Annotated in this window: 43 protein-coding genes (1 of these 43 running past the window's edge); 22 read left to right on the forward strand and 21 right to left on the reverse strand. The window is 57.3% G+C overall.

What is annotated here, in order from left to right:
* Positions 1 to 387: 387 nt before the first annotated feature.
* Positions 388 to 2,265, forward strand: coding sequence for a glutamine--fructose-6-phosphate transaminase (isomerizing) (glmS, locus tag ABJK56_RS02145; protein ID WP_347243019.1), 1,878 nt, complete (start codon positions 388 to 390; stop codon positions 2,263 to 2,265).
* Positions 2,266 to 2,372: 107 nt separating this feature from the next.
* On the opposite strand, the gene ABJK56_RS02150 is transcribed toward glmS, so the two are convergent.
* The 4 genes from ABJK56_RS02150 to queG all read right to left on the reverse strand — a co-directional run bounded on the left by ABJK56_RS02150 (position 2,373) and on the right by queG (position 6,569).
* Positions 2,373 to 2,942, reverse strand: a complete 570-nt coding sequence (locus ABJK56_RS02150) for a hypothetical protein (RefSeq protein WP_347243020.1) — start codon at positions 2,940 to 2,942, stop codon at positions 2,373 to 2,375.
* Positions 2,943 to 3,479: 537 nt separating this feature from the next.
* A complete protein-coding gene (gene rpiB, locus ABJK56_RS02155) occupies positions 3,480 to 4,004 on the reverse strand; it encodes a ribose 5-phosphate isomerase B (protein ID WP_347243021.1) in 525 nt (174 codons plus the stop codon).
* Positions 4,005 to 4,054: 50 nt separating this feature from the next.
* Positions 4,055 to 5,203 (reverse strand): L-threonylcarbamoyladenylate synthase, encoded by a 1,149-nt coding sequence (locus ABJK56_RS02160; RefSeq protein WP_347243022.1) that lies wholly within the window; start codon positions 5,201 to 5,203, stop codon positions 4,055 to 4,057.
* A gap of 202 nt (positions 5,204 to 5,405) precedes the next feature.
* Complete coding sequence (gene queG, locus ABJK56_RS02165) at positions 5,406 to 6,569, reverse strand: tRNA epoxyqueuosine(34) reductase QueG (protein ID WP_347243023.1); 1,164 nt, start codon at positions 6,567 to 6,569, stop codon at positions 5,406 to 5,408.
* A 198-nt stretch (positions 6,570 to 6,767) separates the two neighbouring features.
* Here queG and ABJK56_RS02170 point away from each other — a divergent pair, with 198 nt between their 5' ends.
* Positions 6,768 to 6,998, forward strand: a complete 231-nt coding sequence (locus ABJK56_RS02170) for a hypothetical protein (RefSeq protein WP_347243024.1) — start codon at positions 6,768 to 6,770, stop codon at positions 6,996 to 6,998.
* Positions 6,999 to 7,133: 135 nt separating this feature from the next.
* Complete coding sequence (locus ABJK56_RS02175) at positions 7,134 to 8,288, forward strand: lactonase family protein (protein WP_347243025.1); 1,155 nt, start codon at positions 7,134 to 7,136, stop codon at positions 8,286 to 8,288.
* A gap of 25 nt (positions 8,289 to 8,313) precedes the next feature.
* Here the strand turns inward: ABJK56_RS02175 and ABJK56_RS02180 are convergent, their stop codons facing one another.
* The 9 genes from ABJK56_RS02180 to ABJK56_RS02220 form a co-directional block, all read right to left on the reverse strand.
* Positions 8,314 to 9,600, reverse strand: a complete 1,287-nt coding sequence (locus tag ABJK56_RS02180) for a YkgJ family cysteine cluster protein (RefSeq protein ID WP_347243026.1) — start codon at positions 9,598 to 9,600, stop codon at positions 8,314 to 8,316.
* Positions 9,601 to 9,627: 27 nt separating this feature from the next.
* Positions 9,628 to 13,284 (reverse strand): hypothetical protein, encoded by a 3,657-nt coding sequence (locus tag ABJK56_RS02185; protein ID WP_347243027.1) that lies wholly within the window; start codon positions 13,282 to 13,284, stop codon positions 9,628 to 9,630.
* Positions 13,285 to 13,335: 51 nt separating this feature from the next.
* Entirely contained in the window at positions 13,336 to 13,782 is a 447-nt protein-coding gene (locus tag ABJK56_RS02190; RefSeq protein ID WP_347243028.1) for a biopolymer transporter ExbD, read from the reverse strand.
* On the reverse strand, positions 13,779 to 14,819 hold the full coding sequence (locus tag ABJK56_RS02195; protein ID WP_347243029.1) for a MotA/TolQ/ExbB proton channel family protein: 1,041 nt from the start codon (positions 14,817 to 14,819) through the stop codon (positions 13,779 to 13,781). The genes ABJK56_RS02190 and ABJK56_RS02195 overlap by 4 nt, the downstream gene beginning before the upstream one ends.
* A gap of 237 nt (positions 14,820 to 15,056) precedes the next feature.
* Positions 15,057 to 18,215: a tetratricopeptide repeat protein gene (locus ABJK56_RS02200; RefSeq protein WP_347243030.1), complete on the reverse strand. Its 3,159-nt coding sequence runs from the start codon at positions 18,213 to 18,215 to the stop codon at positions 15,057 to 15,059.
* Between the two features lie 276 nt (positions 18,216 to 18,491).
* The gene (locus ABJK56_RS02205) at positions 18,492 to 19,484 is read right to left on the reverse strand and encodes an aldo/keto reductase (RefSeq protein ID WP_347243031.1); all 993 of its coding nucleotides are present in this window, start codon (positions 19,482 to 19,484) and stop codon (positions 18,492 to 18,494) included.
* Between the two features lie 38 nt (positions 19,485 to 19,522).
* Complete coding sequence (gene ptsP / locus ABJK56_RS02210; protein WP_347243032.1) at positions 19,523 to 21,271, reverse strand: phosphoenolpyruvate--protein phosphotransferase; 1,749 nt, start codon at positions 21,269 to 21,271, stop codon at positions 19,523 to 19,525.
* Positions 21,272 to 21,358: 87 nt separating this feature from the next.
* A complete protein-coding gene (locus tag ABJK56_RS02215) occupies positions 21,359 to 21,706 on the reverse strand; it encodes an HPr family phosphocarrier protein (protein WP_347243033.1) in 348 nt (115 codons plus the stop codon).
* 239 nt (positions 21,707 to 21,945) lie between these two features.
* Positions 21,946 to 22,428 carry a PTS sugar transporter subunit IIA gene (locus ABJK56_RS02220; protein WP_347243034.1) on the reverse strand — a complete coding sequence of 161 codons (483 nt, stop codon included), beginning with the start codon at positions 22,426 to 22,428 and terminating at the stop codon, positions 21,946 to 21,948.
* 998 nt (positions 22,429 to 23,426) lie between these two features.
* Here ABJK56_RS02220 and ABJK56_RS02225 point away from each other — a divergent pair.
* The 12 genes from ABJK56_RS02225 to ABJK56_RS02280 all read left to right on the forward strand — a co-directional run bounded on the left by ABJK56_RS02225 (position 23,427) and on the right by ABJK56_RS02280 (position 37,363).
* The gene (locus ABJK56_RS02225) at positions 23,427 to 24,410 is read left to right on the forward strand and encodes a DUF502 domain-containing protein (protein WP_347243035.1); all 984 of its coding nucleotides are present in this window, start codon (positions 23,427 to 23,429) and stop codon (positions 24,408 to 24,410) included.
* Between the two features lie 94 nt (positions 24,411 to 24,504).
* Positions 24,505 to 25,452, forward strand: a complete 948-nt coding sequence (hemC, locus tag ABJK56_RS02230; protein WP_347243036.1) for a hydroxymethylbilane synthase — start codon at positions 24,505 to 24,507, stop codon at positions 25,450 to 25,452.
* 383 nt (positions 25,453 to 25,835) lie between these two features.
* On the forward strand, positions 25,836 to 26,597 hold the full coding sequence (locus ABJK56_RS02235; protein ID WP_347243037.1) for a flagellar hook-basal body protein: 762 nt from the start codon (positions 25,836 to 25,838) through the stop codon (positions 26,595 to 26,597).
* A 75-nt stretch (positions 26,598 to 26,672) separates the two neighbouring features.
* Entirely contained in the window at positions 26,673 to 27,476 is an 804-nt protein-coding gene (gene flgG / locus ABJK56_RS02240) for a flagellar basal-body rod protein FlgG (RefSeq protein WP_347243038.1), read from the forward strand.
* 22 nt (positions 27,477 to 27,498) lie between these two features.
* A complete protein-coding gene (gene flgA / locus ABJK56_RS02245; protein ID WP_347243039.1) occupies positions 27,499 to 28,560 on the forward strand; it encodes a flagellar basal body P-ring formation chaperone FlgA in 1,062 nt (353 codons plus the stop codon).
* 141 nt (positions 28,561 to 28,701) lie between these two features.
* Positions 28,702 to 29,307: a flagellar basal body L-ring protein FlgH gene (locus ABJK56_RS02250; protein WP_347243040.1), complete on the forward strand. Its 606-nt coding sequence runs from the start codon at positions 28,702 to 28,704 to the stop codon at positions 29,305 to 29,307.
* A gap of 87 nt (positions 29,308 to 29,394) precedes the next feature.
* A complete protein-coding gene (locus tag ABJK56_RS02255) occupies positions 29,395 to 30,447 on the forward strand; it encodes a flagellar basal body P-ring protein FlgI (RefSeq protein ID WP_347243041.1) in 1,053 nt (350 codons plus the stop codon).
* Between the two features lie 222 nt (positions 30,448 to 30,669).
* Positions 30,670 to 30,987, forward strand: a complete 318-nt coding sequence (locus ABJK56_RS02260; RefSeq protein ID WP_347243042.1) for a rod-binding protein — start codon at positions 30,670 to 30,672, stop codon at positions 30,985 to 30,987.
* Between the two features lie 222 nt (positions 30,988 to 31,209).
* Entirely contained in the window at positions 31,210 to 31,698 is a 489-nt protein-coding gene (gene flgN / locus ABJK56_RS02265; protein WP_347243043.1) for a flagellar export chaperone FlgN, read from the forward strand.
* A gap of 46 nt (positions 31,699 to 31,744) precedes the next feature.
* A complete protein-coding gene (gene flgK / locus ABJK56_RS02270; protein ID WP_347243044.1) occupies positions 31,745 to 33,442 on the forward strand; it encodes a flagellar hook-associated protein FlgK in 1,698 nt (565 codons plus the stop codon).
* A gap of 85 nt (positions 33,443 to 33,527) precedes the next feature.
* A complete protein-coding gene (gene flgL / locus ABJK56_RS02275) occupies positions 33,528 to 36,539 on the forward strand; it encodes a flagellar hook-associated protein FlgL (protein ID WP_347243045.1) in 3,012 nt (1,003 codons plus the stop codon).
* 245 nt (positions 36,540 to 36,784) lie between these two features.
* Entirely contained in the window at positions 36,785 to 37,363 is a 579-nt protein-coding gene (locus ABJK56_RS02280) for a 5-formyltetrahydrofolate cyclo-ligase (RefSeq protein ID WP_347243046.1), read from the forward strand.
* Positions 37,364 to 37,507: 144 nt separating this feature from the next.
* Here the strand turns inward: ABJK56_RS02280 and ABJK56_RS02285 are convergent, their stop codons facing one another.
* Both ABJK56_RS02285 and ABJK56_RS02290 read right to left on the reverse strand, forming a co-directional pair.
* Positions 37,508 to 40,192, reverse strand: coding sequence for a tetratricopeptide repeat protein (locus tag ABJK56_RS02285; protein ID WP_347243047.1), 2,685 nt, complete (start codon positions 40,190 to 40,192; stop codon positions 37,508 to 37,510).
* A 188-nt stretch (positions 40,193 to 40,380) separates the two neighbouring features.
* Positions 40,381 to 41,079 (reverse strand): MarR family transcriptional regulator, encoded by a 699-nt coding sequence (locus ABJK56_RS02290; protein WP_347243048.1) that lies wholly within the window; start codon positions 41,077 to 41,079, stop codon positions 40,381 to 40,383.
* Between the two features lie 647 nt (positions 41,080 to 41,726).
* On the opposite strand from ABJK56_RS02290, the gene trxA reads away from it, so the two are divergent.
* From trxA to ABJK56_RS02305, 3 genes are all read left to right on the forward strand, one after another.
* Entirely contained in the window at positions 41,727 to 42,179 is a 453-nt protein-coding gene (trxA, locus tag ABJK56_RS02295) for a thioredoxin (RefSeq protein WP_347243063.1), read from the forward strand.
* Between the two features lie 464 nt (positions 42,180 to 42,643).
* Entirely contained in the window at positions 42,644 to 44,344 is a 1,701-nt protein-coding gene (locus ABJK56_RS02300; RefSeq protein WP_347243049.1) for a ribulokinase, read from the forward strand.
* Positions 44,345 to 44,423: 79 nt separating this feature from the next.
* The gene (locus tag ABJK56_RS02305) at positions 44,424 to 45,128 is read left to right on the forward strand and encodes a class II aldolase/adducin family protein (RefSeq protein ID WP_347243050.1); all 705 of its coding nucleotides are present in this window, start codon (positions 44,424 to 44,426) and stop codon (positions 45,126 to 45,128) included.
* Between the two features lie 60 nt (positions 45,129 to 45,188).
* On the opposite strand, the gene ABJK56_RS02310 is transcribed toward ABJK56_RS02305, so the two are convergent.
* Both ABJK56_RS02310 and ABJK56_RS02315 read right to left on the reverse strand, forming a co-directional pair.
* Positions 45,189 to 46,175, reverse strand: coding sequence for a hypothetical protein (locus tag ABJK56_RS02310; protein WP_347243051.1), 987 nt, complete (start codon positions 46,173 to 46,175; stop codon positions 45,189 to 45,191).
* Positions 46,176 to 46,270: 95 nt separating this feature from the next.
* Positions 46,271 to 47,122: a sugar phosphate isomerase/epimerase family protein gene (locus ABJK56_RS02315; protein WP_347243052.1), complete on the reverse strand. Its 852-nt coding sequence runs from the start codon at positions 47,120 to 47,122 to the stop codon at positions 46,271 to 46,273.
* A 284-nt stretch (positions 47,123 to 47,406) separates the two neighbouring features.
* On the opposite strand from ABJK56_RS02315, the gene ABJK56_RS02320 reads away from it, so the two are divergent.
* A complete protein-coding gene (locus tag ABJK56_RS02320; protein ID WP_347243053.1) occupies positions 47,407 to 48,675 on the forward strand; it encodes an amidohydrolase family protein in 1,269 nt (422 codons plus the stop codon).
* A gap of 18 nt (positions 48,676 to 48,693) precedes the next feature.
* On the opposite strand, the gene ABJK56_RS02325 is transcribed toward ABJK56_RS02320, so the two are convergent.
* The 3 genes from ABJK56_RS02325 to rpsU form a co-directional block, all read right to left on the reverse strand.
* Positions 48,694 to 49,062 carry a tetratricopeptide repeat protein gene (locus tag ABJK56_RS02325; protein WP_347243054.1) on the reverse strand — a complete coding sequence of 123 codons (369 nt, stop codon included), beginning with the start codon at positions 49,060 to 49,062 and terminating at the stop codon, positions 48,694 to 48,696.
* A 397-nt stretch (positions 49,063 to 49,459) separates the two neighbouring features.
* On the reverse strand, positions 49,460 to 51,694 hold the full coding sequence (locus ABJK56_RS02330; RefSeq protein ID WP_347243055.1) for a hypothetical protein: 2,235 nt from the start codon (positions 51,692 to 51,694) through the stop codon (positions 49,460 to 49,462).
* Positions 51,695 to 51,912: 218 nt separating this feature from the next.
* Entirely contained in the window at positions 51,913 to 52,113 is a 201-nt protein-coding gene (gene rpsU, locus ABJK56_RS02335; RefSeq protein WP_095416595.1) for a 30S ribosomal protein S21, read from the reverse strand.
* Between the two features lie 461 nt (positions 52,114 to 52,574).
* On the opposite strand from rpsU, the gene ABJK56_RS02340 reads away from it, so the two are divergent.
* Together ABJK56_RS02340 and ABJK56_RS02345 are read left to right on the forward strand one after the other, a co-directional pair.
* On the forward strand, positions 52,575 to 52,862 hold the full coding sequence (locus ABJK56_RS02340; RefSeq protein ID WP_347243056.1) for a hypothetical protein: 288 nt from the start codon (positions 52,575 to 52,577) through the stop codon (positions 52,860 to 52,862).
* Positions 52,863 to 52,997: 135 nt separating this feature from the next.
* Complete coding sequence (locus ABJK56_RS02345; RefSeq protein WP_347243057.1) at positions 52,998 to 55,817, forward strand: glycoside hydrolase family 99-like domain-containing protein; 2,820 nt, start codon at positions 52,998 to 53,000, stop codon at positions 55,815 to 55,817.
* 45 nt (positions 55,818 to 55,862) lie between these two features.
* On the opposite strand, the gene ABJK56_RS02350 is transcribed toward ABJK56_RS02345, so the two are convergent.
* On the reverse strand, positions 55,863 to 56,243 hold the full coding sequence (locus tag ABJK56_RS02350) for a 4a-hydroxytetrahydrobiopterin dehydratase (RefSeq protein ID WP_347243058.1): 381 nt from the start codon (positions 56,241 to 56,243) through the stop codon (positions 55,863 to 55,865).
* Positions 56,244 to 56,456: 213 nt separating this feature from the next.
* Here ABJK56_RS02350 and ABJK56_RS02355 point away from each other — a divergent pair, with 213 nt between their 5' ends.
* On the forward strand, positions 56,457 to 57,671 hold the beginning of the coding sequence (locus ABJK56_RS02355) for a glycosyl hydrolase (RefSeq protein WP_347243059.1). It continues 1,404 nt past the right edge of the window; 1,215 of the gene's 2,619 nt are visible here — the first part of the coding sequence; the start codon lies at positions 56,457 to 56,459; the stop codon falls past the right edge of the window.

Here is a 57,671-nt window from a genome sequence, read left to right on the forward strand (position 1 = left end):
GAGGCCCTTCGAGAAGCCGAAGAGGCTGAGGAGTGGGAGAAATCAGCGACCCCAGTATCGCCGGTTTCAAAAGAAGCTGTTCGCCGATAAAATTTTGATCACCCAAGTAAAGTGGAAATAACACGCAGCCTGGGTTGTCTGGATTTCAAAAACGGCATAGCTTTTGCTCGTCCCAACTAGGAAAAGTTGCTTCTTTTGCCCGTTGCATCACACGGCACAATGAGGTTTTTGCGAATAATCCCTGGTGCAATTTGCCCGTGACAGCTGCCTTCGTTTTTGATATCTAGTCTTCACTTTGTGAAAAAGTGAAACCCCAAAGCAGGGAAACACGACGGGTTCGCCGAGAACTCGCGGAAAAGAACGCTTTTCCAGAGAGGAGTAGCGCCGATGTGCGGAATTGTCGGGTGTGTGGGCGTGCCCAGTGCAGCGGATTTCTTGCTCAACGGGCTTCGCCGTCTGGAATATCGTGGCTACGATAGTGCGGGGTTAGCCCTGGCCAGCACTGTCACTCCCGCCAGCATCGCCGTGGTTAAAGCCGCCGGACGCATCGCGCGTCTTCAGGAACTGGTAGACGCCTATCGTCCGCAGGGAGATATGGGAATTGGCCACACCCGCTGGGCCACCCACGGGGGCGCGACGGACGTGAACGCACATCCCCATTTGGGTGGTGACGGCGAGGTTGTGCTCGTCCACAACGGCGTCATCGAGAATTATGAAAGCCTTCGACATCGCTTGGAGTCGGCAGGCTATCAATTCCGCTCCGAAACGGATACCGAAGCGATTGCCCATCTGATCGCGGATCTTCTTCGCGCTTCGGGCCTCTCTCGGGAGGAGGTGATTCGCCGGCAGTATCAACCGCTTCTGGGTGTGGTGCAGGCAGCGCTGTCACAACTTCGCGGCACATGGGGACTGGCCGTCATGTTCCGTGATTACCCCGGTGTCATCATTGCCGCCCGATTGGGCAGTCCGCTGATTCTGGGGGTGGGCGAAGGGGCCAATTTTGTGGCCAGCGATGCATCGGCCCTCGCAGGATTCACCGAAAGCGTGGCCTATCTCCGCGACCATGAAACGGCCATCATCACGACCGAGACGATCCGCATCTTCCACCGGGATCAGGGCCGGGTTGAGCCGAGTCTGCACAAACTCCAGCTTTCGGTGGGTGATATCGATACAGGTGGCTATCCCCACTTCATGCTCAAGGAGATCTTTGAGCAGCCCGATTCCTTGCGCAATACCATGCGGGGGCGGTTGGATATGGACGTTGCCTCGGCCAAGTTCGGGGGACTCAACTTGTCGCCCCAGCAACTTCGGCAGGTGGAGAGGATCATCCTCACTGGCTGCGGGACGAGCTGGCACGCGGGACTAGTGGGTGAGTATCAGATCGAGGCACTTGCCCGAATCCCCGTCGAGGTGGAATACGCCAGCGAATTGCGGTACCGCAATCCCCCGCTTTCAAACAACACTCTTCTGTTTGCCATCACCCAGAGTGGCGAAACGGCCGATACTTTGGCGGCTCTTCGGGAAATGAAGCGGAAGGGCCATCCGACCCTGGCCATCTGCAACGTGGTAGGCAGCACTATTGCCCAGGAGGCTGATGGCGGTATTTACCTCCACGCTGGGCCGGAAATCGGCGTGGCTTCCACAAAAGCCTTCACTTCCCAGTGTCTTGTGCTTGCGCTGCTTGCCCTGTATTTCGGGAGATTGCGCGACTTAAGTTTCGAGGCCGGCATCCGGATCATCGAAAAAATCCGCCAACTGCCCGATCAGGTCGCGCAAGCCCTGGAATGCGATAGTCGAGTCCGCCGGGTTGCCGATCGCTTCTATCAATGCCGGAACTTCCTGTATTTGGGGCGGCAGTTCAATTTTCCCACGGCGCTCGAAGGAGCCCTCAAACTGAAAGAAATCAGTTACATTCATGCGGAGGGTTATCCGGCCGCCGAGATGAAGCACGGGCCCATCGCTCTGGTGGACGAACACACCCCCAGTGTCTTCCTCTTACCGCGGGGGCCGGTGTACGAAAAGGTTCTGGCCAACATGCAGGAAATCAAGGCCCGCGGTGGTCCAATCATCGCCGTGGTCGAGGAAGGCGATCGGGAAGCCTCACTGCTTGCCGACGAAATCATCGAAGTACCCGCAGTCGATGATTTCCTCCAGCCGATCGTGTTCATTGTGCCCCTTCAACTCCTTGCCTACCACATCGCCGTGGCTCGCGGATGTGATGTGGACAAGCCGCGAAATCTGGCGAAGAGCGTCACCGTGGAGTGATAAAACCAGCACACATGTTTCGGCCGGACACCCCATAACATCATGACGCATTCAGGCAGGGCAAGAGAGTGACACAGGTGCGGCCTGCGCCCGTCTGTGACACGCCTTTAAAACGGGGCCTTGGGTAAATTGCGTGGATAAGGAGGGGTTTCCTTCGGAGGAAGGGGTTGACGATATGTGGCCGCCCAGGCCTCCCGCTCTTCATCGGTGGCATAGTAGCGCAGCCAGATCTCCGGATCGCCCTCCACGAAGGCACAATCCCACCGCAGATAATTGGTGCCCAGGTCAAGCTTCTTCTCGCGAGAGGGGAGGATATCGCGGTAGATGAGACAGTACAATTCTCGATCCGAGAGATGATCGGTGAACTCCAGGACGATCCGTTTCTCGTAAAGTTTGTGAATTGTATCCCAAAGAATCTCGTGGAGCTGCTGGTCGTCCAGCGTCTCTGGACGGGGAAGTCTCAGCTCGGGCTCGAACCAACGGTAAATCGGCAGAACAGGTGCCATTTCCCAGGCGAGCATGGACGCGAGATACTCGTTTTCAGCAGCCAGCGGCCACTGGTGGATGTTAACGCGTGTGAGCGAATCATCGTAATACGGTTCCAGCTCCGTTCGCAATTCAGCATTGCGGAGCAGCAGCTCGATCTCGTTGGGGTCTCGGCCGTTCCTCTTCGCCATGGCACCTCTTTCCCGCTGCTGGATGTCGCCTCACAAGTTGCAGAGATTGCGCCCGACCAAGCATCGCCTGAAGCGGCTATTGCTTGAGCAACAGCGACCTGCTGCCCTTCGGGGCCATCGGTCTAGGTTCCAAGCTAACCCCGCCATGGACAACGTTTCGCCCAAATACACTCCCACCAATATCGACTCTACTCACAGACGAGGTCACTTCAAGCCCAAAAACACACAAAACAACGGGGCTTTTGATTGGCGAGTTGCTAAAAGCGGTACTTTCCGCAAAGCTCTTCGATCAACTCGCAAAGCCCCGAAGACATTGTCGGGTTCGCCCATCCAATGGGACCTTCACAATTTGTGTGACCAGCGTGGACCAACAAAGCGGAGCCACTTCCTGGGCACTGCAGCGATGCGCGCCAGGCTGAAGACAGGTGGTCTCACACGTCCCCTCTGCCAGACCTTCGCGATCGGGGCGGACGCAGTCGATAAAAAGCGGACGATGCCAGCTTTCTTGCGCGGAATGCAAACCGCAGGGATTGTCCTTCACGTCTGAAGCGTTTTGTCCTCCTGCTGCTGTTGGGACGGATTGTTTTCCGCCTGGTTCGCTTTGGAGCAGCAGTCCTGGAGGAGTTCTTTTTCGATTTCCGCGATTTTTTCCACCCGGCGCGCGTGACGGCCGCCTTCGAACGGCGTGTTGAGCCAGACTTCTACAATCCGGGTAATGAGGCGCTCGCCGAGCAGATCGGCCGACAGGCAGAGCACATTCGCGTCGTTATGCCGTCGGCTGAGTTCCGCAGTGAGATCATCGTGGCACGGTGCCGCCCGAACTCCGGGGATTTTATTAGCCGCGATACACATTCCCAGCCCGGTGCCGCAAAAGAGAATCCCGCGGTCGGCCTCTCCGGAAGCGACCTTTTTCGCCACCGCCTCGGCGATATCGGGATAGTCGACCGGCGACTGACTGAACGTACCCAGGTCAATCACCTCGTGCCCAATGTTCTTCAGAAAGGTCACGATTTTGGGGCGAATCGAGTAACCGCGATGGTCGCTTCCAATGGCAATCCGCATTTTTCAGAAACCTCTCAAAACTAAGGAATCCGTGCGCCCCTTTTTCGATTTTACGCTTCCGAGCGGGGTGCGACTACTAAGCGGAGAAGCTCCTCGCATCGGTCACGCAGGGCTTGTTCAATGAGTTTCGCGCATGCTTCATACGCCTGAAGCGGCCCGCCGAAAGGATCGGCGATGTCCTGCCCGCGGGGATCCAGGCAATCGATGCGATCCGCGGCGTCCGGCCAGCGAGCAAGGATGGCCTCCTTCAGAGCCCGCGTCATTGTGTAAATGCGATCGGCGTCCCGAACAAGAGAATCGGTCAATTGCTGGGACATGTGCCCCTCCAAATTGATTCCGCGTTGTTTGAGCACCTCGATCGCCTGGGGACTGGCCCCATCTCCTCCGTAGGCTTCCAAGCCGGCCGAACGCACCACCACCCCGAAATCTCTGAGCTGCTGTGCAGAACAATGCAGTTTCTCGGCCAGCATGGCCTGGCAGAGGGCCTGGGCCATCGGGCTGCGACACGTGTTGCCCGCACACACAAAGAGGATAACGGCCGAAGCCATTTCCGCGATCGCCGCTTTGCTCAGAACGCCCTCGCGGAGGATAGTCCAGCCTCCGTTTTCAACCTTGACCACCGTCGACGCAATCCCGTGGGCGGCCGGGCCGTCATCGAAAATGAGATCCACCTCCGGCAAACTCGCAGCAGCCTCCTCTGCCGACCGCGCCGGCGGCTTCCCCGTTTTGTTGACGCTTGTCAGCACCAGGGGAGCGGGAAGAAGCCGCAGCACTTCGCTGATGAAAAAATGATCCGGCACGCGGAACCCCAGTGTTCCCTCGGGACAGACGAGCTGGTGGACCTCTGGGGGAAACCGTCGGGCAGCACTCAGCCGGTGACGAGTCTCCACGACCAGTGTGAGCGGTCCCGGCCAGGCCCTCCGCGCCAATCGCCAAGCTACCGGCGGAAGATCGGGAACGTAATCCCAAATCTCCTCCGCACTTTTTAAAGCTAGCGTGAAGGCGTGTCCCTGCTTCCGGCCCTTCATCTCGGCCAATCGTTCCACCGCCTGGGGAACGAGCACCGAAGCTGCCACGCCGTAAATCGTCTCTGTGGGCATGACCACAATCTGCCCCTCCGCCAGTGCCTGAACACACCGGTGCACGAGATCACGGGGTTCCTCTGCCTCGCGGATGTTGATGATGGGGGGCGAAGTCATGCGCAATCTAATCTGAAATGCGGGATCCAGCCGAAAAGATTGGCCAGGAAGGAAACTCAGACAACTCCAAAACCCCTTTATAGGCGTCCTTGCTTTAAGCGGTCAAGGTAACCCAACGTTTATCTGCGAAATGAGATAACCTTTTTCTCGCGTGTTTGTCTTGCGTGTTTTCCCGGCGTTTCCTAGGATCTCCACCAAATAATCATGCTTTCTCCGGCCCGTCGCGGCACACTATGCTTGGGACAGCGCCTTCCAAATGCCGGATGAGTTGATCGCGGACCCACGGGTCCGGCTCCCTTTCAATCCGGGCCCTCACAGCCAATACAGCGTCCTGGGTTCCGATCTCCACAAGGGCCCAGCCGCACGCTTCCCGTACGACAGCATCCGAATCCCCCAGTCCTCTGGTCAGTGCGGCCACCGCTCCCGTGCAGCGTTGATTGCCCAGGACGATCGCGGCATTTCGCAGCAGACCTCGCCGTTTGGCTCGCCATAACGGCATATCCCGAAATGCCGCACGGAATTGCTCGTCGCTCCACTCGAAAAGCTCAATCAGTTCGATGTGGGTTCCCCACCGGGGCATGAGTGAGGGTTCCCCCGACGCCGGCGCTCGTCGGTTCCAAGGACAGACTTCCTGGCAAATGTCACAACCAAAAAACCAGTGGTCAACAGACGATCGCCATTCCTGAGGAATGGGTCCGCGGAGCTCGATCGTCAAATAGCTGAGACATCGTCGGGCATCAAGGACATAGGGAGCGACCAGCGCCCCGGTGGGACACGCTCTCAGACAGGCGGTGCACGTCCCGCAGTGATTGGCTTCAAAGGGCCTGTCCACCACCAAGTCAGCCGTCGTCAGCAGTGCTGCCAGAAACAGCCAGCTTCCCAGACGGGGATTAATGAGAAGCGTATTTTTGCCGATCCAGCCCAGGCCGGCAAGTTGGGCAAATTCTCGTTCCAAAAGCGGGGCCGTATCGACCACACCCCGTGCTTCGCTGCCCGGGCATAATTCTTTCACTGTTTGTTCCAGGCTTTTGAGCTTGCGCCGAATTAAATGGTGGTAATCTTGTCCCCACGCGTACCGCGAAATTCTCCCCTTGCCGACCGCACCCGGGGAAGGTTCCACCGTACGATAGGGAAAACCAAGCATCACGATGGTCCGAACGCCTTCCAAAACGGATCGGGGATGGGCATACGCCTGTCGTCGGCGTTCCAGGTACTCCATTTCCCCGTGAAAACCCTTATCCAACCATTCCACAAAAAACGAAAAATGAGGTGGCTCGACGGCGGAGCAGACTCCCACCGGCGAGAATCCTAGATCTTCAGCGGCTTTTCGGATCTGCCGGGTGATTTGCTCCCGATCAATGGCCATAAGCTGCCATCCACTGACGCAACAGCAACATCCAGACAACAGGACGCGTCGATTGCGTCCGTCATCCATTTTAGGAAAAAATGAAAAGGGGAATCCAAGAAAAAAATCGCGCGGACCACCCATTCAGCGTAACTGCTTCGATGGCCCGAGCGATGTTCCGCAAAAGAATACTCTCGTACAAGGGGAGTGTATCCAACGATGAGACATGGTCTGAAGGTCAGTGTTATCTGCGTTTTTGCGCTGGTTTGTGGCCTTTTCCTTGTGGTTACGCCGGGTTGCCAGTCGCGCCCACCTCTGGAAGAGTTGGGTGAACTGGAGTTTGATGTCCCCAATCTTCCCGGCATTGACAAACCCTATCCACTTCCTGGCGGATCAAATGAGAACAAAACCTCCAGTCACGATAGCCATTCGGCACCTCCTGCGGAATAAAAACTGCCTTTTGCTCCGCTCCCTCGGGGGCCATTTTTGGCCGCCACTTCTTGCCGATGAAAAATGGGCTCTCGCAAATTAATCTAAAAAGACGCGTTGTCACCCGTTCGGTTCAATCTCAACGGAGAACTGGTCATGCGCACATTGGTCACCACATTTCTGACGGGGCTCGTCATCGCCTTGTTGAGCGGGACAGGGTGGTCTGCCCTGGGAAGTGAGTACTGGGTGTTCTACGGCACGTACACCCGGGGCACCAGTAAGGGGATCTACGTGAGCCGATTCAACGCGGAGGAGGGGACCCTCAGTGAGCCGGTGCTGGCCGCGGAGGCACAGAATCCCTCTTTTCTGGCCCTCCATCCCCAAAAACCGCTTTTGTATGCCGTGGGAGAGCTTTGGGAAATGTCGGGCCGACGAACGGGCAGCGTTAGCGCCTTTGCCGTGGATACCCGCTCAGGTCGATTGAGCTTGATCAATCAGCAACCTTCTGGGGGTTCCGGTCCCTGCCACGTCAGCGTGGACGCCACAGGTCGATTTGTGTTGGTTGCCAATTATGGCGGGGGAAGTGTGGCCGTCCTGCCTGTTTCCACAGACGGTGCGCTGGAACCGGCTGTTTGCCTGATAAAGCAGGAGGGAAAGAGCGTTCACCCCACGCGACAGACAAGCCCTCACGCCCACCAGATCGGCTTCAATCCGACAGGCAAGGTGGTCGTGGTGCCGGATCTGGGGCTGGATCAAGTGTTGCTCTTTGATTGGGATGGTACTCGAGGGCAGCTCACACCCCACAAAACACCGTTCGTGCAGGTGCCGCCGGGTTCGGGACCGCGTCATTTCGCGTTTCACCCTGACGGGAAAGTTCTCTATGTCCTTAACGAGCTGACGGCAACGGTGAGCATTTTTGACTGTGATGACGGGGTGCCTACCCGACTGCTAGACAATGTGTCTGCATTGCCTGCCGATTTCACCGGCCAGAATACGGCGGCGGAGATTACCGTCCATCCGACGGGTCGATTTGTTTACACCTCCAATCGCGGGCACGATTCTGTGGCCGTGTTTGCTGTCTCAGATGGCGGAAAACGGCTGGAGCTGAAGGCCAACGTGTCCACGCAGGGGAAAACTCCGCGCTTTATCGGGCTAGATCCTAGTGGCAAGTATTTACTGGCCGCCAACCAGGATACCAACAACGTAGTCATTTTCAGAATCGACGGTGGCACTGGAATCCCGAGACCCACTGGACAGGAGGTATCGGTGGGGGCCCCCGTATGCTTGGTCTTCTCTCCCATCGCCGAGTGATTCGGAAGAAACAAGACCTTGCGATTTACCGGGCCCACCAGATGACCAGCCGAATGAGCTGGCCGCTGCGTCCCAGGGCTCGTAGCCTTCGCCGGTAAGTTCGACTGGCGAGAGAGGCCAGACCTTCTCCGCGATCGAGGGCAATCACCACCGCCGCCATGTCTTCGGCATTGGGAAGTCGGCCGGGCGCTGCCAAACGGAGAACAGCAAGGCCGGCAGGGAAAGACGCAGCCAGGGCACGCATGCGATCCGTTAAGGGCCAGCCCCGTCGGCCATTGACTGCGAAGCGGCGTGAGATGGCCATGGCCTCGTAGTACTCATCGAGGGGCTTGAGGATGTCCCGATGCAACCCCGCCAGAGTGCGATCCAGTTCCGCGAGTGATACGCTTTCTGAACAGCTCGCTGGTCCTCCTCGGAATTTCAGGGCCACCTCCGGCGGGGCCAAGGCGGGAATGGTGCCTTTTCCCCTGGCGATCGCCAGCGCCATTTTCGCCCACTGAAGCCGCCCCTGCCACGATTCTTTGAGCGGAAATCCCGGGTGCAGGCGAAGGTACTCCAGGAGGATCCGGCGAAAAATAAACTGCGATGCCGCATCGGGCGGAACACGATCCCGGAAAAGTGGCTCGGCTTCCTGTGGCACGCTCTCTTCCAGCATACGGAGGAGTTCAATGTACTGCTGCTGATCGAGACGGCTCAACCGGCAGGCGTCCAGGGTCTGCGCAAAGAGCAGAGCGTGAACGAGTCGACGAACCATGGGATAAGAAGGATTGCAAAGAAGGCGTTCCACAACCGCTGTGGCTCGGAGGAACTGATTCCAGGTGCCTCGGTAACCGATCGTGATCGGAGGTGGCACCGTTGTCCGGGGGCGCAATCGGGGATGTTCAGCAAGCGGTCGCCACTCGTCTTCCTGTTGCGAAAGCGGTTGGCCTGCGTGCCGGATCACACTCGGACAATTGTGCCGCAGCGTGAGGTAGGCAAATTTGTCCAGTGCCACAGTTTGATATGGGAACATGCGACAGACCAGAGGCTTGGCCTCCGCCCCGAACCGCTCGTGGATGCGGCAGCGACCGGTGGGACTGAGAAACACACAGTAGCCGTCTTCCCGATGCGCCAATCGATAGCGCGGCGGCCAGAGCTGCGTGCGAACAAACAGACGCTTCCCTGCCAGCGTTGGGTCTTTGTCCCATTCCTGGCCGCGAATCCTTGCGTGTTCCTCGGCAGAAAGTGGAATGATCACGTGACGGCAACAAATACCGCAGCCGTGGCAACTCCAGCGCTCTTCCACCGGTAGAAGTCTCAGGGGAAGATCCATGGTGCGATATGGTTCAGGCCTCCGAGTTTAGTCCTTCTGGGCGAGCGTTCTGAACAAAGGCAGGTGCCGGTAGTACACTTCGAGGATGAGCAGGTGCATGGCGGTGACGTAGAGTCGGCCCGCCTCATTGGCCCAGCGGTCGGGAACAGAGCGCAACGGATCCCAGCTCCCGGCCCATGGACCGGATTGCACTTGTTCCCTAAGAAGCAGTTGCTGAATCGTCTGGTTCCATGATTTCCAGTGTTCGCCCTGCATTTGAAACATCACCTGGGTGGCGTAATACCAGTAGTAGGCATCCCGCAGAGGATTCTCAGGATTTCCGTAGCTCGGTAAGTTCTGAGCCAAAAAGTCTGCTCCTCGTTGCAGGGCTGGATTCTCGGGACCCCAACCCAGATAAATTCGCATGAGTAACCCCTCGGCTGTCATCGCACGATTGGGCGCGGCGAGGTGAGCGGCGGCTGAACTGCCTCCTGCGTAGGGACTATAGACATAACGGGCTCCGCCTTCCACCTGTGCCCGATCTAACCATCGCGAGACCGCGTGCAGGGTCGTGGCGGGCACCTGCAATCCGGCCATCTGGGCGCTCTTGAGCGCCATAAGCTGCCACCCGGTGACAGACGTGTCGGTTTCTTTGCGAGACTCGTACCGCCATCCCCCTAATTCAGGGTTTTGGGATTTCACGATGAACTCAATCGCCCGCTCGGCAGGTTGACGGAGGGCCGGATCGCGTGTCATGCCGTAAGCTTCACAAACGGCAATCGTCGCCAGCCCATGCCCGTAAAATCGCGTGTACTGATTAGAGTCGGTTTGATCACGGAAGAATCGGCCGTCCGATAACTGATTTTCCACAAGCCAGCGCAGGCCACGCGCTACCGTGTCTCGGTAGCGGGCTCCCTGATGGGTGTACCCCGCGCCGAGGAAGGCAAGTAATGCCATTCCAGTGGCCGCTGTATCCCCGTGCATGGTTCCCGTGTGAAATGTCTTTTGGGGATCGGGGACATGGTCCGGCAGGCGATGCAGGCTCCAGTGCCCATCTGCAAACTGAATCCGAGCCAGAAATTCAAGCCCTTTCTCCACGGCCCGCTCGGTCTCCGAACTACCGCCAAACTCCCTGGCCCGAACACCTCGACTTTCAGGATTTCGCTGGGCGAATGCCTCGGCTGGTTCGGTTTCCGCTGCCCCACGGAGAACTTCCGACGAAGGCACACCCGGAAGTGAACGTGAGGCGAGTCGTGTCCCGCCTGGGCCAACAATTTCAGGCCGGGGCAGCTCGCCGCCACCGCGTCGCGCGGGGAGGGTCGGCCCATCCTGGAGGAGCGTGCCACTGGGGGAGCCCCCGCGGCTTCTCACTGAGGCGAGGGGTGGCAAATCGACCACCCGGCGTGGTCCATCGCCCACCTCTCGCCCGATCTGCACAGGCGCCAGAAATGGACTCGCCTGGCTGGTTCCGCCCGTTTCCGCCGCGATAGGTGCCTGTGAGACGAGGTGTGGCGCGTTCTCTTGCCCGCGGAGACCGGCCGAACTTCTCACGCTCTCCCCCGGATTACCGGTGGAAGCCGTATCTCCTCCAAAAGCCGTTCGGTCAACGAACAGCCGGGGTGGAGGACCACCGGACACCCCCGGTACCGTCACTCCTCCAATATCCGCCAGATCTGAGCTTCTCGGCCGGGAGGCCGAGCTACTCCCGAAACCCGTGAACGAGGGTAGCGGGTCTCGTGAGGTTCCCTGACCATAGGTCAATTCCATTGCCGAGGGACGATCGCTGGGTATGCCCGCTCCTGTTGGTCCAGCTAAAGTTTCTGGAACAGTACCTTCGAGGGCCGCTCGACCGGCGATCATTGGGTGACTGCTTTCGCCGATGCCACGCTCGCTCAGACGGGTATTTCCCATCGCAAAAGCCTGGCCCACGGTCTCACCCTGTTCGCGGGCCGCGCCCAATCCCCGTGCCGGACCACTGATGGCGACTCCCATACCGCCAGTCAGCTCCGAAGCCAGTCCGCCTCCGGTTTCACGGCTCTCCGAACTCCCCGTCCCCGATTCCCGTGGCGCAAGTCCAACGGAAGTCGGGGCAGGTCCAATCCCCGTCGCACGCGGTTCCAGACGGGCGGCTGCTCCGCGGAGGTTGGCTCCGCCTGTGCCGCTCGGCTCCGGTTCCGTGGGCGCGAGCGAGGCCACCGAGCCAAGAATCTCCCCTGGGCCACCTTTACGCGGGGGGCTTGCCCCGATGTCGCCCGTGCCGGCCGTTCCTGCAAGATCTGATGCGGCGAGCGCCCGCGGCCGCCGCGAAGCTGCCATTCCCCCTGGGGAAGCGTTCACGATATCTGCGAGGTCTCCCGTTGAACCGGGTGCTCCGGACGACGGAATCGAGGATCGCTCTCGGGCGGGGCCCCCGAGTTGAGGTTCTTCCGGAGACCGGGCAAGATGCGAAATACCCGCCGTTTGGGGGATCGACTGAAGCTCCGCGCTTTCACCGATGGCCGCGACTGAAGACCTCTCGACGCCGCGTAAGGTTTGCTGCGTTCCCACAGGGCCGACGGATATTTCAGGTCGGCTGATCCTTGCCGGACGCGGTGCTGGGTTGGTCGCTGCCAGTTCCGCCGGTGTGACCGGCTGGGTCTCACCGGTAACTTGAACAGGCGCGGAAATGGTTTGACTTCGCTGGGGCACGATTTCCGGCGGGCGGAGTTGACCGGGCGGCGCCTGAGGCTCCGGCACGGTAATAGAGGGTGATTGACTCGCCAGTGATTGCTGGCTGGTTACCTCTCTGGGCTGCGGACGTGACACAGACAGCAAATCCGCCGGCATGTGCTCGACGGCGACGCGCGCTGGCAGATTGCGGTCCGGATTGATGGACTGATCGAGAGACTCTTCCGGCTGTCTCAGCGTCGGGGTCGTTTGCTCCCGTTGCACCTGGTCACGCGGACTCATCTCTCGTTGAGCGGAGAATTCCTGCGGGGGCGCATCCAGCGGTGCAGTGTGAGTGATCTCGGCAGGCGCAGGCATCGGCCGACGCGGAGGTGAAAGCTGCGAATCGGAAGATTGTTCACGCGCAGTGTCCTCGGTCCGCGGCGGCACTAGAGGCGACGGCTTTTCCTGTGAAACATCGGACGTCTCCTGTGGTGGTGGTAGAGAAGCCGGGGAACTCGGCCGCGACCGATCGATCAACTGGTCGACCGCAGCGTTCTCCCTGGGAAGTGCCTGTACCGGCCGACTGTATTCCGAAAGCTGCTTTCCCTCTTCGATCGTGTCTGTCGCGTAATCTGGTAAGGTAATCGTTTCCTCGCTTTCCGATTCCGCCGGCAGGGAATGCTCACGGATGAACGCGATCAACTTCAGGTACTGCTCCCGGAGAAGGACTGCAACCAGCAAGTGCAGGAAAAGACTGAGAACCACACAGAACTGGATGCGGCGGGCCGTCGGTGCCTGAACATGCGCTGTACTCCACAAAAGCAGCAACACCAGCCCCGCGATGATGCCCAGCCGGACCAATCCGTTGTACAGCGGGCGGGGATCGAAAAAATTGGGCGTAGTAGCCAGCACGATTCCCGTCACAAAGCCGGCAAAGACTAGGATGGCGAGATTGACTGGCCAGACCTGCTCATCAAAGTCGGCCAGGCGGTCCGGCACGAAACGCCGGATGACCGTTCTTTTGCCACGAGATGGGGGACTATTCAAATCGCCCATGCGGCACGGCCTTTCCTCGCACTGCTAAATGTCAATCTTCGTCCCACGGCGTTACGGGGAGTTAGCACCTTCGCTTGGCGGTCCTGTCTTTCGCGTGGCCAGGCGGTAATCTGTGATGTGCGCTTTCTTGCACGCATTGATTGCCGAGACAACAGGTTGCAGACGGCAGCGCTCGTCCGCTCGGATGATGACCGTCGTTCGGCTGGGATTGGTCGACCAGGCCTCCAGGAGCAGTTTCTCCAGCTCGCTCAGTCTGAGCAGTTTGCCCCCCACGTAATATCGTCCATTCTCATCAATATTGATAAAAAGCTCTCTGGGCTTGCTCAGGAGCGGCTGGGCCTCGCTGGCATCGGGCAGCCGCACCGGCAGTTCCCGCTCTTCCTCTGCAAATTTACTGGCAATCAGAAAGAATATCAGCAGATTAAAAACGACATCGATGAGGGGAGTCATCGTCAGTGACTCCAAGGCGCGACTCTTATTGCGAATGAGGATAGTCATGGCATGGCTCCCGTTTCAGCGGGGCTCGGTGGCGGCGGTGGCTGCGGGGCCTCACGCTGCAGACCCGCAGTTGCCGAGAGGTCGGGTGCGGGGATCTGCTCTCGTCCCATCCGCAGGCGGCCTTCGAAGCGTTCAAACTGGGGTAAAAGACCCAGAAGCGATTCGTCCAGCTCACGCAACAGCTTCTGGATACGGCCCTCGAAATAGTGGGCCAGCACCGAAGCGGGAATGGCCACGCACAGTCCAGCGAACGTGGTCACCAGCGCTGTGTAAATCCCCTGGGCGAGCATCTCTGCTCGATCCGCACCGGTCGGCAGGTGCGACGTCACGAAAAACGCCTGAATCATGCCCTGGACCGTTCCGAGTAGTCCCAAAAGCGGGGTGACGGCCGCCGAAAGCGTGAGAAACCGCACATTACTGTAGAGCCGATCGGCCTCTCGCTCGGTGGCTTCCTTCATGGCCTGCTCAATTTCCGGTAGCGGTCGGCCGACCTTCACCAGCATGGCTTTGAGCACATTGGCAGCCGAGGAAGGAAAATGCTGAGCTAACCGATAGGCTGCCCGGGGGTCAAACCCCCGCTTCTCCTCGATAAGCTGGCCGAGCCCGCGAATGAGACCCGCGGGAACGACCTTCCGCCGCCGCAATCCGAGGGCTCGTTCCAGCCCGAAGATCACCGTCAAAATCGACATTAAAGTGATGGGAATCATCAGCACGCCGCCCCGGAAAGCCAGATCGAGCACATTAATTTGCGGGATCGTCCCTGGCTTGGGAGCACTTTCCGGCTGGTCCGCCTGGGTAGCGGGTGCAGCCGCCAGTGCCTCCTGGGCTCTGCGATCGGCTTCCTCCAAACTGGCAGTGGCACTGCCGTTCCCGGTGGCCTGCTCTGCCGCCTGCGATGCGGCGGGAAACGCATCGGTGGGCGCCGGTACTTCTGCCCGGCACGCGCCGCACACTGCAATGCCCATCCCCATGACAAGCACCGCAGCCACCAGCCATAGTTCTTCCCGCCGCCGTTTTATAAGGGGAATTCTTTTCATCGCACCGATCTCTCACACAATAAGCGCCATTCTCATGGACGTCTTTTTTTCAACTTGCTCGTCCCTACTGACAGCATGCAGCCGTGGTTTCTCGCCCTTGCTGGATTCTGAAAAAAGCAGTCTGTATACCGGGTTGTCTTTGATCCGACCGATAGCCGCGCAAAAACTAACTAGGTCAAGCCAATCTCGTGAATTCGTTGGTTCTTTTACAATACTTTATTTCTTTTATTAACGCACTTATTGTGGCTTCAGTAATTGTAATTTTGCCCGAGCATCGGCGATTCGGTCGCTTTCCGGGAATTTGTCAATTAATTCCTGGTAGAGTTTCGCAGCCTGTTCCGGTCGTTGTAGCGTTTCGAAGCAACGGGCGGCCTCGAATAAAGCCGCTGCCTGCCACTGCGGCAGGCGGTAACCGTATGCCACACGGAAGAAGTATTTCACCGCCTCGTCGTATTTCTTTTGCTGCATGGAAATCTCACCGAGCATGAATTGTGCTCTGGCCGCTGTTTCCTCGGGAACCTGAGTGGCATTTTCCAGGACCTTTTCGAAAACTTTCCAAGCAGTATCCAATTCCCCGCGATCGTAGTGGATCATACCTACTTCAAAGTTGGCCTGGATGGCCTCGGATGTAGCAGGAAACTTGGCCAGCACTTGCTGATAATATTGCAGGGCCCGATCCTGCTGTTTGATCTGCCCGGCCGACTGGCCCGCATGAAGAAGCCGGAGCACTTCATAATCGGGCGACTCCAGTGGGCCTTGCGATTCGTACAGTTGCAGTGCTTCTTTGAATTTGTTTTGCATGAAGAGCGATTCGGCCTCCATAAAAATGGCGTCCGTAACTAAGGACCCTTTGGGATAAGCTGATTTCTGGTAGGCAAACGTTTGAGCCGCATTCTCGTATTGCCCCATTTTGAAGAAACACCAACCCAGTCGGTGCACGGCTTTTTCAATCAGATCAGGATCACGGCCCGACTTGTAACAATGATGATAGAGCGTCGCAGCCTCCGAATAACGACCCTGTGAATAGAGGTGACTCGCAACGTGATATTCTGCTTCGGGACGATGGGGACTTTCCGGCGCAGTGTCGATAAGCCGCTGGAATAATGTAATGGCGTCGTTTTCTTTGCCGGCCAGTTTTTCCGCCCACGCCCACTGGTAAAGAACTTTATCGGCTTCGGGATATTGGGGATTCTCATCAAGGATTTGTTTAAAAATGGCCGCTGCTTGGTCATATTGTTTTTTGTCGATCAAAATGAGTCCCTGCGTGTAAAGAGCTGCTGATCGCTCATTACCCGTCAAGCCCTCCCGGAGTGCCTGGTCGATCATCTGCATGGCGGGATCGAGCTGCTGCTGCTCGTAGTAGAGTGTCGCCAAGAGATACCGCGCCCAGGATGCGAGCGGATGTTGTGCGTGCTTCTGCAACAGATCTTTGAGGAGTTGCTCGGCCTCGGCAGATTTATGGCTCTTCACGAGTATCTGCGCCAGCTCACACACTGCCGCAGGGACACGGGCACTCTCCGGAAATTGTTGGAGAAGCTGGCGGTAGGCCGATTCAGCCGCCGCAAAATCCTGGAGCGAAGCACAGTATTTTCCCAACTCGTAGTAAGCACGGTCCAGGAGAGTGCTTTGGGGAAAATCTTTGATCATGCGCTCGACGACCGTTCGGGCATCGGCGGTGCGCCCCTGTTTGTGATAGGCCCAGGCCAGAACAAGCATTGCGCGGTCTGCGGAGGGGCCTTTGGGGCTGCGACTGAGCGACAGAAGCAGGGATTCCTGAGCAGCTTTGGGGTTATCCAGCTCCAGTTGACTGGCTCCCATGAGTGTCAGGATTGCCGCCTGATCCTCTGGTTGCGGCAGTGCATCCGCGAGTGCCTGGCCCAACTTCACGACCGCATCGTGCTTGCCCGCCATCTGCAGCGCCGTGAGCTGGCGGACACGCCACAACCCGACCTGCGGATTTTTGGGGTATTTTTTGGCGAGCTCATCAAACATCTGGGCCGCCGCATCGTAGTGGTTTTCGACGAGTTCGCATTCCGCGACAATATGCTCCACATCCGGACTCAGAACGTGGTCCGAAATTTCTTTTTGAAACTGTTCTGCGTACTGTCGCGCCACGCCGATTTGGCCCAGTCCCAGCGCCGTGTGCGCTGCCGCATAGAGGGCCTCACCTTTGAGCGCCGGATCGGTCGCCATAGCCGCCGCCTGCGCGTACTCTTTGACGGCCGCCGCTCGCTTTTCGGGGATTTCGTAGAGGGCATCGGCCCGGTCGAGCTGGAGTGTCACGTTCCACGGAGCGGCTGCGCTCTGGATCGCATCTGGCACGATCAAGTCCAGTACCTGCTGTGGTTGTCCCAGTTTGAGATAGCACCGGGCCGCCCAGTGAATCGCCTCCGCCCGCACGTCTGGTGCCTGCGTGGCGCGAACCAGAAGGGGCAATGCCTCCTGGTAACGATTGGCGAAGTAGAGGCACTTTGCAGCACCCAGATTCGCCCGAGCAACATGCGGTGAATTGGGAAAGCGTTTTTCAACGCTCGCGTACTGCTGGGCTGCCTCCTCATAACGTTTCAACTGAACAAGCGCGTCGCCCGACCTGATCACCGCCAGATCGGCATCCGCAAATCGGGAGTCCGCACCGGCCTTGCGAAAGAAGAGTTCTGCCTGTTCAAAATCCCCCAGGGAATACTGCACCTCGCCGATTCGAAAGAGGGCCTCATTTATTCTTGGATGCTGAGGATACCTTTGTGTGAATGTCAGATAGTTTTTCAAGGCCGCCTGCCTGTTCCCGAGTTCCTCCTCGCACACGGCCAGTGCAAATAGCACGTCGGCCGCACGCCCATCATCGGGATATGACTGCAGGAACCGCCGATAGGCCTGGGCGGCTTGATCTTTCTGTCCCTGAAAATAGAGCGTTTCCGCAAGATAGTACTGGGCTTGCGGGCGCTGAGTGCCGTTGGGGTAAGTTCGAAGGTACTCTTCCAAAGCGTTACGCGCCGCGGAATACAGCTCCGATTTTTGCTGTCGGGCGGCCTCGAACAGGGCCATTCCGCGATAAACCGCCGACAATTCCCGAAAGTTTTCCTCCACTCCCTTATCGATGGATTGCCGAAAGGCCTCGGCCGCCGCTTCATACTGCTTTTGATTGAACAGACACACGCCCAAATAATGAAGGGCCTTTGGCACGCGGGGATCGCCAGGATGCCTTTCGATAAACGCTCGCCACTGTTCGGCCGCCAGATCCCACGAAGACAGATTGTGGAGTTTCGCTGCTGCGTTGTAGTCCCGTGTTGCTTCGGCGTTTGTTTCTTGGGCCGGCAGACGAGAAACAAAGGCCAGGCTCGCCAACGCTAGCGCTGTCCAAAGAAGCGACGAGATCATCCGTCGATCACCGCGGTTCATCGGTCGCGAACTCCTTCATCCCGAGGTCGGACAGAACCACGCCCTGATTGAGGTAGCAGCCAACCAGGAATCATGGCCCTACTCAGGCAGTGCGTGGATCCGCGTTGTACCCGCGTGGGTAACATGCCGTTTTCGGGTAATCTGTTTACTTATCTTATCCGGCCACACGCGAGCGCCAAAAGAGGACCTGCCCGCCGCGACGTATCTGCATCCACGTGCGACGAACCACACGTCCGGTCGCTCACCCACAACCGAGACAGTCGGCGAGGAATGACTTCAGTACTTGCCACGAATGTGTGCGGCCACGTGAGCCTCATAAAAACGGCCCAGCCGATTATGGAGAATGGGGGGAAGCGGCATCAAATCGCTTGCCGCAGCATTGCTCCGTGCCTGATCGGGACGTTTTGCCCCGGGAATGACAGTTGTCACCGCATCAAAGTCCAGGCACCACCGCAATGCCATCTGAGCCATGCTCATTCCCGATGGCACCCACGGTCGGATGTGGTCGACGAGTTCCAGACCTTTTTCAAACGGCAGACCTGCAAACGTTTCGCCTACATTGAACTTTTCACCATCGCGATTGAAGAAACGGTGGTCGTTAGGGGCGAATTTGGTATCCCTGGTGAATTTCCCTGCCAGGAGCCCACTGGCCAGCGGCAGGCGAATGATCAGCGCCACACCCCGTTTTTGGGCTTCGTCGAATAGCACATCGATGGGCTTCTGGCGAAAGATGTTAAAGATAATCTGGAGAGAGGCCATTCCCTCGACACTGAGGCAGAAAAGAGCCTCTTCCATACTTTCCACGCTGGCACCAAAAGCCCTAATCTTGCCTTCATCCCGCAGCTCTCGAAGATAATCGAAGATGCCTGTATCACGCATTACTTCCAGGGGAAGACTGTGAGTTTGCGTCAGATCAATGACATCCACGCCCAGGCGACGGAGCGAGTCTTCCGTGTGCCGCCGGACGACTTCCCTCGTGAAATTGGCGGGCCAACCCGGTTCAGGATGTCTCCCGAGCTTGGTGGCCACGATAAAGCGATCACGATCCGGTCGGCTTTGTAAAAACCGTCCGATGAGCGATTCGCTGCGACCTAGGCCGTAGATGTCGGCTGTATCAATGAAAGTGATGCCTGCATCGGCTGCAGCCGCCAGTGTGTTGAGGGCCTCCTCTTCAGGCACGTCCCCCCATTCTGTGCCGCCCAATTGCCACGTCCCCAATCCGATTTCCGACACCTCCCGCTGCAAGGCTGGAAACAAACGCGACTTCATGGATCCACCTTTTCTCCCGCAATCCTGAGAAATAATGTTTACATAATCCGGCCGAAAGCCGGGATCAACTTGATCAATTGCTCTCGAAGAAGGGCCTGCACATCACGGGCATGATCCATTTCCAGAGCGCGTTTCGCGAGGGCCTCGCACTGCTCGACGGTCACGCTGCGGCAAACCTTTTTGATCTCCAGGATGGAATGGGCGGCCACGCTGAACTTCCGCAACCCCAGCCCAATCAGCAACATGGTGTGAAGCGGATGACTGCTCATCTGGCCGCACAAACTGACCGGCACCCCCTTCCGCGAAGCCTCCTGGATCACGTGATGAATGAGCCGCAGAACCGCCGGATCCGTGGCGTTGTACATGTTCACAACATTGCGATTGGTTCGATCCACCGCAAGCGTGTACTGAATCAGATCATTCGTCCCTAGGCTGATGAAATCCACTTCATCCAGGAAGCGGTCAATGGTCACGGCGACGGAGGGGACCTCCACCATGATGCCGAGGGGAATCTCTCGCCGGAAGGGAATCTGGCCTTCCGCCAGGTCCTCCATCACTTCCGCCAGCATGAGTTTGGCCTGGCGAAGTTCCGCCAGCGTGCTGATCATGGGGAACATGATCTGCACGTTACCGCACACGCTGGCCCTAAGAATGGCCCGCAACTGTGTTTGAAAGAGGGGTAGATAGCGCAGCGCCAGGCGAATACTTCGCAAGCCCAGACATGGATTGGCTTCCTTCTCCAATCCCAGTTGGAGGGGGACTTTGTCGGCTCCGAGATCGAAGGTGCGAATGGTAACCGGCCGATCGCCCATAATCCGAACAACTTCGCAATATGCCCGGTAATGATCTTCTTCACTGGGCAGATCGTTCCGGCCGAGGTAGAGAAACTCGGTGCGGTACAGCCCGATACCTTCCGCTCCGTTTTGCAGACAGAGCGCCGCCTCGTGCGGGAACTCGATGTTGCCGTAAATGTTGATCCGCGTACCATCCAGCGTCTCTGCCGGGAGGTCCCGAAGCTTTTCCAGCTCCGTTGTGAACACGCGGATGGCACGCATTTCCTCCTCATACTCGCGGAGGGTGGATTCATCCGGGCGAACGATGACGATTCCCCGATCGCCATCCACAATCACGATGTCACCGCCGGAGACTTCATTGAGAAACGGACCCGTTCCGACCACCGCCGGAATCCCCATCCCCTGGGCCACGATCGCGGTATGACTGGTCGGACCACCGACTTCGGTGGCAAACCCGCGGACCATCTTGCGGTCCAAATTGGCCACCTCGCTGGGCGTGAGATTCCTGGCCAGAACGACCGCCGGAGAGGTCAGGTGATAAAGGCTACGATGGGGCTGGCCCAGCAACGCCCGCAAAAGGTGCCGTTCAATGTCCAGGACGTCATAGGCCCGATCGGCAATCACCGGATTGGGCAACCGCCGAAACATCTCGGCAAACTGCCGCAACACAAAACTCGCGGCTTTTTCTGATGAATATTGACGATTGCGGATGAGCGACTCGACGTCCTCGCGAATTTTGGGATCCTCGAGAATTTCCAGATGGGCCTGAAAGATCGCACCCGATTTGGGACCAAGTTCTCTGGTCACCAGATCCCGATTGTTTTCAATTTCCCGGGCGGCCACCTGAAGGGCTTCTCGGAATCGTGCCACCTCCTGCTCGACTGCGTCTGCTTCCACGTATTCCCGCGGGATACTAAAGATGTCCTGCCCGATCACCACCGCCTTTCCGATGGCTATCCCTGGAGACACCGCTATTCCCTGCAAACGCATCATGGTTCCGTCTCTAGGTTGTCGGCTGCGGCTAGCTTCATGGCACTGGTCTGTTTAGCTGTGGAAGACCGTGATGGGGAATGTTTCGCCTCATCCCGGGAATGTTTGCTGAGATTCGGGCGCGAAGTCATCCTCCCAAAACTTGCATTCGACAAGCCGTTCCAGGGCGTCCAGAACCTGCTGGGCTTCCTCACCCTCTGCTTCGATAATCAGCGGTTCCCCCTCCATAGCCCCCAAACTGAGCATTTCAATGACGCTCGTGCCATCTGCACGGGGGGCCCCGTTGAGCGAGGCTGATGGATCCTCCGCTTTGATCAACGTGACACGACAGCGGTGCTTGAGCACCGTATCGCGGACGAGGCTGGCCGCCCGGGCATGCAGCCCGGCACGGTTCCGAATCGTCACACGTCGCCGCAAAGGACCTGTTTGCTCGCTCATCCTTGGATGACTCACCCACATTAATGAACTTGTTAATCGACCAAAACTCGGCACTGCCCCAGGCCCATTCCGCTCGCCCGCTGATACTCCGCATGTCCGCCAGCCCCAAAGAGCATCGCTCCCATTTGAACGGGGCCGGTAGGCTTTCCCCCCATAATCCCAAAACCTGATGACAATCACCTTCCGGTCACGTCAACCCAAAAACTCTCGCGCTATTTTCCCACCTGACGCGGACCTCCTCAGTGGCTGGCATATTTCCCTGCGTCCGCCTCCTCCAAAAGCACCCAGACGTCTTCCGGGGTTTTGGCCTGTTTGAGAAATCGGGCAAATGTTGGGTTGTGGAGCTGTCGCGTGATGTATTCGAGGGCCCGGAGGTGATCCCCCGGCATGTCGGTGGGCGACACCAGCAGGAACAGGGCGTGTACCTTTTCGCCATCAAGAGCGTCGAAATCCACGCCCTCGGGGCTGATGCCGACGGTGGCCACCAGTTTATCCACGCTGGGATGCTTTGTGTGCGGAACCGCCACCCCCATGCCGATTCCCGTGGTCCCCAGCTCTTCCCGTTTAATCAATGCCCGCACGATGTCGTCCAGGTGTTCCCGACTCAAAGCCCCTGAATCACACAGCGCCTCGCAAAGCCGACGGATGATCTCCTCTTTTGAGGCGTCAGGATCGAGATCCGTGACAATTGCTTCCCGCACGACAAAGTCGCTGAATTTCATCTGATTCAGTCCCTCGTTGACAGAAAACCAATTAGACACGCCGCCTCTTCGAACATTCTTTGCAGGGGGCGTGTCTCTCTCACATCAACCGACTGTGTTCCGTTTTTTCACTAAAGCCAGTAGCTTGCGTCGTTTTCGGCACTGGTCACCATGCCCCAGCCCGTGCGTTTTGATAGTTAGTCCTACGGTGTACCTTTCTCTTTGCTCGCCCAACGTCGTCCGGCGGGCGGGCAGCCTGAAGCCCCAAGCGAGTCAGTTTAGACTCTGCAACCTGCGGGCACAGGCTAACCCCCCGTTCTGCTACCCCCGTCGCCCAATTGTAACAGGAGCGACGCCACGCTCGTTCCGCAACACTCCCCCACTGCCGACGGGTAACCCCACACTTACACGATTCTAGTTCCCAGAATATTTCAATTTACCCCGCGGAACCCCCATCGCCAATACAACACCCCTGAGTCGGATGGTCCAGATTCACCCGCGAAGTCTGGTATATGGCCAACAGACCGAAAAACCACCATATCATGATCGACATAATGATGTTTACCTAACCGGTTGCCGGGCCGGTTCTTGTCAAGTCGTCCAAATTGGGGAAGTCAATATCCGCCGAGTCCGGCAGATTCCCATTTTCTCTCTCCCCCTGGGAAGGAATCCCGAGGGCCGGGCCCCCCGTGGGCCCGGGGCTCAGCCTGAAGGGGGCTGCTCGGCCCGTCCCCATTCTGACCCTGCATACTCCGTTTCGCTGTGCGGGTTTCGCCTGTTTGCCACAGTTTCTGGTTGGATTCGGGGCAATTCATGACCTTGCCTCTCCAACATTGACGAGTTTTCGGCCTCTCGTTATTGTCCTTACAAGACGGGTCAGCCTCCGAGTGCCGGGCTCCGCATTCGTTGCCTGACCTTTTCTTTTTGCCACCAGTATCCGATCAGTCGCCCTCCGTTGTAAGATTTTGATTGAAGCCCGCCTTTTACCAACCATGAGGGACTCCCGCGAGGAGAACACCATGAGTCACGATGACACCAACCCTTTGCCCGAGAGTCAGGCCCGGTCCCCCAAGCCGGAACTGGATGTGGAGCGATTTTTGCCGAAGAAACGGCCGCCAGGGCCTCTTGATCCTTTTTGGAAGGCCGTCTGGAGCGGCGCTGCAACCGTTTTGCCACCGCTTTTGACAGTCGTCATCATTATTTGGGTGGCGGCTACCGTTGACGCCTACATCTTCTCCCCTCTAAAGAAGGGAATCCAAAATGCGATTTTTATGGCGACGGCGGACATTCGGTCGCCCCAGAGCCTTCCCGCCTCGGTGAGGAACGGTGCCCCGGAAGTAGTCGTGGGAGGAAAAACATTTGTCCGTATGCGGGGAGGCAAGTACATTCCCAGGGATGTAATTGAGTACTTGAGAGAACAGGTGAGTGAGGATGAAATCCCCGCTCAGGCAGCGGAGGCTTACCTGCTGTACATCGAACTCCGGTATTTAAAGCCGCATCTCGTTTTGCCGTTTCTCATCGCACTGTTGATCCTGGTGCTGTACCTGCTGGGGAAACTTGTCACAGCCCGAATGGGACGGCTCGCCTGGTCGCAGTTTGAGGCCCTGTTTGTGCGTCTCCCATTTGTGAGGAGCATCTATGGCGCTGTCAAGCAGGTAAGTGACTTTCTGCTGGCCCAGCGGTCGATGGAATTCAGCCGCGTGGTGGCCGTGGAGTGGCCCCGTCGGGGAATTTGGTCGATTGGGCTGGTGACAAGCGAGAGTTTCCATCAGCTCCGCCAGAAAACCGGCCGATCGATCCTGTCCGTCTTTATCCCCACCTCTCCGGCGCCGATGACCGGGTTCACCGTCAATGTGCCCGAAGAAGACACGGTGGACCTGGGAATTTCAATCGATCAGGCGATTCAATTCATTGTCAGTTGCGGCGTCGTTGTTCCCCCACCATCGTCGTCCCAGCCTGTGGATCTTGTGACGGCGAGCACCTCGCACAACGAAGAACCGTGATACACATTGGTGGGGCACATTGGACCACCCGTTACTTCCGGATCACTTTCCGTAACTTTGCGAATCATTCTGCCTCCAGAGCAACTTCACGACGATGACCTCAAGACGCCTGCGAATCGGCACACGCGGCAGTCAACTCGCCCGATGGCAAGCCGAATGGGTTCGAACGCAGCTCCAGGAGCTCGGGATCGAAGCGGAGTTGGTGCTCATCACGACCAGTGGCGACCGTCACCAGCAATGGTCGGTGGAAGCACTGGGAACTACCGGCGTCTTCACTAAGGAGATACAGCAGGCCCTCCTGTCGCGAGAAATCGATCTGGCCGTCCACAGCCTCAAGGATTTGCCCACCCGATCTGTGCCGGGCCTTACGATTGCGGCGATTCCGCCTCGCGGCCCGGTGGAGGATATGCTCATCACCCGGGGCGGTCGAAGCCTCATGGAACTGCCCCCAGGCGCCACCGTAGGCACGGGAAGCAGGCGGCGGGCAGCGCAACTTCTCTTCCATCGCCCGGACCTCAAGATCGTCCCCCTTCGCGGAAATCTGGACACCCGTCTCCGCAGGCTCCAGGAGGGGGTCTTCGATGCGATTGTCGTAGCGGCAGCGGGACTTGCGCGACTCGGCCGCCTGGGCGAAGCCACTCAAAACCTCACTCCTGACTATCTTTTGCCGGCGCCGGGACAGGGTGCCCTCGCCATCGAGGCTCTCGAATCGGCTGCCGAAGTTCTGGAACTCCTGGCCCCACTCAACGATCCTTGTACCGCGGCTGAAGTGACCGCCGAGAGAACCGCGCTGGCCGCTCTGTCTGCTGGATGTCTTGCTCCGGTGGCGACCTGGGCACGTTTGGTCCAAGGTCAACTCATCCTGACAGCGCGGGTACTTTCCCCGGACGGAGCCGAGAAGTTGGAGGTCACGTGTTCGGGAGAGCTATCCCATCCAAAGAGACTGGGCGAGAAGGTTGGGAAGTTGCTGAAAGCTCAGGGGGCCGACCGTCTCGTCAGCATGGCTCGAACGAGCGCGGAAAAAGCCGCCTCAGAAGATTAAGTATCGGAGCGATCTTTCGCAAGTTGTCGCTTTTTTCCCAGCTCGTCAGCCAGGAACTTTCTCGTACGAGGCCTCCAATACCATCAAAGAAAGCTCTTCCAGTTCTCGGTCAAACCCGGGCCACGCGTCGTCCGCAGATCCTGCCGATGGACCGGCAAATTTTGCGCATATGTTAGGGTTTCTCTTTTCCGCTGAATTGCTCTTAAGCGCTGAGCGCATCGCGTAACTTTTTGATTAATTAGAACTTGCAGCAACACATGTTGCTCAGCGTGGTTTCTTTTCAGCTCAGGCACAGGGTTTGCCTAATCCCGTCTGCCCACGGAACGAGCTCAGAGGTAACGGCAAAAGTTGCGAGTGTGGCCGAAAGGATTTAGGCGACCACGATGATTTACGGACTCTATCTTTCCGCCGAAGGTGCCCACGCTCAGGATTACCGGCTCAACGTCATCACAAACAACCTGGCGAACGTAGACACCATCGGATTCAAGCGCCAACTGGCCATTTGTCAGGCCCGGTATTCCGAACCGGCTGCCCGTGGTTTGTCGGGTCTGGGAGCGGCGGATATCGAGAATCTCAGTGGTGGAGTGCTTCCAGCGGTTTCCAAAACCGATTTGACCCCGGGCCCCATCAAACAGACCGGAAGTCCCACCGACTTTGCCATCCGCGGTGACGGCTTCTTCGCTGTGCAAAAAGACGATGAAGTGCTTCTGACGCGGGCAGGCAACTTTTCGCTTAACAGCCGGGGCCAACTGGTGACCCAGTTCGGTCTCCAGCAATACCCGGTTCTCAATGATAACCTCCAGCCGATCACCCTCGATCCCCAGTTGCCATGGGAAGTCACCCGGGAGGGAACCATCCGTCAGGCGGGGGTTGTGCAGAACCTGGCAGTGATGAAGCCTGTTTCTCCGGATGATCTTCTGCCGGTCGGCGAAAACCTTTACCGCACCACCCAGTCACCCCAACCCGTTCCCCTGGCCGAACGACAGGTGGCACAGGGATTTCTGGAAATGTCGGCCGTCCAGCCGACGCTGGCAATGGTGGAACTCCTGGAGGCCTCACGGCTTTTGGAAGCCAATCTCAATATGGTCCAAACCCAGGATCAAATGCTCGGCGCCCTGTTTAATCGGATGCTCCGATCGGCGTGACGATTAACTGACAGAAAACGCGAAAGGAAAAAGGCAATCATCCTCAGGCAAATAGCGATCTAAACGAGGGTTATCATGAGTGTTCAAACACTGTATTCCGCTGCGACGGGCATGCTGGCGATGGAGAAAAAGCTCGATGTCATCGCCAACAACCTCGCCAACGTGGAAACCACCGCCTTCAAACGCGACCGCGCCAGTTTTGAAGACCTCTTTTACCGCCACGAGGTCTTTCCCGGCACGGAGGACAGCTCCGGCCAGTACACACCGATTGGAATCTCGATCGGCTTAGGATCCCGACTCTCCGGCGTGCAAAGCGAATTCCGCCAGGGAGCGTTCCAGCAAACCTCCAATCCGCTGGACGTCGCCATTGAGGGGGCGGGCTTCTTCCAGGTCCTCGACCCTTCGGGCCAGATTTACTATACCCGGGCTGGGAATTTCTCAATCAACGCCAACGGCAACCTCGTGTTGGGATCCGCCCACACCGGACGGCTCCTGGAACCACCCATTGTCATCCCCAATGACGCCACGGCCATCACCATCACGCCGGAAGGCCAGGTGTTTGTTCAGCAACCAAACAACCCACAATTGACTCCCGTGGGCCAGATCCAGCTCGTCAATTTCATCAACCCCGAGGGGCTTCTCAAGCTGGGGGAAAATCTCTATGCCGAGACGGATGCTTCGGGTCCACCGCAGGTTGGTAATCCTGGGCAGGAAGGTCTTGGCATCCTGCGACAGAACGCCCTCGAGGCATCCAATGTCGAGCCGGTTCGCGAACTGATCGACCTGATCACGACGCAACGGGCGTTCGAGATGAATTCCCAGGCCGTGCAGGTCGGCGACCAGATGATGCAGTTGGTTTCCAATCTCCGCCGCTACTGAAAAAAGACGGGACGTGTCCTCCATGTTTAGCCGTAAGCGTTTCCACAAAGTGATTCGTCTGTGCGTTTCTGGACTGTTGATCCTCGTGCTCGGGCGGTTCTCCTTCGCTGCCACATTCGTGTTTCATCCTCAGTACACGTCTCACGGCGGCCCGGTCCTGCTTGGTCAGATTGCCGAAATCACCGATTGTGACGACACAACCAGGGACGCGCTGGCACGCCTCGAATTGTTTCCGGCACCTCCGCTAGGAGAAGCGAAATTCGTGTCTGTGCAGGATGTCCGCGAAATTCTAACGCTCCGTGGTATCGATACCACAGTACACCTGTGGCAGGGTGCTCCGCAAGTGCGAATCGTCACCAGCCCCCAGGCCACCCTCACCGTTCTCAATGCACCTGACCAGCCCACGCCCGTTTCGCCCACACTCCAGGCACGCGCAGAATCCCGTCTCAAGAAGGCCATTCAGGAGTACCTGAAGTCGCGGTATCCCCAGCTTCCACCGTGTGAGTCGGCATTTTCGCTTACCAATGAAGACACGCGATGGTTGGCAGCAGCGGATGCCCGGGTGATTATTGAACGTGATCAGGCCCCGGCTCCCGATCGCCGCGTCTTTATCGGGAGTGTCAGAGCGCCGGGTGGCGTGCGGGCCATTCAGGTCGAGGCCCAACTTCAACCGCGTCCGTTGGTGGTCGTGGCGGCCCGGCCGCTTGCCAGGGATACTGTCCTCACCCGCGAGGACGTTCGACTTGCCGACGATGTGGAACCTGCCCCCGGATACGCTACGCGTCTGGAAGAGGTCCTCGGCCGACAACTCGTCACCGGGGTGGCGCCGGGCAAACCAATTGCCCTTTCCAATCTTCGCGAACCTGTTGTCATTAAACGCGGCGAGGTCGTGCAGATTGCTGTTCGCGCCCCCGGGGTAATGATCCGTACGCTGGGCCGCGCAAAAGACGACGGCGTTCTCGGGCATCTCGTGCCTGTCGAAACTCTGGACAATCGCGGGAAAACCATTCTCGGAAAAGTCGTGGATCACCAGCTTGTTGAAGTCTATGCCGTTTCCGCACAGGCAGCTACCACGACGCCTTAATCAGTGAGGCATTTAATCCAGATAGAAAATTAACGAACTATGAGATACTTTAATCAGAATCATATACCGAATATATTCCTAGCGGCGTCCCGATTATTGCCGGTTTTAATCTTAGGTGGATGGTTTTTCATAGGAAATAACGTGGCCCTTAGTCAAACCAGCAGCCTGCTGGGAACGTCACAGGGGCCGCCGCCCACGCTGGATCGCCTTTCCTGGACCTATCAAACGCCCCCGGAACAAAGAACGCTGAAGCTGCGGGATGTGATTACCGTCATCGTGGATGAAAAGACGCAGGTCATTGCAGAAGGCCAGATGGACCGTCGGAAAAACGCCAATGGTAAATTCGTCCTCTCCGACTGGATCCTTCTGAAGGGCTGGTCGCTTATTCCGGATCCGCAAAGTAAAGGTGATCCGACTATCGGCGGTTCAATGGAAAATAAATATCGGGCCGAATCGGAACTCCAAAGTCGCGAGGCTCTGAAACTCCGCGTGGCCTGCGAAATCGTCGATATTCGTCCCAACGGCAACATCGTTATCGAAGGCCGACGTACCATCCAGGTGAATAACGACATCTGGGAGATCTACCTGACGGGCACAGTGTGGCCGAAGTCGATTCTGCCGGACAACACAGTGCTCAGCGAGAACATTGCTGATTTGAGGATTGTCAAGCGGGAAGCCGGTCACGTCCGCGATGGATACCGTCGCGGCTGGCTTCTGAAATGGCTCGACACGCATCAACCGTTCTGAGGCAGTGTAAACGATAGAAGCAACGTGATTTCGGGAACACTCTTCAACCCGGCAGCAGCGAGTGCTTGAAAGCAAGGACCCTGGGATATGATGCACCTTCCACGGTTTGCCTTTCTCGTCAGCATCAGCCTTCTTCTGGCAAGCGGCGCCTCCGTGAGTTTGGCCGGCGTCCCGTTAAAAACCATTTGTCGGGTAAAGGGTCAGGAAGATAACAGCTTGCATGGACTGGGACTGGTGGTAGGACTGCGGGGAACTGGCGATGGCGGAAGCTTTCTGCCCACCATTCGCAGCATGAGCGTGGCTCTTGAGATGATGGGAACACCCCTTGGGAAAAATGGTTCGGCTGAGCTGAAGGATGCCAAAAACGTGGCCCTCGTTCTCGTGACGGCCACCGTTCCTCCCGCCGGTGCCCGCCAGGGGGATCGCATTGATTGTCATGTCCATTCTGTAGGGGCGTGCAAAAGTCTTGCGGGTGGGACGCTGTTTCTCACCCCGCTTGTGGGTCCCGACCCGCGTGACCGCCGCGTCTATGCTCTCGCCGAAGGCCCTATCACAATCGACAATCCGGAAACCCCTACCGTGGGTCGCATCAGCGGTGGGTGTCGCCTCGAGTCCGATTTCTTCAATCCTTTTGTGAAGGATGGACGCATCACCCTTGTCATTGAACCGCCTTACGCTGACTTTCAGGTCGCTCAGGATATTGTGGAACTTATCAATTCCCACATGACCGTTCAAAGTGGGGGCGTTCCTCTCGCCCGGGCCATCAACCAGGTAAATGTTGAAGTGCTTGTCCCGCGGCAGTACGCCGATGATCCTGTCCTCTTTGTTTCCCAGATCATGGAGCTCCCACTCATGGAAGTTCCGTTGGGGCCCCGCGTCGTCATCAACGAACGCGCGGGAAGCATCGTCATGAGTGGAGATGTGGAAGTGGGGCCGGTGGTTATCACCCATAAAAACATGGTAATCCAGGCCGGTGGGGCGCAGTTTGTCGGTCTGGATTCCGGCCAGTCTCAGACAACCAAACTCAAGGCACTCATTGATGCCCTCAATGCTCTCAATACACCCACACAGGATGTGATTCAGATTATTAAGTCTCTTGAGAAAAATGGTAAGTTACGCGGTCGATTGATTATCGAATAAAGCGATTACACAAATAGTACACGGCACGAATAAAAAAATACTATGCTGAATACCACTGCTACACATCCGGCACCCTTGTCCACGGCGTGGAACCCAGCCACCGTCGCAGCCCAGGAGACCGTCCGTTCTCAGAGTCTTTCGTTTGCCACGATTTTGGAACGCGCTGCCAATTCGGCAAGCAGCCATTTCTCACTGCCTGAATCACTTAGAGAATACAGCCGCGTGAATACCGACTTGGCGAATCGGCCGATTGATGTGTCTGACGAGGAAAAAGCCCCGTCGGAGACGCTGGACAATGAGGAACACAAACTTAAAGAGGTTTTTGAACAATTTGTGGCACAAACGTTTTTTGGATTACTCCTTAAAGAAATGCGAAAATCCGTGCCTAAGACGAAGTATTTCCATGGAGGATTGGCGGAAGATATCTTCGAGCAGCATCTCGATATGGCGGTGGCAGAAAAACTGGCCCATGCTACCGGTGACAGATTTGCCGGACCAATGTACGAGCTATTCCAGCTCCAGAGAAAATCTTTGAGATAACGCAACAACTATAAGTTGACAGAAGGTAAAACAAAGCGGCACTGGTGCGCGGAACGGGAAAATCGCGCCTAATAAGCTCGCCTGATGGCAACGGCGTGTCCTCTGCGCCCAGATCCAGCGCGGGTGCATTCCCGCTTTGACGACGCGTTCGATATCCGCCAAACCAGCAGGGTGTTCCGGCTGGAAAGCCAGGTTGACCGAACTCGAGTAAGGATGCTCACCATGGGCACAGACTGGGAGCAAGAACTAGCTGATTTCCTCAACGAGTTGATCACGATTCAAGGACATGTACTGGCGTACCTTCGGGAAAAGCGAACGTGCCTTGCCAACGCCGATGCCGAAGGACTCGCCGCACTCATTCCCCGCTGCGAGTATATCCAATCGCGGCTTCAACAGTGTCTGGATCGCCGCTCGGCACTGCTGAATAAAGCCCGCCAGGAAGGCTTTTCCGTTGACAATGTGCGCACGCTGGCAGAATCGGCAGGGGTGAGCAGAGCCGTGTCCGGCCGGCTTGCTGAAGCTGCGCATAATATGCGTCTTTTGCAAATTCACAATCTTACAAATTGGATGCTCAATCAAAGAGCCCTCATGCATCTTTCGCAATTGATAGAGATTGTCGCGACCGGCGGTCAGCGCGCGCCGACATATGAAAAGAGAGGGGCTCCCGCCTGCGAGAGTGTGCAGGGAAGTTTGCTGGATCAATCAATTTGAGAAAGTCAGTCAGGCTGCAAAGGCGATGTAAAACAGGAAAAGCGCGATGTCTCTTTTTAGTGCCATTCGAATGGCCAGCAATACCCTGCGGGCAGACCAGATCGCCCTGCAGGTGGCCGGCCAGAACATCGCCAACGCCGAAACTCCCGGTTACATCCGGGAAGAGGTGGTCCTCAAGCCAGCGCCCATTCAGAAGCTTGGAGGGCTTCCCATGGGCCTGGGTGTTGAGGTGGCGGCCGTCATTCAGAAAATCGATCACTTCCTCGAAGAGCGGTTGCGGGCGTCTGTGAGCGATCGGGCGGGGGCAGAAGTCCGCGAGCAAACGTTTCAACAACTGGAAGGGCTCATCGGTGAACTGAACGAAACCGACCTCAGCAGTGATCTCACGCGGTTCTTTTCCAGCATCTCGGAAATCCTCAACCAGCCTGAAAGCTCCTCTGCCCGAAATCTTGCTGTCCTCCAGGGACAGACTCTTACGCAGAATATTCGGCGTCTTTATGAGCGTGTGAACCAGGTCCGATCAGATCTCAATTCCAGAGTCGACGACATTGCCGATCGCATTAACAAACTTATTGAGGATATTCGCCGACTGAATATTCGGATTGCTGAGACTGAGGGAGGCGACGTTTCCCAAAGCGACGCGGTAGGGCTTCGCGACCAGCGGCTCCAGGACCTGGAAGAGCTGGCCAGTTTGATCGATATTCGCGTGGAGGAACAGCCGAGTGGAGGTGTGGCCGTTTATTCCGGCGGATTCTTTCTGGTCTATGAAGGCACTGCCCGCCAGGTCTCAGTGGCTCGGCAGAGCGATCGCGGTCTGGCAATTTCGGAAATTCGCCTTGATGAAACGAACTCCCCGCTGGAGGTGAACTCGGGAGAGCTGCACGGTCTTCTGGTTGCTCGGGACACGGTTCTCGGGGGTTTCCTCGATCAGCTCAATCAATTCAGCGCTGCACTCATCTCGGGTTTCAACCGGCTCTTTTCCAGCGGGCAGGGCCTGACTGGGTTTTCGTCCGTCACTGCTGCGAATGGTGTGGTAGCCAGTAATCTCCCGCTGGACAGCGCCGGCTTGCAGTTTCCGCCTCGCAATGGCTCATTCCAGATACAGCTCTACAACACACAAACAGGAACGATAAAGACGTACACTATTCGGGTTGATTTACTGGGACATACTCCGAAAACGACACTCCAGGATATTGCCAATCAGGTTAATGCCATCGACGGTCTCTCTGCCTCGATCGATGCGGGTGGAAAGCTGACGATCCGATCCACCTCCGGTGACCAGGTCTTCGCGTTTGCGAACGATACGAGTGGTCTGCTTGCGGGACTAGGGATTAACACCTTCTTCACGGGGAGCAACGCCGGGAATATCGACATCAACCCTGTTGTGGCAAACGATCCGAGCAAGTTTGCAGCAAGCCGAGGAGGTATTGGCGCCGATACGCAACTCGCGGAGGAGCTCGCGGGATTCGGCGACAAACCGCTGGACGATTACGGCGGACTGAGCCTTCACGAACTTTATGATCGGATGGTTGCCGAGGTAACGCAGGGCTCGGCGATTACCAAGGCCGAGGCCGATTCCGCGAGAACCTTCGAAAATACCCTGCGAGGCCAGAAACTGGCCGTCAGCGGCGTAAATCTCGACGAGGAAGTCGTCAAACTGATTGCCTACCAGCGACAGTTTCAAGTATCAGCCCGGTTTATTAAAACACTCAACGATTTGCTTGACATTCTGGTGAGTATTTAGAAGTCAATAGCGACTGAGAACATCAGAGATACTCGTAGAATAGTTCCAGATAACGCTTAAGACCATATGTCAGGACACCACATATATGAGCGGTATTAGTGGTGTTCCCACCACCCGAATTACCGATTTGTTCGTTCGCCAGCGTCTTCTCCAGCAGATGCAGGCGGACCAGAAGGATATTTTCGATCTTCAAACTCAACTGAGTACGGGTCATCGGTTCAGTGTTCCCAGCGCTGATCCGATTGCCTCGTTGCGGGTTATCGCACTCCAGAGACTTCTGGAGCAGAAGAGCCAGGTCAAGTCCAATCTCGCCACAACGCAGTCGTATTTGGCGGCTTCCGACACTGCTCTCAGCCGGGTTTCGGAGATTGTGGCGGAAGCCCGGGCCAATGCCTTGGGTGTACTCGGCACGACAGCCACCGACGATCAGCGGGCGGCTGCGGCACAGCAGATTCAGCAGGCAATTCAGCAGCTTTTGGACGCCGCCAACCAGAAATTCCGCGGGCGCTATCTTTTTGCAGGTACAGCCACGGATACACGACCGTTTACACGTATCGGTAACAACCTTATTCTTTATCAGGGGAATGAAGGTATTCTCCGCTCTTATGTCGATACAGATCTGTTATTCGACAATAACGTTCCCGGCAGTGCGATTTTCGGCGCGGTCTCGCAGGTTGTCCGGGGCAGCGCAGACCTTCATCCGCGCTTGCGTTTCGATACGCCTCTTGCCGACCTTCATAACGGTGCGGGTATTGGGCTGGGAAGCATCGCCATTTCCGATGGCACCAGGACAGCGATTGTTGATCCCAGTGGTGCCCATACAATTGGAGATGTGGCACTGCTTATCAAGAATAATTCAGCGAATATACCACTGAATGTGGAAGTAACGTCGACCGGTTTGAAAATCCAGCTTGCATCGAGCACGGGTGACTTGACGATCCGTGATGTGGGCAGCGGGACCACCGCCAAACAACTGGGAATCTTTCGCGAAATCGGAGTCGGTACCTCAGCAATTGTGGGAAGTGATCTTCAGCCCCGCGTGACGAACACCACCCGGCTGAGCGACCTCCTGGGATCACCAGCCCGGGCTGTGTTGCGTTTTCCGGGGAGCGACAACGACCTCATCCTGGAGGCCGACCGAAATGGCGACGCTTTAAACGGTGTGAAAATACGCCTCCTTGATGATCCCATGGTAAGCGCGGGAAATGAGTTTGTCGAATATGATGGCGTCAATAAAGAACTGACAATTCATATCGACGAAACACACACTAAAGCGCAAGATGTGGTCGCAGCAATTAACGATGCCTACTCGGCCGGCGTCATTCCGTTTTACGCCTCGCTGGATGTAACAGACCAGGGCGAATTTCCCGGTCAGGGGCTGGTTTTTCCGACTCCGCCAGGACAATGGGCTGCCATCACGGAAGGAGGAAGCGGCGAGGATTTTGATCGGGATTCTGGCCTGCAAATCACCAACGGTGGTAAAACCTTTGTTGTTGACTTTGCAGATGCCTTTACAATTGAAGATCTTATCAATAAACTGAATACTCCCGAGTATGGTCTGATAGCCGAGATCAATGAAACCGGACGAGGTATCAATATCCGGTCCCGGATTAGTGGTGCCGATTTCGTCATCGGGGAGAATGGCGGGAAAACGGCTACCCAACTGGGGGTGCGCACGTTCACCGGGTCCACCCGACTGAATGAGTTGAACTTTGGACGGGGTGTGCAGGATTACCAGGCAGCAGGACAAACGGCCCAGGCAATTTATAATCCCATTGGCGCGAATAACGCTTTGATATTGCAGGCCAGAACGCCGGGATCGGAATGGAATGGATATAAGCTCCGTTTCTTCGACACGGGGGGGCCGCCCGGCTCGGAAACGGTTGGTTATGACCCCGTTCAAAAAGAGATCGCGATCGGGATTGTTCCGGGTAGCACGACCGCTCAAAAGATCGTGGAGCTGTTCGCTGCGACGCCTGGTGCGCGGGACTATTTCGACCTCCGGCTTGCTGATGACAACGGTGCAAATAACGGGTCCGGACTTTTAAGCGTTGGTGAGGTGCAGACAAGTGGGGGGAGCGCTGGTGGTGTTGATTTCGTGATCACGCGAGCCGATGGCGTACACCTGGAAATTGATGTCTCCGGTGCGCAGACAGTCCAGGATATCATTGATCGAATTAACAACCATCCGAGTAATCCACCGCGGGCGCCGGGGGAGCCACCTCTTTTGATCGCCCGATTGGCGAAATATGGAAACGGAATCGAACTCGTGGACGAAAGTGTCGGTCCCGGCGTCCTCTCCGTGGAACGGACAAAATTGAGTACAGCCGCCATCGATCTGGGGCTGATTCCCCCAGGAGCCGACAAAAGCACCGCCACGAATTCGGGAACTCGCGGTCAGGTCGTCATCAATTCGCCGGGAACCGATAATGACCTGATTATCCGGACTCGCAGCTCGACGTCGGCGGGGAACGGGTATCGCGTTGTCATTGAGGACTCCGGTGGCGGACCGGCAAGTTTCACTTTCGATCCCGCTTCGAAGACCCTGCGGTTCCGAATTGAGCCAGGTGTGACCACGGCCAATGAGCTCATTCAACTCTTTCAGGCTGATCCGGTGGCACCGCAAGTCTTTGAAATGGTTCTAGACGGCCAGGATGGAAATGACGGAACCGGCACTGTGGCCCTTACTGATCCTCAGAATCCACCCACCATCGACGGGGGTGAGGGCGCGCGGCTGACCGGTCAGGATGTGCACCCGCTGGAAACGGAGGGAATTTTCACCGCCCTCGTGCGACTTCACAGGGCGCTCATTGAAAACAACGTAAGCGAAGCGCAGCGGGCCGTGGACTTGCTCGATAAATCTGTTCTGGCTCTGAATTTTGCTCGGGCCGAACTGGGCGCCAAGCAGCAGGGGCTCGATATTCTCTCGCAGAGGTTGGAAGACGAAAACCTTCAACTTCAAACAGCGCTCTCTTCGGACTATGATGCTGATTTGGCGGAGGTGATTTCCTCGCTCGTGGCCAAGCAAGCAGCGTATCAGGCGGCGCTCCAGGCTACCGCGCGAATATTCCGCATGACCTTGCTTGACTATATTTGAATAAGTGGGGTCGCGCTTTCTTGGCAATAGACATCCCCGATGAAAGAGGGGTTGAGCCGCTTAAACTGGACGGCACAGTTCGGCGGAAAGTAGTGGCTTGCGCATCGGTGCCGGGCCTTGAGTGCGCCATCTGGTCACGGTAGCGGCACGCTACAATAAAAAACCTGTTATTGAAAACCGGCATACGGCGGATAAGAAATCTGCTAAATGAGAGTAATGAGATTATGGGGTCATTCCAGGAGATATTGGCAAGAAAAAAGGAGCTCCGCCGACAGCTTCGCGCCTTGCAATCCAGTGTCCCCCAGGAATGGATTCAGGCGGCCTCTCGGCTTGTGGTGAGCCAGTTGAAATCCTTCCCGCCCTATCGGGTAGGGAACACAATCATGTGCTTCGTCAGTCTTCCGCGGGAAGTGCACACCCATGATCTGCTTCGGGAAATGCAGCGGGAAGCTAAAAATGTTGTCATCCCGTGGTGTGACGGCGCGGAGCTGCGGCTATTTCGGTTTCGCAACTTCGATGAACTCGTGCCGGGCACACTTGGTATTCTGGAGCCTGCCGAGTGGTTCCGCACGGCTAGCGATCGCGTGGCGACACCCGAGGAGCTGGACCTTGTGCTTGTGCCGGGACTTGGATTCGATCGTCGAGGGGGACGTCTGGGTCGGGGAAAAGGCTATTATGACCGTTTTCTCAAGCAACTCCCAGCGCGCGTTCCTAAAGTAGCTCTGGCTTTTGAATGGCAGCTCGTCGACGAAATTCCCATGCTTGCGCATGATGTTCGTATGGATTGGATTATTACAGAAAAGAATATTTACCCATGCCATTAATTCAGTTTAACGCCAAGCGCGACTAAGGCATTTCGCGATTCTTTTTGGTTTACTGTGTTTTGTGCAACAATATTGCGGGCCTTGATAAGGCGTCTCGTGACGATGGGCACTCGGGAAAAGAAAGCAAATTGCACCAGGCCCCGTTTAATGCGTCTGGGAGCAGCGATCGAGAATCTGGCGATAGAACGCATCGGTTTCCGGAGAAGGATAGCGCTGGCGCAGCTCCTCCGCGACCGACCGCGCGGCCGTACAGCGCTTCAATTCCACCAAGCACAGAGCATACGCTTGAAGCAGATCCGGGGAAGGCGTTCCCAGGCGATAGGCGCGCGCGAGATACTCTTCGGCCTCCTCTAACTTACCAATCTTCTGCAATGCCAAACCTGCGTTGTATAGAACTCGAGGTTCTGTAGGTAAAAGCCGTGCCGCTTCGATCAATTCGGCAGTGGCATCTGCCATTCGGCTGGGTTGTTCGGCCAAAAGAAGGCCCAACGAAAAGTGGATATCACCCCGGTCGGGAAATTTTTCTAGAATAATCCGGAATTCTTTCTCGGCATCGTCTAATTGTCCCATTTGATAGTAGAGACGGGCAAGATTGTCGCGCGCAGGAATAAAATCAGGGGCTATGCGCAGGGCTTCGCGATACTGGCGCTCGGCCTTGTCGAATTCTCCAAGGCGCGCATAGAACATGGCCAGATTATTCCGAGCGGGAAGAAAATCGGGGTCGATGCGCAGAGCCGTCAGATATTCCCGCTCCTGTTCGGCGGAATTTCCAAAAGCTTCTGCGAGTAAGGCAAGGTTCATGTGGGCACCAGGCTGGTCAGCCACGATCTGCTGACTTACGCGGTATTCCTGGATGGCCCGATCGAACGCTGTGGCGATCGTGGCGGAGAAGAAGTCTCTGGGAAGATTGATTGCCCAGGGCACGGATTCTACCCTCACAGAACGCAGCGGATCGCGAAGGAGGTGCTGAACGCGGGGAAAATCTTCCCGAGTAATTGTTATCTGCTGGAGTGCCCGGGCGGCCGCCAGACGGACGAGCGGATCCGCGTCACTTGCCGCACTTATAATGGCGCCGCGGACGATGTCCTGACTGTAATTTCCCAGCAGCAGAACGGCGCTGGCTCGCACCATGCCCGATACGTCTTGGCGACGCGCTATGGCAATCAGGTCCATGATCGCGCTGGGGTCACGTTTTCGTCCACGGTCGAACGCGTAGGCAAAGTGCTCGGGCTCTCTCCGAGGACCGTACCATTTTTCAATCCATTCGGCTGCCCATTGGGGCGTTTCCCCTTTCTCGGGATCCTGATGGCAGATGTTGCAGGCGTTGGGAATTCCCAGGGTCACGGTGAGGTCCGGCCGGGGGACCCGCAGGCTGTGGTCCCGCCGGGCGTCCACGACCATGTACGTCGTTTCGGGCATGTGGCAATCCACGCACCGGCTTCCCGGCTTTGTGGTATCGGGATGGTGATGATGTTGGGGTGTATCGTACTTGCTGGGTAGATGGCACTGGGCACACAACCGATTGTCCACATAGGGTTGGCGAATCTCTCCAGGAGGCACCTTCTCGGCGAATTTGATGCGGCCGGTGTGGGCATCATGACAGTCTGTGCAGCGCACTCCTTTTCGGTACATGAGGCTTTGCGTGAAAGAACCGTATTCGTAATCTTCGTCGAGAATTTGGCCATCGGCGTAGTACAGATTTCCATCCAGAAATTCGGGGACGTAGTAGTCCAAAAATGGCTTTCCCGGTTGAAAATCGGGGGCCACTGGCCGTCGCCGCGCGTGGCACGGGGCACAACTATCCACCAGGGTCGTGTTGCTGCATCCTTTAGGGGAGAGATCGACTAGGCCTGTTCCTCGTTTGCGATCCCAGAACAAACCCCATGATTCCGCTAACTGCACGTGGACGCTGGCCGGACCATGGCAGGTTTCGCAACTCACATCAATTTCCGACCAGGTGGTGCGATAGGTGTTTGTGTTGGGATCATAGTTTTTCTGGAGATTGGTGGTATGGCATTCCGCACACATGTAATTCCAGTTTTGAAGTGAACGCGTCCAGTGGAGCGGATCCTGTGACGGGACGGGATCGCTGGGATAAAGGTGAAACCACCGCTGCGCTTTGACATCCCAGGCAAGGGGCAGGCATTGTACACGGCCATCAGGAAACGTGACCAAATACTGCTGCAGCGGATAAACGCCGAACACATAATCGACCAGGAATTCCCGCAGCTTTCCTTCACGATCGTCGGTGACCACATAATATTTGCCATCGCGGCGGAAAAACCGGCTGGTCACAGCCCAGGGGGCCTGGATTTTACCGGCCTGAATCAGGTCCTGCGCTGCGTCGCCGAGAGTGCGATGGGCGGCCGTGATGTCGCAGGGACGGGCGAAAGTGCGGTACCACTGGACAAGCTCCTCGATTTTCTTCGCTCGTGACGGTTCCAGCACGGCGAGAATTTTCTTGCGGGATGGTTCGCCGGAAGGGGGTATATACGGAGAAAAAGACTCTGCCGTGTGATGGGCCTCGTATGGCTGCAAAGCGACAGCGAGCGTTTTGTCGTCCACTTTGGCGAGAATAGCTCGCAGTTCGTCGTCAGAGAATTTGTGCAGATCGCTGAACGCAATATGGGTAAACGTGGCATTATTGAAGTCGCCGAGGACCGTTTTCTCCGTGGCGTGGTCCATGGCCAGGTCGTGGTCAGAGCCTTCCCAGAGCCGACATTCCTGCTCGTGGCATTTCCAGCAGCTTTGTCGCCCCACGTATGTGGCCTGAACCGACTCCGGGACAACGATCCACCAGTCGAGAAAGATGCATGCCGCTCCCGTCACGAGAAGGACCAGCAGTGCTCCGACGATCGGGACTCCCCACCAGATGCGGTCTCGCCTGGTCTGAGAGGGCTCCCGGACCAGTCCGGCGGGCCCGGATTTTGAGGCTGATTTCTGGTGCTTCGTTTCGGATGCCGACTTATGACGGGAGGAACGTTTGGGCACTGTGATTCACAGGAATCGCAAGAGCATTAGTTGTATCGGTCCCTGGAAATGAAATCGCGTTCCTTTTGCGGCCGGCCTTTTTCAATTTCAAACACGCAACATGGGGCCCCGTCGTGACGGCATGCCACCTGGCGAATCGGTACGCCCAGCACTTCCGAAATAATCTCCTGGTCCAGCAAGCAGGCCGTGCGATTTTCCTCAAACATAATTACATAAGGACAACTGCGCTGTCGCAGATAAATTTTTCCGTCTTCTTCTTCTTGCACTTCCGCCAGCACGCCCTCCTCATGGAGAATGTTGACAAGTTGCCGGAGGCGATCTTCGGGTTTTTCTCCCGTGATACGCCTCATGTAGTGATTCGCCAGATCTCGGCTAACTCGATCGACGACTTGCCTGACCAACTCTTCCCCGCCAATTTGGCGAATCGCCCGCCAGATCGCCGGGAGAACGAGTTCCTGGTTCCGTGCGAAAAGCAGCGCCAATGCCGCGGGAGTCGCGGAGTACACGTGACGGGGTCGGCCTCGGCCGGGAAGTCGCTGCATTTGCCGTTCCACAAGCCCGGCAGCGACGAGTTCGTTGAGTTGCTCCGTCACCGCGGTTCGCGTCACTTTCATTTCGCGGATGAGATCTGCCACGCTTTTGGGGGAGTTCCCCACCAGCAGCTTGATCACCCGCATACTCGCCGGGCTGATGTTAACTTTTTCCAGATGGGAAGTATGCCACATAGAAAGGACCCCCCGGTAACCCATTATCAGTCGTCTTCCGCTTTCAGCTTGACGCTCGTTGAAATTGACGCTCGTTCAGACCCTCTTGCCAGACTTTTCGACCATCGTGGCTGTGTTTCGGAGTTGAGGTTTAAAGCGACGGAGCTGCAACTCGGAGTTCGTGCGGCAGGCGCGAACAGCCAGCGGAAGCGACGTACCAAAGCGTCGCCTGAGCTCTGTTTCCTCCACCGCTTAGGAGAAGTGGGTCCTCGGTAGCTTTATTCTCACCCATTGATGGGGGTGTAGTCAAGACTACCCTGGAGCAGGACTGCCTTCATCGGCCCGTTTTCACCTCACGGGAATTGTCCCGACCTGATGTAACGAAACGGCAGGGCTGGCCGTCTATCCTCATTGGATGCACGTGCACACCAAAAAAGATTTCCAACTCAGACGGAGATTGCCAAATGCTGTTGTCGAAAGGATTGTCCCACTTCCCTAAGTGTTACCCCGGTCCTGTGAAAACCGCCGCGAGGTGGGGAATGATGGTCCCCTGTTTATTCCTACTCACGTTGGTAGTGGGTTGTTCGCAGGGATTTGTTGATAGCGTGATCGCAACCGGCGAGAAGGGAATTGACAGTTCTGTCGGGCAAATGCGCGAGTCCATCCCAATGCCGGGAACCAGTGCGGCAGGGCCAGTTTCCGCTCCCCGAAATACAGCTTCGGGGGCGGAGGCGAGCTCCACAGCAGAAAACACCAGAGAAGCGTCAAAAGAGAATAAGGAGGTAAAAAGCATGTTCCGTAGCCACACCATTGAGCATGTCACCACGGCAGACTTCCCGTCGAAAGTGCTTCAATCCGCAAAACCGGTACTGGTGGATTTTTATGCGGACTGGTGTCCTCCTTGTCGCATGCTGGCACCAGTTCTTCAGGAGGTTGCTAAGGAAGTCGACCACGTGGACATTGTCAAAGTCAACGTGGACCACGAACCGCGGCTAGCCTCCCAGTACCGCGTTTCCGCAATTCCCACGTTGATCCTGTTCAAAGACGGGCAGCCCGTGGAACGCGTGACGGGCTTTCTCCCCAAACAGGAACTCAAACAGCTTCTTGAGCAATACGAATAACGACCTCCAGTAATTCCGTTAAATTCTTGGGGTGCATCGACACGTGGGAGCGTGGTACGAGCGGGGGCGGCCAGCCGGTCGCCTCCGCGGTTTTCGGTGGGGCGCCCTCGCGGATCAGCTCAGATCGGGTTCCGAAGAGACCTGGTTTTCAGGTCCGCTTTTCGCGTCCGGATAAAGCTGCTTCTCAGGTCCAGTAATCGACCTGGATGTCCGGAGGGACCTGCTTGTCAGGTCCGCTTTTTGACTTATTCCAATCCCTGTTGCGCTGACGGACTCTCTCCTCGCGCCTACCCGATTGCGGATTCCCAGGACCACAGGTACGTTATTGGGGAATTTGCTGCCGGAGTGGAGAGGGAACACGGTGGTTTTTAAATCCGGGTTATCGATCGAGACTTTTGCCAACTCGAGTGGTGGCAGGGGAAGCAGACCGTTTTGGAATTTAGTTTTCGGAGGAGCTGTTCGACATGGCTAAGCGATTGCCTCGTCGGTTCGCAATCGGTGTGGATTACGGGACCAACAGCGTCCGGGCCTTGGTGGTGGATGTCGAGGACGGGAGAGAAGTCGGCACGGCGGTCTTCGAATATCCCAGCGGCGATCATGGGGTGCTTCTGGATCCTAAGAATCCCAACCTTGCCCGACAGAATCCCGCCGATTATATCGAGGGATTTTATCGTTGCGTGCGGGCAGCAATTCGCAGTATTCCGAAGAGCGTGGGTTTTGACCCGGAGAACGTGGTGGGGATCGGCGTCGACACGACGGGATCCACGCCCATCCCCGTCGACGAAAACGGCTGGCCTCTGGCCTTTCAAAAGCGGTTCGCGAAAAACCTGGCTGCTCAGGCCTGGCTGTGGAAAGACCACACCTCGTACGCCGAGGCGGCCGAGATCACCGAAAAGGCGCGGCAAATGGGGCTGCCCTATCTTGCCAAATGCGGCGGTACTTACAGTTCGGAGTGGTTCTGGTCCAAGATTCTTCACTGTCGCCGGACCAGTCCGGAGGTCTTTGAAGCGGCGTATTCATGGGTGGAGCTTGCCGATTTCATCCCCGGCTGGCTCACAGGAAACCTGAAGCCGGAGACCATTCCACGTTCCATCTGTGCGGCTGGCCACAAGGCGATGTATCATCCGGCGTGGGGCGGATTGCCGAGCGAGGAATTTCTGGCCAGTCTCGACCCGGAATTGGTGAAGATTCGGCGGCGATATGCCCCAGAGGCCCTCCCCGCTGACCGCAAGGCCGGTGAGCTGGTCCCGGAAATCGCCCGCAAGGTTGGACTGCGACCGGGAATTCCGGTCGCGGTGGGAGCATTCGACGCGCACATGGGCGCGGTGGGAGCCGGGATCAAGCCGGGGACACTCGTCAAGATCATCGGCACGAGCACGTGTGATATGATGGTGGTACCGATGGATCAGGACCTGCCCGACATTCCGGGGCTGTGTGGTATCGTGCCGCACTCGATTGTGCCGGGGATGTATGGTCTGGAAGCGGGACAGTCAGCGGTAGGCGATATTTTCAACTGGTTTGTCAAGTATTTGACTCCCGCCCAATATACGGCCAAGGGCGATCCCCACACGGCGCTCACCCGGGAGGCTGAAAAGCTCTTGCCCGGAGAGAGCGGCCTTCTGGCCCTCGACTGGAACAATGGGAATCGCACGATCCTTGTGGATCCCCTTTTGACCGGTTTGCTTATCGGCCAAACGCTTTTGACGACCGCTCCGGAGGTGTATCGGGCCCTCGTGGAAGCCACGGCATTCGGTGCGCTGACCATTATCAAACGATTTGAGGAATACGGGGTGGCGGTGAAAGAGGTCATCAACTGCGGAGGCATCGCCGAGAAAAACCCATTCGTCATGCAGGTCTATGCCGATGTGTGCAATCGACCGATGAAAATCAGCCGTTCGGCACAAACCTGCGCCCTGGGTGCTGCAATTTTTGGAGCCGTTGTGGGAGGAGCCTACAAATCGGTGGAGCAGGCTCAGCGGCGGATGACGGGAGTCAAGCCGACCGTTTATCGCCCTCGAAAAGCGGCGGCGGCCGTGTATGCCCGACTGTACGAACTTTACCGTAAACTCCATGACGCATTCGGCTTGCCCCACTACGAGACCTCCCTGTACGATGTCATGAAAGCGCTCATTGCTATTCGGAAGGAAGTCCGCAAAGAAGTGTGATCGGTCGGTAAGCGAAAAAAACCATTTTCTGGGACTCCGCGTGTGACAGCACCCAGGATGGCGGGTGGGAGATTGCATCATGTCGCTGGAAGCGCTGCGCGAGGAAGTGTGCCGAGCCAATAAGATGCTCCAGGAGTATGGCCTGGTGTGTTTGCATTCAGGAAATGTCAGTGGCCTGGACCGCAGCACAGGCCGACTCGTCATCAAACCGTCGGGTGTGGATTACGAAACGCTCACGCCGGAGGACCTCGTGGAAGTGGATCTCATCACGGGAAAAGTGCTTTCCGGCCACCTGCGACCGAGCGTCGATCTGCCCCACCACCTGTACATCTACCGAAATATGCCGGGAGTAGGAGGGATCGCTCACGCCCACAGCGATTACGCGACCGCCTGGGCCACCGTGGGAAGACCGATCCCGCTATGCCTTACGGAAATTGCCGATTACTTCGGGGCTGAAATCCCATGTGCTCCGTACGTTGACAATGAAGGGGACAATATCGGCCAGGCGATCATTCGCTATCGAAATCGGGCCCCGGCCATTCTGCTGGCCAACCACGGAGCCTTCACTTGGGGACCGACCGCGATCGATGCCGTGAAGCTCGCGATCGCCTTGGAAGACGTCGCCAAAAAAGCGTTCCTGGCCTGCCAGCTTGGGAAACCGCTGGAAATTCCCCTGGAAGAGGCCCGTAAATGGTACGACAAGTATCATCATGGCTACGGCCAGATCGTCCCGCCACGGACGCCCACCACGGTGTCCCGGAGTGGTTCCGCCTCAGGGGCGTGATCAGCGGGCGGTATTTCCCGCCTGGGCACAGTCGCTCGACACGGCCGGTGAACCGCCATATCACGCACGCCAGGGACGGGAGCGGGTTTTCAGTTCGGCGAGCACTTTGTTGGCAATCTCCACATCGGTGGGGATTTCAAAGTCGAACATCCCGGCCAGGACAAAATCGGCACCGTTTTCGAACGCGTACCGGAAAGCGACTTCTGGGGGGATCGCCCCTGCTGCCATTACTTTGAATGCAATCCAGGGTTTCTCGACACTTTGCATCAGGGCGGCAAGTTCCTCGGGTTTGGAGCACCATCGTGAATCGTAATAAAGCTTCACGGAGGGGTAATTCTGGCGGTGGAATGTGACGACATAAAAATCGTTCGGTAGCCCAGCTTTCTCGCAGTCCGCGATGACTCCCATCCGATGGGCTCCGATACCCACAGGCAACTTGTGCGATTTGGCATATTCCAGGGCCTGGGTGAGCAGTTCCATCCGCGGAGCGCCGACCCGTTCATCGGCGTCCGGCCCGCACACATCGTTCAGAAATCCGCAGGCGAAGTCTCCTTCCAGACCCGAAATGTAGAGCGCATTGGCACCGGCTTCCACGAGCGCATCGATCTGCTGCTTGAAAGCGTCTATGCCACCACTCACCAAAGCATGGGCGGTGCACATGATCCATTGCATTTTGCCACCGCGTTTGCGATGCTCCTGGAGTACGGCAATAGCGGCCGGCGCATAGTGAATGACGAGTGTGTTGATTCCATGCGCCTCCGCAATCGCGAGGGTTTCCAAGATTTTAGCATCTGTGTTGTAGTGTCGAGCCAGATTGTAGACGTAACGCAGGTCCCGGCTGTGTGTGAAATGGGTGAGCAGGTTACCGCCCAGCAGAAGCCGGCTGATTTCCAGGTCCTTGATTTTGCCGCGTGGCAAGGTGGCACGCGAAGAAGGCGGCGGAAGAGATTCGTCACCCCGAACGGCTGTGGCAGCGCCCAGCGAAAGTCCCGCCGCTCCGAGCACCGTGTGGCTCATGAAGTTCCGGCGACTCATCGGACCGAACATACGTCACCTCCCGTTTTTTATCCCGGCCGTGATATCGAACAACCGCGTTATGACGGACATTCCCCCAGCTTTTGCAAACCGAACGAGTTTTGGTCTCAAGAATCCGCGACGAGGGGTCGGAGAAAATCGACACTTGCCTGCATAAACTCGTCTGTCCCGTAACACTCGATGGACATCACGCCGCTCCAGTTGGTCTCCTTGAGATATTGAATGACGCGTTTAATGTTCTCGGCATTCACACCGCCACCGACTGGGACGAACGACGTGCCGATTCCTGTGTCGTGGCCCCGAGCCGCGGCAGCCAGGCTCTCGCTCACATCTTTGATGTGGCAGTGCACAAGGTATGTCCGAAATTCTTTGCAAAACTCCAGCGGATCGTGCCCTGCAATGTACGTGTTGCCAGTATCCAGATTGAATCGGAGATATTCTGACTGGAAATAGTCGAAGAGGCGATGGAGAAACTCTGGATCGTTGGTATAGGGGCCATGCGGCTCCACCGCCAGAATGACGTTGTAGTCTTCCGCCCAGCTCAAACACTGGCGGTAGTTGTCGCACGTAATCCGAAAAACTTCCTCGCGGGAAAGGCCGGTGATTTCCACGGCACCATCCGTGGTATCCACGATAGGGCACCCCAGCTCAGCAGCAAATCGAATGGTTTGCTGCACGTAGTGGACACCGAAAGCCGAGCCTTTCGGGCCCATGAGGGGATAAGAACCGTCTATCTGCGAAACAGATAGTCCTTTGGATTCCAGATAGCGCCGCAGTGCACGAGGATTACTCTGAAGCGAGATGGCGGGATCATACCCCATCTCCTGGATGAAATCCTGGCCGTTGATCACAGCAAATTCGACATGCTTTAGCCCCAGGGCTGCGCCCCGTTCCACCGCAAACTCGAAGCTCTTGCTGAGCGGCCGCCAGTTGTCGGTGTGAAATCCCAGCTCGATCACGATGGAATCTCCCGTTCTGTCCTGACCACTGGATAACGCTGGACTGGCCTGGGAAGTCCCCGCACCGGATTGCGAAGTCCTGTAAAGCCGCCCGCCATTGTACCCCGTCAATACTCACTTGGCTACCATAGAATATGCTTTCACTTATTCGCTGCTTGGTTGGCCATATCGCTTCAACCGACGTGGAGAGAATTGCCGGGTCTCCGCACTGGCTTCTCGCATCCGGAGAACGTGCCGGCCTGTCGAGCACTGGCACGACATTGCAGGATTGACGGAATGAAAACATGAGCACGGGACCTTCAGCCGAACGGATCGTCGCACGTGATGTTTTGTCAGGTGAGATCGTGGCCCTCACGATCAAGGAGGACCGCATCGTTTCCCTGGAACGCGGGACCGCCGCTTCCCGACTGGCCTCCGATAGCCGGCTCCCGTGGATTGCCCCCGCTCTCTGCGACATTCAGGTGAATGGTTATGGCGGCCATGATTTCACGTCCCCAGACCTTTCGCCCGAGGACGTTTGGGCTGTGACAGAAAGAATGCTGGCAACCGGCGTGACGTGTTTTCTTCCCACAATTACCACCCAAAGCCGGGAGGTAATGATCCACGCCGTGCGAACCATCGCTCAGGCAGTTAACGAATACCCGCTTTTGGCCCAAACGATCCCTGGCATTCATCTGGAAGGGCCCTACATTAGCCCCGAAGATGGCCCGCGTGGAGCCCATCCCCGAGAACATGTTCGTCCGCCAGACTGGGAAGAGTTTTGCCAGTTGCAGGAGGCGGCTACCGGCCTCATCCGGCTGATCACTCTTTCGCCAGAGTACCCCGAAGCTTTGCCCTTCATCGAGAAGGCGGTAGATCACGGGGTGACGGTGGCCATCGGACATACCGCCGCGAGCCTCAGGCAATTAGAAGACGCTGTCTCAGCGGGGGCGCAACTTAGCACCCACCTGGGAAACGGCTGTCATCTTATGCTCCCCAGGCATCCCAATTATCTTTGGCATCAGCTTGCCGAGGACCAGCTTTGGGCCAGTTTCATCTTCGACGGCTACCACCTGCCTCAGGACTTCATGATTGTGGCCCTTCGCGCCAAAGGCATCGCCAAATCCATCCTCGTCAGCGATGTGACTGGCCTAGCGGGTATGCCGCCGGGAATTTATCGGACTCCTCTCGGCGAGGTGGAAATGCTTCCTGAAGGACGCCTCGTGGTGGCGGGCCAGCGGCAACTCCTTGCCGGAGCGGCTCAACCGCTGGTGACCGGGATTGTCAACGCCATCCGTTGGGCTGGTTGCTCAGTGGCCGAGGCGTTTCGGATGGCCTCCATCAATCCCCGAGCACTGCTGGGATTGCCATCCGTCACTTTTCAGGCGGGGGCGGTCCCGGAGTTCATTCTCTTTGAATTGGATCCTGATTTGGTGAACGAGCAGCGATTTTCGCGGTCCGAGCACACAAAAAAAGCCGCTTCGTGGACGGAAAGCGGCATCGTGCGAGTTGGACATCAACCGGTGTTGAAGATTCAAAAAGTCTATTTCCAGGCTGAACGTTATCCGCGATAAGGTGTGGTGTCCTGGCTCTCACGCTTCACCGCCGGTTGGGAAGAAATACTGCCGCGGATAAGCCCCGCGGGCTCGTCCCAGAACCTGGATAGCCCGGATAGTGTCTCCCGCCTGCCGAAGACACTGACTGAGCGTGTACCAGGCGACGCGATCATGGGGAGGCGGGAACACCTGAGCTGCCCGCTCGAAAGCCGCCGCCGCATCCCGGTAACGTCCCTGCGAAGCCAAAATCTGCCCTTTGAACATGGCGACAGGCCCTTCCCATGGGCCGAGATCCTCGATTTCCAGACACTGGAGTGCCTGATCGACCAGGCCCAATTCGAGATAACCGGCAGCCTCCCGCAAACGCCTTGTCACGAGAATTGTCCGCCGTTGTTCAGGAGTCATTCCGCGTGGCCTCCACTTTCTTGTGAGCTGTCGCGAAGGACCATTCGGAATCCACAAAGATCTCCCAATTTGCCGATTCAGCAAATGTCATGCCACAATTATCGCAATACGCGATGTGTCGTAACACACACGCTATTAATATGTTACGATGCGATACTTTGACAAGGCGAAGGGCAGCCCGGGGGAACCAACCGCCGGCTCGTGTCAGAATGGCAGCCCGCACCCCCAATAAACGGTGAAATAATTCCAGACATGTGTGGTGTTAAAACTTGAGCGGCGATCGCGGATGAGACTCAGCACTTCTGGTGGTATGAGACTATACGAAAGTTGTAGATTCGTTCGCACACTTTTCGGCATCGGTCGTCGGTGAGTGGACCGGCTTCCCCGCAAACGACTTTCAGGGAGTGTTTTTGTAAGCCGGGAGCGACCTGATTGCCGCCTCGATCTCTCGGGTAATGGCTCGAGTGCGCTCGCCGAAAAATCCGCCATACTCCCGGATCATCCGCGGGAACGGAATGCCCTCTTCGTACCCTGACAATGGGGGGACATAGGCTCGCAGGGTGAAGTTCTCAGCCACCTCCGACATGGAAATCCGCCCGCTTTGGACCGCTTCGGCGAAAGCCACCCCCGCATAGTCTGCTGCGAGATCAGTAAAGCTGAAGCCGGAATCTCCCTGCGCGTCCCGCCATTCTTTGGCCAGGCCCAGACTCCGGGCAGGTCCCGCTCCCAGAAGGTCCGTCAAAGCGGCGGATACGCCGAAGTGCTGGGCCCAGTCGTGTCGGCCCTCGATCGTGGGCGGTGGGATTCTTGCCAATCGGCGCTGTCGCTCCGCGTCAGTCTCCAGTTTCGCCCAAACCGCGCCCAGGCCGGGTTGCTCCCGTACAAAAGTTGAATCGTCTACCAGAACTCCCAGGGCTTTCAGAAACGCGGAGCGCTGCGTGGTGCTTTGACCCGGAATTCGCTGGGCCACTTCGGCTGTCTTCCGAACAAGTGCCTCCATCACACCGTCCCCTATTGGCCGGGGGCCGCTGACCTGCACTGCTGTCGCATCCCATTCCGCCACGACGGCCTGAATGACCCAGCGAGCGGCGGCGAGCGAATCGTCCGCGCGGATTGGCGGAGGGACGAGATTGGCCGAACCTTTTGGCGACGTGGGAGCTGTGTCCGACTCTTCCCCCACCCCTTCCATCGCTTCCCTGCCGGCTGGGAGCGATTTCGGAGTGCTCTGGGCCTCGGAACGCGCCGTTGCTTGGGACGTGGCCGACTCCCCGGAAGGCCTCGTTTCTCTGGCCGGCTTGGTCGGGAGCGCAGGACGGACCATATCCTCCCCGGAAGGCGTCAGGACCTGTTGACCCGAAAGCTCTCTGACGCCTCCAGGATGTTTATCTTCCACGGCTTGGCTAGGCTCGGCATTGGCAACCACCGGCGCCTGCTGTTGCGACACGTGCTCCAGCCGTTCTATCAGGAGTGTGCTCGTCTCGTCCGATTCCTGCGCCGCTACCAGAGCCCGATAGCAGAAAAGAAGACTCTCTCTGGTAGAGTGTGAAAAATCTTCCCATCGTATCTTCTTTTGCAGGAGTTCGCTTGTCACCAGATTCATGACGAGCGTGTTGACAGGATCAAATCCCAGAAGGAATTGGCGATCCCGCGCACGACGGTTCTCCAGCTTGGGACGCATGAGCGAATCCGAGTCGGCAATGTGGACCGCACCGAAGACATGCCCAAGCTCGTGAAGGAGCATCTCCACCCGCTCTGTCTCGGTTATTGCGGGGCCATGCTCGCGGAGGAGAATATGGCGACTGAACGGTCCGGCACAGGTGCCCAACGTTGCCGGTTGCTTCTGGTCGGCCCACTGAGAGGCGAAGCCGATCGCCAGTGTGCCGGGCAGAGGATCCACTGCGGTTACGAACTGTTGATAGCCGTTCTCCAAAGACGCCAGTTTGTTATCTGAGCGCCAAGTCTCCGCGGCAGCGACCTCTAACTGGATCGGGCAGAATCGGCCGAGGATATCGTTGACCGCGGCAACCCGTGCCCGAAGCCGAGCTTCCCAAACCCTCTGTGCCGCCGGTTCTTCGTCATCCACAAGAATCTTGATAGGCACCAAGAGCTTCTGCGGGCGAACCTGCGGATCCCAAACAACTCCCAGGGACGTGTATCCGCCGAAAAGGGGTTGTGTCACCCCTTCCTGGCCAACCTCCGAGATAGCTGCGTTTAACAGCTGGGCAAGAATAGAGGGGTCACTGTGGGGGGTTACCACCGCCATTCGCGGTGTTGGCTTTTCCGGCTGACCCTCAACGTGCAGAATCGCCAGGCTGCCAGGAGTGATGATCTTTTCTAGTTGAGGCGAAGTGCCGCTCGCTCCGAGACGGTCCAGCCCTACCCCCATTCGACACGTTTCTCCGAGCATGAGCGTAGCCATTGCCCGGGGCGGAAAGGTAGCCTTCAAAACGGTGTCCCCGCTGGGAGCCTGCACCATCACGTGGACAGGAAACGGAGCGAGATTCGCAACGACCGCCGGCGTGGGTTTGGGGGCTGGAACGCTGGATTCCCGGCCGGGCACCTCCGACTGGATGAGTATCGCGCCGGCCAGGCAACCGGCGGAGAGAAGAATACGCCACTTCCACGAACGCATGTGGGGACTCATGAACGCGGGGTCGGGGCGGACATATGGCCAAATCGGATCAGTTGAGCGCCAGTCGGCACAACAGCCAGTGAGTAACTGCCATTATAAACAAATCGCGGCAGGGAAGTGGAAATACTCCCCCGCCGACGGCTGAAGTTACCAGTTATGCCGCCGATCCGCGTGAAATCGTATCGATTCTCAGCTATTCGTGACGGGGGCGAGGTGACTCACCGACCCATCATGAGCATCCTCGCCCGACGGGCGCGTCGCTCCGCCCGCAACCGTGCCCGGCGCCGGATTTCGCTGGGCTTTTCGTAGTATTCCCGGCGCCGCATCTCCCTTTTGATTCCCGCTCGTTCTACAAGCTTACGAAACCGACGAACAGCTTCTTGAATCGACTCGCCTTCACGCAGGATCAGTTTGACCACCCGGTAACCTCCTTTCTATCAAAAAACCGAACACCAAAAGAGTTCCAAACCATCCCAAACCGCGCAGAAACACGACCATGGGTCAACCGACCGCCGGTTGTCCCGCATATCAATTATTTATCCCGGACAGAAAGCCCCTTAGTGGGCGTTTGTCGAGCGGGAACCGTTTTAGAGGTGCGCCCCGGCCACATCCAGCTTTGATGGTAGCCGCCCGAGCGGGTCTTGTCCAGCGTCCCTGCCGGGAGAATCCAGCCCACACGCGCCCCAGATATGGGGGTGTGTTGGGGCTCTGAATGTGCAGCCAGTGTCATTCGTGTTTATTCTTTGCGGTTTGTGTATTTTGTGCAATCCATATGACCGCAATTCGCGTTTCTCTTTCGATCATCGGCGGTTCCTGTGACGATTTTTATCCCTGCTGACGAGACACTGCACCAAACGGCTCAGGGATGAAAGGGACGGTCATGATCCGCTGCAATACTGCCCTGTCGCGTTCGCAGGGAATCATCGCGGAGCTTGGTGGCTCGCTGACGGTGGAGGAGCAATTACAACTTCTCGAAGCGCTGGACGAACGTCATGACGAAGTCCTGCGGATGATCGATGATTTGGAATCGCGCGTTTTGTCCGTTCTGGAGACCTGGGCACGGAAAAGCACTGCTGGATATCCAAGGGAAGGACAGAAAGAAGGCCCGAGGCGATCGCCCATCTCAGTCCCACACGCTTTAACTCGCGGAGCAAAGCGCGAAGCATAACGCACCTTCTCTGATAGTCTCTCGTAGTCCTTTGCCACGCTGGGGTCGTTTCGTTATCATGGGACGGCGAGAGCGAGTGCTCTTTGTCAAAAACCCGTAGCGGACGGCCTGAGCTTCTTTCTGTGAGGTTCCATAATGGTGAGTTTTCCCTGCATGCGCTGGAATTTCCCCATTCTTTTGGTGGGAAGTCTGGTGGTTTTCATCCTTGCTGGGCCGATTATCTGTTTCGCGAATGGTGAAGTAGCGCTGCGGGAATGGCATTTCGATGAGCCTGGCAATCTGGAGGGCTGGAGCCCGGGAGGCCATCTCCACGACACCCACGTGGCAGAGGGCTTTTTGCGCACCACTGTTGTGGACTGGGACCCCATCCTCGTTCACGAGGTTTTTGATCCGCCATTGCCAACAACTCCCACTCAGGTCATCGAAATTCGGCTGTGGGCCCCACGCGATGGAACCGCCGAATTCTTCTGGACCAACACGACCAAAACGCAGTACGGAGGTTTTTCTCCCGAAAAACACACCCCATTTCATGTGAACGCGGGTTGGCACACCTACCGTGTTCGTCCTTTCTGGCAGGCCGAAGGTCAGCTCCTTCGTCTGCGATTTGATTTGCCCGGTTTACAGGGCGGCCAGGAACCGGCGGAGTATCGCATCGACTTCATCCGGATCATTGAACTCGGTTCACGGGCACGCCCGGTCGCTCCCGATTGGACATTCACGGTCGACCCGGCAGGATGGAGCATCGAAGGTGACGGCAAGTTGTGGGTGGATGAGAAGGGCCTTCACGCCGTGCTGCCGCCCGGCTCCCGTTTGGTCGCGCCGCCCATCGACGTCGCCGACCTGATGGCCTTTGCCGCGTTTCAGTTGTCGGTGGATCAACCTGGGAGTGCTCGGCTAGTCTGGGCCTCGGACAAAGTGAACGGCCTTCAGTCCCAGGAATTCGCTTTATCTCCGGGAAAGGCTCCGCGGGTATACAATATTCCGCTCGCGGGCGCCAAAGGCTGGCAACCACCCATTGTATACCTGGGGCTCGAGCCGACCGCCGACAAGCCCATTCATCTTTGCATGAGATGGTTTAAGCTGAGTGAGGAACCAGCGGGACCTCCCGACCTGGAAATAAAAAACTTTTTCATCAAATCAGCACTGCCCCGCGTGGGACATGCGTGCGAAGTCGTCGCCCAAATCACGAATCGCGGCGGGGAAATGGTCCCTGCCGTTCGCGCCAAGCTCGTCGTTCCTGAGGGAGTGGAACTCGCAGAACCTGCGTCAACGGAGCAGGCCACCGGACCAATCGACTATGGGGATATGCGATCGCTCGTGTGGCGGGTGAAGAGCCGTCGAGAGGGCCCGTGCCTGCTGAAACTTCTCATCACTCATCCGACCGCACTCGAGGCAGAATGCGCGGAGACGTTTTTCCCGGACGTGCAGCATCCGAAATCAGAATACGTTCCACCTCCCCAACCGGTACGAGGGCCTTACGAGGTGGGTGTTTACTATTTCCCTGGTTGGGGGAGGCCAGCCTCGTGGCTTCCGCTGGTTACATTTCCTGAACGCCGGCCGGTGCTGGGATTCTACCGTGAAGGCCTGCCGGAGGTGATCGACTGGCAAATCAAGTGGGCCGTCGAACACGGAATCACCTTTTTCTGCTATGACTGGTACTGGCGACAGGGGGAGCAGCGACTGAACCACGCGCTCCATGAGGGTTACTTCCACGCACGGTATCGCCATCTTCTCAAGTTCTGTTTGCTCTGGGCAAACCATTTCGGTCCCGGTGAGCACAGCGCCGAAGATGCCCGACGCGTGTGTCAGTACTGGATAGAGAATTACTTTCGGCGTCCCGAGTATTTCAAAATTGATGGTCGGCCGTTGCTTGTGATCTTCTCCGTTTATTCTCTTAAACGGGACTTGGGTATCGAGGGAACGCGTCAGGCCATCGAGCTCTGGCATCGCATGACGGAAGAAGCTGGCGTGGGGAAGATTCTTGTCGCGGGGTGCGGCACCCCCGCCGTGCTTAAAGAAATGAAAGAAATGGGATTTGACGCCGTCACCGGGTACAACTGGCCGCGATGCGGAATTGGCGATCGTAATTGGGTACCGTTTGCCGAAGTCGCCAGAAACTACGACACGCTCTGGTGGCGACCGCTTGCTGAGACCGGACTCATGCCGGTGATTACGCCTGTGAGCGCCGGCTGGGATTCCCGTCCCTGGCATGGGGATCAAGCCTTGGTCCTGACAGATTGCACGCCGGAGGCGTTCGAAGTGCATCTCCGTCAGGCCAAACGATTTGTCGATGAGACCGGTCAGCCGAAAGTCCTCCTCATCGAGGCCTGGAATGAGTTTGGCGAAGGCTCCTTCTGTGAACCGCACAAAAGGTATGGCTTCGGCCACCTGGAAGCCATCCGTCGCGTCTTTTGCCCGGACAGCCATCCCCCACAGAATCTCGCTCCGGAGGATTTGGGATTGCCATTGCCGGAATTCACCGATGTGGAGGAACCACCGGTTCGCACGGAGTGGGACTTCGCCACAACCGGCGACCCCGAAGGCTGGTCGGCGATGATGGGACTGACACCCCCGGTTGTGCAGGAAGGCTGCCTCACCACGACATCCACCAGCGATGATCCGGCTCTGCAAACGACGACTAAGGTGCGGGCAAGCGAGTTTTCCGGGTTGGAAATCCGAGTGGCGATTCGCTCCTCGAAAGATCGGGACACCCTCCAACTTTTCTGGTGCCCGCTCAATGCGTCGTTCCGCGAGGAAGCCAGTGCGAAAGTGGAAGTGATCACCGATGGTGAGTCTCACACGTATCGCTTGAATTTGGCGGGCCATCCGTTGTGGCGGGGTCTTATCACGGGACTGCGGCTTGACCCTTGCACAACCTCAGATGCGGAAATCCGTCTGGATTCGCTGAAGTTTATTCGCTCCGCTTCAAAGACCCCGACAACAAGCGGAGAGTAACCAATTCACAGCTACTGGGGGTCGTTCTTGGAATGGGCTATCGTCTCACGAAAGCCCAAGAGTACGTGCCAGTTCATCGATCCGGCCGGCCAGGTGGAAGTCTATTGGGGTCAACCCCCCCGCGGAGTGCGTCCAAATCTCGATCCGCACGTGACGGTAGCGCTCCAGATGTAGATCAGGGTGGTGGTCGAGCGATTCGGCGATCTCTCCCACCTGATTGAGAAACTTCAGAGCAGAAACGAAATCCGGCATCCGCCACTGCCTTTTGATTCGCTGGGCCGACTCATCGAGTTCCCAACCATTAAGCTGATTCAGAAGGGCTCTGGCCTCAGATAACTCCAACCTGACGGGCTGGCCCCGACACGGCGAACAACCCGCGGCACCAGATTCCAAATTCTTCCGCTGGGTCTGATTCGGCTCGACCATGATAAACACTCCGTTTAGGAATTGAGCAAAGCCAAGGTCAGGCCACTGCCGCTTCTTACTGGGCAGCCCTGCACGCTTCTTTCATAATAGGGGAGATTCCTCGAACGGCAATTGGCGTGTCGAACTCCTGTTGAAGAAACAAAACATCAGAAAAATGAGTGTCGTGCGAGGGGGATTTTCCTGGTCGTGCCACGGCCATGCGGGGGGACTGTTATGGAATTTGTTGTAATTTTCCGTCGTAAGCGTTGGTGGTGCGCATACCTCATTTTTCTGTTGGGTCCTGTCAGCGTTTTGATATCGAGTGTGCCAACTGCAGCGGCAGACCACCAGGGAACCGACTGGCCGTTTCCGATCGCTGCCCACCAGCGTCCGGGAACGTACTTCTGGTGTCCCGGCAGCGCGTTCACAAGAGAGGACATCGATTGGAATTTGGAGCAACTGCACAGTGCCGGTTTTGGGTTTGTACACATTATTCCCATTTACGGCGCGCGGGGAGCAGAGTCCCGCTTCATCCAGTTTCTTGAACCGCGCTGGGTGGAAATGCTGGATTACACAGTCCGTCGCGCAAAAGCACGGGACATGTTCGTGGATATGACCACGGGAACCGGTTGGTGTTTCGGGGGGCCCGATCTCCCTCCATGGGCGATCGACACTCGGGTGCAATTCGATGCAGCATCCGGTACCATCAGGTTGGTGCCGGGCATGCGGGTCAAACGCGCAGCCCCCGGTGGAGAGGGCCCCATGCTCAATCCCTTCTCACCGCGTGCCATGGAGTTCTACCTGGAAAGATTCAGCACGGCCCTGGCCGACCCGCAGCTTGCGCTACCCCGTGCACAGTACCATGACTCTTTCGAGTACCAATCCAATTGGTGTGATGAGCTTTTTGAAGAGTTTCAAAACCGCTGCGGGTATGACCTACGGAAATACCTGCCCACGTTTTTTGACGAGTTGAATTCCGAGGAAGGTGACTTGCGGGCTCGGCTGAAGTGCGACTACCGTGGCGTGCTTGCGGAGCTGCATCTGGAGTACATTCGGCGCTGGTCGGATTGGGCCCATGCGCGGGGAATGCTCACCCGAAATCAGGCTCACGGGGCACCGGCCAACCTCATCGATGTCTATGCGGCCAGCGACATCCCCGAAACGGAGATGTTCGGCGCACCGGACTTTCCGATCCCAGGATTTCGCCGCGATCCTGCCATGTGTCGCCCCGGTGACTGCGACGAACGCATCTGTATGCTCGCTTCTTCGGCGGCGCATGTGGCACATCCTTCGGGAAAACAACTTATCAGTGCGGAGGCCTGCACCTGGCTGCGAGAACACTGGCATACCAGTCTCGCCCATATCAAACTTCAGGTGGATCTGTTTTTCCTAACGGGTGTGAATCAGCTTCTCTTTCATGGAACCTGCTTTTCTCCCAAAGATGCCGCC

The organism is Thermogutta sp., from assembly GCF_039793925.1.
In the GTDB taxonomy this organism is placed as follows: Bacteria; Planctomycetota; Planctomycetia; order Pirellulales; family Thermoguttaceae; genus Thermogutta.

Coding starts and splice junctions, on each gene's coding strand:
- glmS (WP_347243019.1), top strand. CDS start 388: ATGTGCGGAATTGTCGGGTGTGTGGGCGTGCCCAGTGCAGCGGATTTC.
- ABJK56_RS02150 (WP_347243020.1), bottom strand. CDS start 2,942: ATGGCGAAGAGGAACGGCCGAGACCCCAACGAGATCGAGCTGCTGCTC.
- rpiB (WP_347243021.1), bottom strand. CDS start 4,004: ATGCGGATTGCCATTGGAAGCGACCATCGCGGTTACTCGATTCGCCCC.
- ABJK56_RS02160 (WP_347243022.1), bottom strand. CDS start 5,203: ATGACTTCGCCCCCCATCATCAACATCCGCGAGGCAGAGGAACCCCGT.
- queG (WP_347243023.1), bottom strand. CDS start 6,569: ATGGCCATTGATCGGGAGCAAATCACCCGGCAGATCCGAAAAGCCGCT.
- ABJK56_RS02170 (WP_347243024.1), top strand. CDS start 6,768: ATGAGACATGGTCTGAAGGTCAGTGTTATCTGCGTTTTTGCGCTGGTT.
- ABJK56_RS02175 (WP_347243025.1), top strand. CDS start 7,134: ATGCGCACATTGGTCACCACATTTCTGACGGGGCTCGTCATCGCCTTG.
- ABJK56_RS02180 (WP_347243026.1), bottom strand. CDS start 9,600: ATGGATCTTCCCCTGAGACTTCTACCGGTGGAAGAGCGCTGGAGTTGC.
- ABJK56_RS02185 (WP_347243027.1), bottom strand. CDS start 13,284: ATGGGCGATTTGAATAGTCCCCCATCTCGTGGCAAAAGAACGGTCATC.
- ABJK56_RS02190 (WP_347243028.1), bottom strand. CDS start 13,782: ATGACTATCCTCATTCGCAATAAGAGTCGCGCCTTGGAGTCACTGACG.
- ABJK56_RS02195 (WP_347243029.1), bottom strand. CDS start 14,819: ATGAAAAGAATTCCCCTTATAAAACGGCGGCGGGAAGAACTATGGCTG.
- ABJK56_RS02200 (WP_347243030.1), bottom strand. CDS start 18,215: ATGAACCGCGGTGATCGACGGATGATCTCGTCGCTTCTTTGGACAGCG.
- ABJK56_RS02205 (WP_347243031.1), bottom strand. CDS start 19,484: ATGAAGTCGCGTTTGTTTCCAGCCTTGCAGCGGGAGGTGTCGGAAATC.
- ptsP (WP_347243032.1), bottom strand. CDS start 21,271: ATGATGCGTTTGCAGGGAATAGCGGTGTCTCCAGGGATAGCCATCGGA.
- ABJK56_RS02215 (WP_347243033.1), bottom strand. CDS start 21,706: ATGAGCGAGCAAACAGGTCCTTTGCGGCGACGTGTGACGATTCGGAAC.
- ABJK56_RS02220 (WP_347243034.1), bottom strand. CDS start 22,428: ATGAAATTCAGCGACTTTGTCGTGCGGGAAGCAATTGTCACGGATCTC.
- ABJK56_RS02225 (WP_347243035.1), top strand. CDS start 23,427: ATGAGTCACGATGACACCAACCCTTTGCCCGAGAGTCAGGCCCGGTCC.
- hemC (WP_347243036.1), top strand. CDS start 24,505: ATGACCTCAAGACGCCTGCGAATCGGCACACGCGGCAGTCAACTCGCC.
- ABJK56_RS02235 (WP_347243037.1), top strand. CDS start 25,836: ATGATTTACGGACTCTATCTTTCCGCCGAAGGTGCCCACGCTCAGGAT.
- flgG (WP_347243038.1), top strand. CDS start 26,673: ATGAGTGTTCAAACACTGTATTCCGCTGCGACGGGCATGCTGGCGATG.
- flgA (WP_347243039.1), top strand. CDS start 27,499: ATGTTTAGCCGTAAGCGTTTCCACAAAGTGATTCGTCTGTGCGTTTCT.
- ABJK56_RS02255 (WP_347243041.1), top strand. CDS start 29,395: ATGATGCACCTTCCACGGTTTGCCTTTCTCGTCAGCATCAGCCTTCTT.
- flgN (WP_347243043.1), top strand. CDS start 31,210: ATGGGCACAGACTGGGAGCAAGAACTAGCTGATTTCCTCAACGAGTTG.
- flgK (WP_347243044.1), top strand. CDS start 31,745: ATGTCTCTTTTTAGTGCCATTCGAATGGCCAGCAATACCCTGCGGGCA.
- flgL (WP_347243045.1), top strand. CDS start 33,528: ATGAGCGGTATTAGTGGTGTTCCCACCACCCGAATTACCGATTTGTTC.
- ABJK56_RS02290 (WP_347243048.1), bottom strand. CDS start 41,079: ATGTGGCATACTTCCCATCTGGAAAAAGTTAACATCAGCCCGGCGAGT.
- trxA (WP_347243063.1), top strand. CDS start 41,727: ATGCCGGGAACCAGTGCGGCAGGGCCAGTTTCCGCTCCCCGAAATACA.
- ABJK56_RS02300 (WP_347243049.1), top strand. CDS start 42,644: ATGGCTAAGCGATTGCCTCGTCGGTTCGCAATCGGTGTGGATTACGGG.
- ABJK56_RS02305 (WP_347243050.1), top strand. CDS start 44,424: ATGTCGCTGGAAGCGCTGCGCGAGGAAGTGTGCCGAGCCAATAAGATG.
- ABJK56_RS02310 (WP_347243051.1), bottom strand. CDS start 46,175: ATGTTCGGTCCGATGAGTCGCCGGAACTTCATGAGCCACACGGTGCTC.
- ABJK56_RS02320 (WP_347243053.1), top strand. CDS start 47,407: ATGAGCACGGGACCTTCAGCCGAACGGATCGTCGCACGTGATGTTTTG.
- ABJK56_RS02325 (WP_347243054.1), bottom strand. CDS start 49,062: ATGACTCCTGAACAACGGCGGACAATTCTCGTGACAAGGCGTTTGCGG.
- ABJK56_RS02330 (WP_347243055.1), bottom strand. CDS start 51,694: ATGCGTTCGTGGAAGTGGCGTATTCTTCTCTCCGCCGGTTGCCTGGCC.
- ABJK56_RS02340 (WP_347243056.1), top strand. CDS start 52,575: ATGATCCGCTGCAATACTGCCCTGTCGCGTTCGCAGGGAATCATCGCG.
- ABJK56_RS02345 (WP_347243057.1), top strand. CDS start 52,998: ATGGTGAGTTTTCCCTGCATGCGCTGGAATTTCCCCATTCTTTTGGTG.
- ABJK56_RS02350 (WP_347243058.1), bottom strand. CDS start 56,243: ATGGTCGAGCCGAATCAGACCCAGCGGAAGAATTTGGAATCTGGTGCC.